Genomic DNA, 45,896 nt, shown 5'->3' with positions numbered 1-45,896 from the left:
TTACCTACAATGCCTAACGGCATGTTTTTTTGAGCAAAAAAGTTTTAAATTCCTACTAAAAAATAAAGATGGCACCTATGTTATAGTGCCATCTTTTTCATTACAAATTTGTTTTTTCTATGTAGTGACAATTAACGTCGATATGATTTAAAAATAATAGTAATCTTTCATAAATCGGGTGAGCTTCATCACCATACTTTATCTCTAAATTTTCTCCAATATCTTTTACTGTTTTCTTGCCATCTATCTGTAAAAAAACATAACTTGCATATTCATCCAGAGTAACTTTTTTATATTCTGGAATTCTAAATTTAATTTTTCTAAAGAACTTTTGAACCTTGTGATCTTGTTTTTCAAGTATAGTCACAATATTGTCCTTGTCCACTTCATATTCTAAACTATCAACAATTTTAAATATTATATTTAAAACATCTTCGTTGTTATTCAGCATCTTTCACCTTACTATTTAATATAGGTACTAGAGACGCTATTATTAATGCTATAAGTATTACATATGCCATTCCATTAGAAGCAGCGAATCCACTTGGTTCTCCTGCTTTTACAATTTTCACTACATTTATAAGTATTATACCTACAAGTCCTATTATGGAACCACCGGCTACAAGTCCAGAAGATAAACTTATGCCGTTAGCAACTCTAGTTTCTTTTACCTTTTCAGACTTAGAAATTTTTTCTACAAATAAACGCATGAAAGCACCTATTAATATTATAGTAGTTGTAGCTATTGGTAAGTAAAATCCTATAGCAATTGTCATTACAGGAAGGTCTAATAAGAATAAAACAACTCCCATAAATGCACCAACAATTATCATAACCCAAGGTAATTTACCTGACATTATACCAGCAGTTAATGTTGACATTAAGTTAGCTTGAGGTAATGCAAATGGTACATTGTCACCAGTCATTGCAAGCTGACTAGAAAGCACTAATATAACACCAGTAACTACTGCAGCACCAACTATACCAGCTATAGCAAAGTATTTTTGCATTTCGTTTTTATCTCCACCTACTATGAAAGTAACCTTTTGTGATTGACAGTAACCACCAGCTGCAGATATAGCAGTAACTATGAATGTACCAAATAAAAGCAATGATCTGTTGTTTTCAGGAGTTTTCCATCCCATTGCAACAAATAACAATGTTACTATAACTATAGAAGCTATAGTCATACCAGATACAGGAAGGTTTGAAGTTCCTATAGTACCAGTTAAACGACCAGAAACTATAACAAATAGTAATGATAAGAATAATGATAAAATAGAACCAGCTATTGCCATTCCTACATTACCACCAGATATCATAAATCCTCCTATAAAACCTATAACTATGCCACCAAGTATTATTAAGTTTCCAGCAGATGAACTTCCATTACTACTTGAAGACTTAGCATTAAGAGTTTCCTTTATAGAAGATATTATAGTAGGTATAAGCTTTATAGCACCTATAAATCCACCAGAAAGCATCATACCAGCTCCGATGTATTTTACATAACTACCAGCTATATGTTTAACTTGCATTGCATTTATGGCAACATCAGGATTATTCCATACAGTTGCACTGCCTTGTCCAAGAGAAATAAAATAACCTATTAAAGGCAAAATAGCAAAGTTAGATAATATAGCACCAGCAAACATCATTAAAGAAACATCCATACCAACTATGAATCCTATACCTAATAATAAAGGATTAACTTCAACTTCAAACTTCCACTTGTAGAAGGACTCGTTTACATAACTTATAACATTGTTAGTTACATTTAAAAATGAACTAGTTATAATAGTTATAACTCCGCCTATTCCAAATCCAATTCCCATGTACTTCATTGATTCTCCAGCACCTTCTGAAGCAACAAGTGTTTCAGATATAGCCATTGATTCAGGGTACATTAATTTACCATGTTCTTCAACAATTAAGTAATTGTGAACAAGAGAAGCTATTCCTATACCGAATAAAACTCCACCTACACCAACAACAAAACCTTGTAAAAAAGTAACTTTTGAACCTATTAAAAGTATTGCTGGTAAAACGAATATCATACCACTAGCAATAGATTCACCACCACTTGACATACCTTGAACTAAGTTCTTGCCAAGAATTCCTTTTTGTTTAGCAAATATAGCTATAAATGCGGAACCTATTATTGAACCAGGTATACCAGCAGCAACCGTAAGCCCTGATTTCATACCTGAATAGGCAGTAGATGCTGCAAATAATGCAGCTAAAATAATACCGATTATTAATACAGCAATATTTCCACCGGATTTAGAACCACTGGAAATGTAAGGAACGTAGTCTTTACCCGCTACGCCACCATATGCATCTTTAGATAATTTTTTATCCATAAGATGTACCTCCTTGTTATATTTTGTAATTATAGTAACACTACAATTTATTATGGTATAACTATAATTATAGAATAGATTATACCATAATTATTGCTAAAAATACACTTTATTATTGCTAAAAATACACTTTTTTAATTTTATAAATAAAAAAAATTATTCATTAAAAGAATTAAAATGATTTGCAAATATCAATACTGTCATTAATATAAATTCTATTTTTTGTATTTAAAGGTTATATATAGGTTTATACTCTCTTTTTCAACCTATCCTGAGTTATTAAAATTTTAATAACTCACACTGTTATGGTATTTTATACTAAAGTACATTCAATTTAGACAATATATAAAAATCTTCCTCATTTTTTGAATATTCTACATATTCATTTTTAATACTTCTATTTCGAACATATTCTACAATATTTGATACATCAGATTCTTCACATTCTTAAATTTTATCAATGAAAGCTTAATTTTTTTATATAGCTCTTTTATCCTAATTCATTTTCACTTCTGTAGATAATATCTGTTATACTTCAATTAATTCCATTACATAAGACTAGTGAATTCTGGAAAAGATAATAATATTTTAATTGATAAATAAAAATGAGGAGATTACCATGAAGAATTTGGATAAGATAGTCTTAACTGTAAATGGTTCGGAAAATATAACTGATATTTATGATAAGGTTAATATAAATTTTTATTTAGACACAGGAGATTTTATATATTATATTGATGCTTCAGAACACTATAAATTATATAGAATTTTTAAATATGATGGAAAGAGAGAATTAATAGTAGATTCTAAAGTAGAGAATGTTGCAATAGTGGAAGATAGCATATTTTATACTATAAAGCATGAAAATGAAATTATGTTAATTAAGTGTAACTTAGAAGGAAAAGATACCTATATCATACATAACAATTTATCTTACATTAATGCTTACTGTATTCATAATGAAATTATATATTACTGCGAAAATCATAATTTCAAAAGTTATATAAAATCTATGACATTATATAATAAAAATAGTTCCATATTGCATGAATCTATTGGATGCATTTCTGATCTCCATTACTTTAAAGACAATATATATTATAAAAGAAGAAACTACCCTTATGAAGGAGAGGAAGTGCTAAAAAAATTCAATATAAATTATAAAAATAAAGAATCTGTGCTTGAGACTTTTTGTAAAGATATTTATTTTTATAATAATTACATTATATACAAGGACATAAATCTTAGTTTAGCAGTTATAAAAGATTTGCAAACTGGCAAAAAAATTTATGAAACTAATCAGTGTAATAATATATTAGGGGTTTTTAAACAATATGTATTATTTACTTATGAAGGTTTTACTGATATAGAAGCTAACTATATAGAAAATATGCTATATATTCTTAATATAGAAACATTAAATATAACAAAATTAACATCCTGTAATGTTTCAAAAGCGCAAATGATAGATAATTATATATATTACAAAGTTAAAGATAAAGATACTACCATTTATAGACAGGATATAAATGGTGAAAATAAAGAAACCATCAACAATTCAAGGAGTAATGGTGGTATAAGAATACTAAATAAATTATTTCTCATGATGAAATAATAAAAATTTAATAATTTAAGGCAAACACACGTAAAATTTTAAGTGTTTGCCATTTTATTTAGAAATTAATATCATAGTGTACTTTGGCTTATATTACAACTTTATGTAAAATAAATAGTTTCATGAATTGTAACTTTCCACATTAAAAAACACAATTTATCTTTTCTAAAAAATTATCTACTAATATTTCTGCTTCCTGAAACGACTTCTCATTATAACTTTTACAAAATGGGTCACTAAAGCCATGCTTTCCACTTAACATATAAACATCAACATTTAATTTTTTCAAAGCTATAACTAATTCTTGTACATTAAATGATTCTTCTTTTTTAGGAAAAATTAGTAAAGCTGGACATTTTGGAGTGATATCTATATAATCTCTAATTCGTGAACCATAATACCCTATAATGCCATCACATATATTTTCTTCTTCACTACTGCACAACCACGCAATAGTTGCACCTATGCTATATCCTAACAAATATACTCGTTTATATTTCTGCTTTGCTTCCATAACAATTTGCTTTACTTGAGAAACTGCTGAATCAAATCCAATACGTTTTGTAAAATACTTATAAGCTTCTTCTTGAAAGTTATAGTTAAAAGGCTTGTTCACATTTGTTAAATTTGGACAAATAATATCATATCCTTTTATGGAAAATTTTTCACAAACCTTTTGTATGTGCTGATTAATTCCATATATTTCATGTAACACTATTATTACAGAAGATGAATTATTTATAATTTCCATATGACTCTCCTTTAAATAATTAGTTAATATTGCAAAATTTTAATAATACATGTGCATATTATAACTTATTCTCACTCTTTTATCAAAAACATTACGTTAAATGTAATAAATAATTCATTCTGTAGGATGGCATAGAGCAACCCCCATAGATAATGAATGTGATGAAATAAAAAAGTTCCTTGCAACTGAGAATCAAATCTATAAAATTCATAAAGCAAAATATTATATTAAAGAATGTACCCACAAATATAGGGTACATTCTTACGTACTAAATGACTTTACATAGTTTGAATATATTTGAATTTTTGAAACTACTTGTTGAATTCAAATTGAAATGAAAAAGAACTATAAACAGATTTGTATTAAAAATCCACTTATAGTTCTTCTATAAACAGAGCACGTAATAATCTAAGTTACACCACTATAGATAACATATATTACCTCACTATGATGTTTCCACCATAATAAAGCAACTCGTTTACTTATAATAATGTTCCTTCCACTATATAAAATATCTACACAATTATATACAACATCTCAGCTGTACATAATCGCTTCAACATTCCATATAATCATGGACCAAATCATACATACCTCTTTCAAAGCACATATAAATCTTGAATCAATTGTTACATACCCTATGATATTATAGTAACCATTTTATTTTATTATATACTGGTAATTTTTAGATCATATTTTATATCTTATGTTAACCCTTAATCCATTCACAGCAAATCATAGATTTAGTCTCTCTGCTTAACTAACGAATTGCATCTGATACAGCTCTATTTTCAGTGATTTTTTCCGAATGCCCCAATGTTTTCATCTGCTTTACTACAAGAATCAATGTTATTGCTGTACTTAATACATCTGCTATAGGTTGAGCCATCCATACACCATCTAATTTGAAAAATGGTGGAAGTATAATAAGTAGTGGTATAATCATTATAACTTGTCTTAAAAGACTCAATATTGTAGATAATTTAGCTTTCGCTATTGCTTGAAAATAATTCGTACAAACTATTGAACTACCTACAATAGGGAAAAACAAAAGATCTATTCTAAGTCCTCTAGCTCCCATGCTTATAAGATTTTTATCACTAGTATTAAAAATACTTATTATTTGTACTGGGAATAACTGAACCATTATGAATCCTAATGTAGTTATTACTGTAGCTGCTACTGATGCATAAAATACAGTCTTTTTAACTCTGTCATATTGTTTGGCTCCATAGTTATAACCAATTATAGGCTGAGCACCTTGATTTATTCCAAAAATAGGCATAAGTATAAGCATAGTTACACTCGTTATAAGAGAAAATGCTCCTATTGCAATATCTCCTCCATATATAGCAAGACTTTTATTAAATGTAATAGTAACTAAACTTGCAGCCATTTGCATTGCAAATGGTGACATACCAATAGATGTTATTTCTTTTACTACAATTTTATCCAACTTCATATTTTTCTTGGTTAATTTTAATAAGCTTTTTCCACCAATAAAATACTGCAATGTCCAAATCACAGTAACACTTTGTGAAATAATGGTTGCAAGAGCAGAACCTTTTACTCCTAAATGAAGTACAAATATAAATATTGGATTTGCTATAAAATTAAGTACCGCACCTATTAACATTGTGAGCATAGCAGTCTTAGGATTGCCTTCTGCACGAATTATATTATTAAGTCCCATACTTACACTCTGAAGGATTACACCTAAAAGAATTATAAAACTAAAGTCTCTAGCATAAGGTAACGTTTCATTACTTGCTCCAAGAATCTTAAGAATTGGATCTAGAAATGTTATTCCAAAAATAGTTATACATAATGAAAATATAACAAGTAAAGTAAATGCATTTCCTAATACTTTTTCCGCCTCTTCTTTTTTATGTTGACCAAGTTTTATTGAAATTACAGCTGCTGCACCAATTCCAGCTAGCATTGCAAATCCCATTATTACGTTAACTATTGGAAACGTTACTGCAACTCCTGAAAGTGCAATAGAACCTACTCCTCTGCCAACAAATATTCTATCTACAATATTGTAAAGCATATTAACTACCATTCCAATTACCGAAGGAATTGAGAATTTTAATAAGAGCTTTCCAATATTTTCTGTACCTAATTCATTTGTTTTGTTCATACATTTCCCTCCATATAATGTTATACATTAATATAGCTGCATATATAACTATATCAATGCATGACCATTATTATATAATATATTGCTTTTATATGCAATAACATTTTTTGATAATGAATTCTTACAAAAGCATTGAAACTACTTTTATGGCTGAAATTTGTCATTCACAATTTTCAATACATGTATAAAAAATCTCTACACTTAATATAGTATAGAGATTTTCCTGACACGACATCTAATTTACTTATTTCTTCTGAAAACTGATTCCAAATGGAGGTAGTAGATTCTAAAGAATTTAAAAATGTAATCCAAATATATGGATTTTTTTCAGACTGGAGAAACTCTTTAACTGCTGTAGTTTTACCAAATCCCATTGGAGCTTCAACAATTGTAAGAGGATAATCATACACTTTTGATAAAATGCAATCTATTCGTTTTCTTTTTAATATTTTACTACTTTCCAAACTAACACACTTCCTAATTTAAACTTTTACTCAACATTTATATAACTTTCAATATCGCTATTTATAATCCTATTCTCTAACCAATATATCTATAATTAACCATATTATCGTATATTATGAATAAAAGCTTGAACAATCAATTTTGCTTGTTCAAGCTTTAAAGTCATTTTAAATAACTTTAAAGTATGAAATAATATGAATTTTTAAGATACTTTTCATTATATTTAACTGTCATCTTCAATAACTTATTCTTAACCACATTAATAGATACTTTCCCTTGTCTATAATTGTCAATAGTTTTAAGAAAGCTTTCTTTTTCTTTAATATCTACTATATTTTTAAAATATCCCCATACATGAAGTGCTGCATTTTCTGCGTTTCCAGTGGTAATTTTCTCATTTATAGCTTCATCTATATAATTATAAAATTGTACTGCAGGATACTCATTTTTATTTTTAAGCAAATTTCTTATTTCTAAATAAATCCTAGGTGAATTTTCCAAAATGGTATATTTATATTTACTCCATTCTTCTTCAAGTTTACTAATCTTTTTATCCTTAGTTATGCAATTAATGCATTTTACTGCTGAAAGATTTTTATCCTTTACTTCAAGCATTATATCTATGTCTTCTCTTGCTAAGCTTTCGTAAAAATTAATAAATCTATCTACTGCTATAGTATTTGAATGTGAGCCTGGTTTCTTTAAAATATCCTGCTGTGAATAATGGATTTTTTGATATCCATCCTTCTCTTTCCATGTATTTTTACATTCATTAATCCAGTACAAATCACTTTTTTCTTGGACATATGGATTAATTTCATTATGTAAGTTATCAAAAATAACCGGTATATTTAGTTTGATTCCTATTTGAAATACATCATTTATATCATAAGATTTATCATCATTTTCAATTACAAGTCTTTGCTTCACTTTATCTTTTAAAATTTTATAATTATTTACAAATCTATTTATTGCCTGTTCTTTATCATTATAAATTCCTCCAATATGAAGCACTATTTTGCTTTCTTCACCAACTCCAAGGCTATCTAGAACTTTGGCATGATAATTTAAATCCTCAATTGCTCTACTTACTACATCCTCCTTTGGAGAATTAAGTACAGTATATTGTCCAGGATGCATTGAAATTCTAATATTATTCTTTCTAATTTCTTTACCAATTTGAAAAAATTCTTCAGAAAATATCTCCCACCATGGCAACTTATTTAAATGACTTGATCCAAAAGGAATTAGATCTGAACTAATTCTAAAAAGATGTATATTATTTTTAATATTGTAATCAATAATATTTTTAAGGGATTTTAAATTATGCTCTATTATACCTAATAACTTTTCATTAGATAAATTTTTGGCAGTACAGCTTTTCAAATTAGCATCTAAAACCCCTATTGTCAAACATGCATATCCTATACTCATCATATTCACAACCTTTCATTGATTTAATTTTAAATTCATTTTTGTATTAGTAATAAATACCTTATTTATATACATTTCAATAAAGACTATTTGCATGGTAAGTTTTCCTATGTTTAATCTGAACATTAGTTTTTCATAATATTATTAACATATTAATTTTTTTAAATCCATCTAAAAATTTGATGTACTTATGTGAATATTCTTCTACACTACATCAAATGTTAAATACACAATTAACCATATTTGTTTTCTCATTACTTTGCATACTTATATTGACTTGAATTAACTATAATCATAGAATAAACATGAGATCAATTATATCAAAATGATTCTAAAACTCAGGTAATGTTTCTTATCTGAGTCTTAGAAGAACTTATCCATGCGATTAGCAATGGAATAAAACATATTTATAGTTTGGAGGATTAAATTATGAACTATGATAAAAATTCTATTTTAAATGAATTAAAAACTATTCTTTCAATACCAAGTCCCACAGGATATACTAAGTCAGTTATACAATATCTTAAAGAAGAAATTACTAACATGAATATACCTTATAAAATCACAAATAAAGGTGCCCTTATTGTATCTTTTTCTGGAACAAATAATGATTATCAAAGAACTTTTACTTCGCATATTGATACTTTAGGTGCAATGGTTAAAGGTATAAAAGCAAATGGTGCTCTTTCTTTTGTACCTGTTGGTGGTTATATGATGTCAACTTTGGAAGGTGAAAATTGCACTATAAAAACTTTAGATGGTGCAAGTTATTCTGGTACTATTCAAACAACAAAGCCATCTGTTCATATAAGTGGTGATGATGCTCGTAATCTTAAAAGAACCCCTGAAAATATGGAAGTAATCTTAGATGAAAAAGTATTCTCTAAAAATGACGTAGAAACTCTTGGTATCGATGTAGGAGATTATATATGTATAGATACAAGAACCACCATCACTGAAAAGGAATTTATTAAAAGTAGATATCTGGATGATAAAGCTAGTGCATCAGTTCTCATGTATGTCATTAAGTATATTAATGAAAACAAAATAAAGCTTCCTTATACAACTAATTTTTATATAAGCAATTATGAAGAAGTCGGTCATGGATCTAGTGCTGCTTTGCCTGAAAACACTAAAGAATTTATAGCTGTTGACATGGGAGCTCCTGGCTGTGAACAAAATTCTTCAGAATATACTGTATGTATTTGCGCTAAAGATTCCTCTGGCCCTTATGATTATGATCTCAGGAAAAAATTAGTAGATACATGCAAGAAAAATAATATTCCATATAAAATTGATATATATCCTCATTATGGTTCAGATGCTTCTGCAGCACTATCTGCTGGTTGGGATGTGAAAGCAGCACTTATAGGTCCAGGTGTTTTTGCATCTCATGCTTATGAAAGAACTCATGTGGATGCATTATTAGCTACAGTAGACCTCATCATAAAATATATTGTTAAAAAATAATTTTGTGGTCTTACCTAAAAAATATATTTCTTTGAGTTTTTAATTATTTATGATAACATTATATATACTTAAATATAGCATTAGGAGGTTATATAAAGTAAAAACCAGTTTAACAAAAGCTTGAATATATATGAGCTTCAAAGTGTATTAGCTGAATATGTGCTAAAATAATTATACCATGTGAAGGAGTTTTAACATGTGTGAAACTACTGAAAATAAAAGTATATCTCAAGTTATTATTGAAAAAATACAGGATATGATAATACGAGATAAACTAAAAATTGGAGATAAACTGCCACCTGAAAGGCAGTTAACGGAAATGTGGAAGGTAGGTCGTCCAGCTTTAAGAGAAGCTTTAAAAGCTCTTGAAGTTATTGGATTAATTGAAAGAAAGCATGGTCAAGGAAATTTTATATCTAATAATATTAGTGATAGTTACTATAAGCCACTGTCCATATCCTTTAAATTGAACAATGGAAGCATTGAAGAATTATTTGAACTTAGAGAATCCTTAGAAGCCTCTTCCATAAAAGCTGCAGCTAAAAAAGCTTCTATAAAAGATATTAAAAAACTATATGAAATACATGAAGGCATGATAAGTGAAAAAGATGAAAGCAAAAAGACTAAATTTGATAAAGCTTTACATTGTGAAATTATCAAGTTGTCAGGTAACAAATTATTCATAACCACCTGGAATAGTATTTCATATCTAATTGATATTTTTATTGATAAGGCTGTAAATATTTCTCTATATGAAGAAAAGTCCATCCAAAACATATATGAGGAACATTTATGCATCATAAAAGCTGTTGAAAACCATGATTCAAAGGCAGCAGTAGAAGCTCTTGAAGAACATCTTAATAAAATTAATGTAGAATTACTCAAAACTACTTAATCTTCACACATGTAGATTATAACTTAATATAAAAATTATGCGAAGCTTTGCTTCGCAATGTTTTCATTATATAAATTTTAAATAAACTTCCAATTACATATCAATTACTGTGCCTGGATTCAAAATATTATTTGGATCAAAGGCTTTTTTTATATTTTTCATAAGCTCAATTTCAACCTTGGATTTTTGAAGTATTAAATCCTTTATTCTCAGCTTTCCTATACCATGTTCTCCAGTTAAAGTACCTTCATATTTAAAACAAAGCTGATACATTTTTATCTTAAGCTCTTCTAAATATTTAGGATTTTTACCATCTATCATATAAATATCGTTATGTACATTTCCATCAGCTAAATGTGCTGTTATATATGAAATTGTATTATAAGAAGTTACAAGCTCCCATAAATCATTTAGAAAATCAGGCATGTATCCAGCAGGAACAGCCATATCAAAGGAATAAGCAATATTATCCTTTATCACTTCATAACTTCCGCTTCTTATGGCAAGCATTTCACCTTGTTCTTTTTTAGTACCAGCAAATACTGCTTTATTTGCATTATATTTTTTACATATGTCATTAATTATTTCACAAGAATTATATAATGCTTCTTCACTTTTTTCTGACAAAATAATAAGTATATCAGCCTTACCCTTATCTAAGGGCCAATGAAGTCCAAGCAGCTCCGCAGATTCCACATTTAAATATCTATCTTGATACTCTACAGCAAGTGGAGAAACTCCATTTTTTATAATTTCAAGCACTGCATTTGAAGCATCACTTACATTTTCAAAGGCCATTACCACTGAAGCTGTATATTTATCTTCTGGATACAATCTAAGAGTTATTTTTGTTATGATAGCTAAAGTTCCTTCGCTTCCCATAATCAATTGCAAAAGATTATATCCACTGTTATCCTTAAGCAGCTTTCCTCCAAGCCTAAGAATTTCTCCACTGGCAAGTACTACTTCAATACCTTTTATATGATTTCTCATAATACCATGCCTTACAGCTCTAGCGCCACCTGCATTGGTTGCAACCATGCCTCCCATTTGTGCTCCTTCATCTCCTGGATGTACAGGGAAACATATTCCATCATGCTTTTCCAATTCTTCAATTAGCTGAGCCAGTGTAACACCTGCTTCAACTACTGCCATCATATTTTTTTCATCTATCTCAATGATTTTGTTCATTCTCTCCATTGAAATTACAATACTTTCTTTTATTGGACTAACTCCTCCACAGAGGCCTGTCCCACCACCATACACTACAACCGGAATTTTATTTTCATTAGCATACTTTACAATTTCAGCTACTTCATTTGAATTTAAAGGTTTTACAACTATTGAACTAATATTCACTTCTGGTCTTACATTGTGTTCTATTTCATCATACATATAAGACAATTTTTGCCCATTATTTGTTATTACAAAATCGCTGCCAACAGTATTCATCAAATAGTCAATTGTTTCTTTTTTCATGGCTGAACCTCCATTATTTACACAGTTTAATTCTTTCAATCATTTGGGGAATAACTTCATACAAATCTCCTACATATCCATAATCCGCAATGTTAAATATTGGTGCAGAAGGGTCATTATTAACTGCAAGAATAACCTCTGATTCCTTCATACCTGCAATATGCTGAGGTGCACCAGATATCCCACAGGCAATATACAACTTTGGCTTTACCCTATTTCCACTGTAACCTATTTGATGTGCATTACCAATCATACCTGCATCTACAAGAGCTCTTGATACTCCAAGCTTGCCTCCAAGTAATGAAGCCAGCTCTTCAAGCATATATAAATCTTCCTGTTTTTTAATTCCCCTTCCAGCAGCAACTACAACTTCTGCTTCAGTAATATCAAAATTTTCTTCCTTGAATTCCTGTATGCTGCTTATTTTACTGTATTCTGTTACATAAGGCTCTAATGTTAAAACTTTTACCTCTCTATTTTCATCTCTTTTTGCTTCACTAAATTCTTTATATCTTACTGTGGCCATCTGAGGGAAATCCTTAGATTTTATGTGTGCAAAAATATTATTGCTAAAAGCAGGTCTGATCTGTATGAGTTTTCCATCCTCATCTATTTTTAAATCTGTACAATCTGCAGTAAGACCTATTTTTAAAGCTGCTGCAATTCTTGGTGCAAGAGAACGACCAAAATTAGTAGCACCTATTAATATTGTTTCTGGCTTATATTCCTCCACAAATTTAATTATATTTTCCTTAAAAAGATATTCTTCAGGTTTCTCAAAACATTTATTTCTCATATAAAATATCTTATCTACTCCACAATAGCTTAACTCACTGACATCTATACTTTTATCTCCAAGAACTAAACAGTACAATGGTGAATTGTTTTTTTCGCATAGTTCTTTTGCTTTATTAATAAGTTCATAACTTACCTTGTGTATAGCGCCTTCATTTTGTTCCACATAAATGAGAATTCCATTATAATCTTTCATTCTGCCACCACCATATCTCATATTATATTTTTATTTTTCATCATATGAAGTACATCTTCCATATAACAATTTAAATTGTCCTTATAAATTTTACTTTCACGTTTTACTTCCTTTGGTACTACTATTTTTACAACTTTAGTTTTAGAACCATTAAATCCTGCTTCTTCCTCTTTTATGTATCCATTAAGATTTTCTAAAGAACATTTTTCTATTTCAATTTTCAAGGATTCCAGCTTTCTTTCTAAAGTAGGTAACTCAGGATAATTAATATTTTTACTTACACTCACTAAAGCTGGAAGCTTCATTTTTCTATTTTGTTTCTTTTCACAAAGATTTTCTATGGTAACTTCAATTTCATCCTTTGAAATATCACCAATTTTTTCAACATAGTAAGAATGAGGTATATTTAGAAATTCTGCCACCTCTGCCCCAACTTGAGCTGTATCACCATCAACAGATTTTTCACCACTTATAATCAAATCATAATCTTTTATTTTCTTAATTTCAGCTGCAAGAGTATAAGCTGTTGCCCATGTATCCGCTCCACCAAATTTTTTATCTGTCAAAAGAATCCCTTTATCTGCACCTCTAGCATAGGCATCTCTTAAAGACTTTTCTGATCTTGGAAGTCCCATTGTAATAACAATTACTTCTCCGCCAAATTTATTTTTTAAATCAACTGCAGTTTGAAGAGCATTTAAATCAAACGGATTGATTTCAGCCTCAGCAGAGGATCTATCAACAATACCCTTCTCCCTATTAAACTTCACCTTTTCCATATCCGGGACTTCTTTTATAAGCACAATTATTTTCATAAATATTCCTCCTCGTGGTCTTACCACGTAGCTTATCATTAACACACAATTTAGTCAATAGAAAAAATGTATTTTTATACTGCAAATTTATTAATTATAAATTCAAGCTTCATAATTTTAAAAGTTAAGTTATAAAAATAAACCACTGCTATTTTTCTTAACAGTGGTTTTATATATTAACTCATACAAAATACATAGATCTACTTAGCTAAATCATTAAAGTTAATAAGTTTTAATTATACAAATCATTTTATAAAGTAAATATAATGGATATTTAAATTCCTGCCATTAAAAGTTTTTCTGTAATAATTCTAGTGGTATTTTCTAAATGCTTTTGAATTTCCAGTATTCCTTTAGCCTTAAGCCTATTCATAGGTCCAGAAATACTGACAGCTGCTATCATTTTCTTATCACAATTAAATATAGGTGAAGCAATACATTGCAATCCATATTCGTATTCCTCATTATCAAAAGCAATATTTGTATTTAAAATTTTTTCCTTTTCAACCAAAAAATCCTTATAATTTGTAATAGTGTTACTAGTTCTTTTTGTATTGTGAATTTGAAAATATTCCATTATTTCATTATCAGTCATATGTGCTAAAAATAATTTTCCCATTGCTGCACAATGCAGCAGAGAAGTTGGTACTAATTTTGAAACCAACACAGAAGATTCACCTTCAGCACTATTGATTGTAATAACTGATTCTTCATTTCTTATACCTACACTAACTGCTTCTCCTGTTGCATTTGATAATTCATTAATAAAAGAATCTGATAAACTTTTCAAATCTAAACCAGACTTTACTTTTTCTCCATATTGAATAAAAGTTATTGCCAATCTATATTTATCCTCATTATCTTTTTCAACAAGCTTCCCATTATAAAGAGTATTCAATATTCTATAAACTGTAACTTTAGGCAAATTTAAAGAATTAGATATTGCTGACACTCCTAACGGAACATCAGATTGAAATAGTATATTTATTATTTGAATAGCCCTATCAACCATTAATATACTAGCATCTACTGACAATAGGTATTCCCCCTTTTTCTTCTCTCAATTAGCATATTCTATAATTATAACTTAATTTGATTAAAGATACAATATTCCATAATATGTAACAAAGTATGAATTATTATGCAAAAAAAATAATAAAAATTTGTAAAATTGTATTGATTTTAATTTTATACGTGTTAATATTAAATAGAAACGCCGTTCCAATTTAATATTATTTTACGTAAAAATAATAAAATGATGAAAAAAACATAGTAAAATCCAATGATATCAATGATTTTCCATATTTAAAATTTAATTTTAACGCTTATAACATATTTATTAATAAATATTCAAAAATATCAAGATTAAAATCCTTTTTTCAAAAAACATATTCATAAATCTATTAAATATAGATAAATTCAAAGGAGGCTATTAAAATGTTAACTACATTCGATTACGGCATTATTATTTTATACTTTATTATAATGATAAGTATTGGTATTATTTCAACCAAATTCACAAAAACAAAGGAAGATTATCTAGTGGCTGGTAGAAGACTAGGGTTTCCTATGTTTTTTGGATGTATGGCTGCTCTTGCAGTAGGTGGTGCTGCAACAATAGGTAGTGCAAAACTAGGATACAAATTTGGTATATCCGGTATCTGGCTTGGGGGAAGCTTAGGTCTTGGATTAATCGCACTTGGATTTTTAGTTTCTTCTAAGCTTTCCAAAATGAAAGCATTAAGTATTAACGAAGTTATAGAAAATAACTATGGTAAATCTGCTCGAATATTCAGTTCTCTGCTAACTTTTATATATACAATGATGATGAGTGTTGTGCAAGTTGTATCTGTTGGAGCAATAATAAGTGGTATAATGGGTTGGAATACTCAGCTTTCTATGTTAATAGGTGGTGGAATAGTAATATTTTATACCTTTGTAGGAGGAATGTGGTCCGTTTCCATGACTGATATCATTCAATTTGTCATAAAAACTCTTGGTATTATTATATTAATTCCTATATTTGCACTAGTAAAAATAGGTGGTTTCAGCCATCTTACAGCATCACTGCCTCAAACACATTTTAATTTGACAACTATGGGATATGACAGTATCGTTATGTATCTTCTAATGTATATTCCAGGTTTGATAATTGGACAAGATATATGGCAGCGTATCTTTACAGCTAAAAACGAAAAAATTGCTAGAAAAGGAACTATTTTAGCTGGTTTTTACAGTATTATATACGGATCTTCTACTGTTTTATTAGGTCTTTGTGTATATGTAGCTGCACCAGCATTAAAAAATCCACAAGATGCTTTTGTTACAGGTGTTACTTTATTCTTGCCAATTGGAATCAAGGGATTTGTTATAGCCGCAGCTATGGCAGCTACAATGTCTGTTGCCAGTGGTTCAATTCTTGCATCTTCCACTATACTTTATAATGATCTATATACCCGTTTTATTAATAAAACGCCTGATGAAAAAAAATCAATTTTAATTAATAGATTATTTGCTTTCTTAATTGGTGTTGGTGTTATGATAATAGCATTTTTAATTCAAGATGTACTTACTGCATTGGATATGGCATATGCTTACTTATCAGGATGTGTATTTGTACCTGTACTTTCAGCCTTTGTACTTAAAAAGTTTATTGCTAAAGCAGGACTTGCATCACTATTTTTAAGCACAATAGTAGTTTCTGTAACATTCTTCAAATATGGAGTTGATTCAAATTACCCTATTATATTCGGAATAATCGTAGGAGCTCTTACATATTTAATTGTTAACTCAATGGACAAAAATAAAGTTGAATCTTCTATAGATGTAAAAGAAGATGCTGCTTCATAAATTATAAATTTATTTAAGATGGCTGACACGCTAGTTAATTAGTGTAGCAGCCTTCTATTTACCAATAATATTGGAACGGTGTTTCAATATTGTTCAATTCAACTTTTTCAAAGAACATTTAACAGAAGAAAGTAAAGGTGAAGTATTTAAATAAGGAGATGACTGTAATGAAAAGTAAATTTTTATCTAAAAGATATTGGAATGATATTACAACTCCAATGGGTGAAAGCAACGATTTTTTTAAAAAATTTAATGATATTATTGATTTTAGTCTTGGTGATCCAGATCTTACAACTGATGAGCGAATAATAAATGCAGCATTTGAAGATGCAAAGAATGGGTATACACATTATACAGATTTCTATGGTGATATGGAATTAAGAAAAGAAATTTGCAAATATTATACGGATGAATATACTTATCCAGTTAATACTGAAGATTGCATGGTTACTACAAGTGGCTGCCATGCTATGTGGCTTGTACTTGAAGCCATTCTTGATGATGGAGATGAAGTTATTATACCTGGACCATATTTTACTCCATATCCTCAGCAAGTCAAATTGGCTAGAGGAATTCCAGTAGTACTAGAAACTAAAGAAGAAGAAGAATTTCAAATTAATGCAGAAAGATTGGAAAAATTAATCACAAATAGAACTAAAGCAATTATTATAAATACACCTAACAATCCTACTGGTACATGCTTTAGTTTAAGAACATTAGAATCTATTTCAGCTATTGCTAAAAAACACGATTTACTCATAATTGCAGATGATATTTATACATTGTTCAGTTATTCAGAACCTTTTATTCCAATTATGACCTTGAAAGATATGAGAGAAAGAACAATTTCCATAAATAGTTTTTCAAAAAATTATGTTATGACTGGATGGAGAATAGGATATGTTATAGCACCTTCATATATTATAAATACCATTAAAGATATAAATGAAAATAATGTGTTTACAGCTCCTTCAATTTCTCAGAGAGCGGCTCTGTATGCACTTAAAAATAGAAAAGAAATTCAACCAGAGATAGTAAGATCTTATAAAGAAAGAATTCTTTATGCTTATGAAAGGATAACTGAAATTCCAAATATGTCAGTACTTTATCCTCGTGGAAGCATATATTTATTTGTAAATATAAAAGAAACGGGCTTAAGTTCTGATGAAGTGGCAAAAAGACTGCTTGAAGAAGCTCATGTTTTAGTTTTACCTGGAAATGCTTTTGGAAAATGTGGTGAAGGATATATTAGATTGGCCATGACTATGGGAATAGACAAAATGAACACTGCTTTCAATAGGATTGCTAAAATGAGTTTATTCCAAAATCAAAAATCTCATAGCTTTGCATAAGTTTATATTTAAGATTTTAAAAAATAATCCTCAGATTGCTTACAAGAACACACCTTTTAGCAATTTGAGGAACTTTTTTATTTGTTCTTTAAAATTATTATTATAATTCTGGTATTTCAATTTTTTTCACTATATTTTAGACCTTTCAGTATAAAGACAGAAAGACAACCACATAGTAACAAGATTATAATACTTCCTATCCGATTTTGTACAGTAGCTTCATAGTAACCAGCAACCCCAAATACTGCCGTAATCGGATAGAATGTTTTTAGAGTGTTTGACATACTCATAAATATTCCAGCAAAAGAGTAGATTTCAGTTAATACTAATGCAATCCAATAGCCTTTTTTCATATAAGATACCAATGCAATAATGGGCGAGATAACAAGGAATATACCCACACCTTGAAGAAAATACATTTTTAGAAAATCTAAAATCATTCCTACTGATAAATTGGAAAGATGTAATATTGCCTCAGTCAGAAGTGCTATTGCAAAAAGCAGTAAATAAATGAAAATGCTGAATAAAAAAGTAATAATCATTTTTGTAGCAATTAACTTTGTTTCATTTATAGGAATAATTATCAAAGATTTTATAGTATCCTCATCTTCTTCACGACAAATCATATAACTTCCCAAAAGAGAAATTACTGCAGGAAGAACAAAAAATGTTGCCCAAGTCTGAGCCATATTCATATACCATCCTGCACTGTCTATATCTCGTGAACCATTATACGTAAACCATCCCTGTATAAAAACAATAACAGCTACCATAACTGTTGCAAAAATTGTAATACAAGCAATATTTGAACGCCGAATCTTTTGGAGTTCAGCCCAAAGTAAAATTCGCATTATTCACATCTCCTTTTCAATGCAGCATTTGCAATTAATATTGCAGTAATATCCCAAACGCAAATACAAAGAAGCGCTAAATTAATGTTAATTGCTTGCGTAAATGCAAGACCTGGAATATCTCCATTTCGCATGACAATAACTGACATACTGGATAATGGATGTATATACATATTTATCGTCATTAAAATAAATCCAAGAAAGGCATAAACCAATTCTATAGAAACTGGTAGGATATATCCTTTTTGCGACACAGCTATTGCCAATATAGGCAGCATTGCAAAAGCAGTAATAACACCGATCTCTAAACATTTTTTCAACAAAAATAAAACGCTTTCCCAATCAAATATGACATATCCAGGAAGTACGCTGAACATAACAGAAGCAGCAGCTGTAATCAGCATGAAACAAATAGAGTAAATCAAAACAACAAAAAATTTACTAAAAAAGTATCCCATTTTGCTGATAGGCACAATCCAAAGTTGTTTAAGCATATCATACTGATTTTCGTCATACATAAGCATAGTGCAAAGTACTCCCAAAACAAAGGGCAAGATAATAAACATGGTAAAACCAAACGCTGACCATTTATAAAATTGTACAGGATCAACACCTGCTTTTTTTGTATATTTGAATAATAAGAATGCTAGAAATGGCATTACGAAGGCTGACAACATCATAATCCACACAAATTTTCTACGTCGTAGTTTAAGAAATTCTATTTGAATAAGTCTAAGCAATGCCATCCCCTCCTGTAATTTTTCTGAAATAGTCCTCTAGAGTATCATTACAAAGCCCTGAACTGATAACCGACACCTCACTAAGCATAAGTGTCTTATTGACAGATGCCATATCCAGAGACATATCATAGAGTTGTAACGTATGGTCATCTTGCACAGAATATTCTTTCAAGCCGAATTGACGTTCCAAAATTAAGATTGCTTTAGAAACATCAGAAACTTGAAGTAGAATATACTTACCGTTTTTTCGCTTAAGTTCCTCCATGCTACTTTCTTCAAGCAGAACACCGTTGTCAATAATTCCAATATCATCCGCAAGTAATGAGATTTCCGAAAGAATATGACTGGAAATAAGAATTGTCTTTCCATGCTCAACACTCAAATTCTTAATAAAATCTCTTACTTCTGCAATGCCAATAGGATCAAGACCGTTTGTAGGTTCGTCCAAAATCAACAGTTCTGGGTCATGCAAAATAGCATTAGCAATACCAAGGCGCTGCTTCATTCCGAGGGAATACTTACTAAACAGCTTTTTGTCTTTATAAGGTAATCCTACTACTTTCAATGCGTTTTCAACTGCATGTGGGGCTGCTGTGCCGCGTAGCCTTACAAAAATTTCTAAATTTTCCGTTCCTGTCAAATTTGGATAAAATCCTGGTGTTTCGATAATAGCACCGATGCGAGGGTATACTTGTCTTTCCTGGCCTTTAATATTCTGTCCAAATACATCTACCTCTCCAGAAGTAATTGGAGTTAACCCTAAAATCATTTTCATAATAGTAGTTTTTCCAGCTCCGTTGCGCCCTAACAAACCGTAAATCTGGCCTTTTTTTACATGAAGATTAACTGTGTTAACTACTGTCTGATCTCCATAAATTTTTGTCAGTTGTTTCGTTTCAATAACAAAATCATTCATATAAAATTTCCTCACTTTCAATAACTTTGTTTTAGCAATGTGACGGCAGAATCACTCACAATTAAAAGTATAAAACATTAACCTTGCCATAACCTTGCCATAACCTTGTTTTTATCTTGTTTTAGTAATACAAAAGCCCTGTGTTATCACAGGGCTTTTGGCAATAAAATTGTGAATGTAGTTCCAGAACCGACAATGCTGTCCGCCGTAATCGTTCCTTTATGAGCGCTGACAAGCTCTTTGGAAATAGAAAGCCCAAGCCCGTTTCCTTTGGCAGCTCGTGAATGGTCGCATTGATACATTCTTTCAAAAATAAGTGAGAGATTATCAGAAGATATACCTTTCCCGTTGTCTGCTATTACAATTTTAGCCTGTTGCTCATTCTCAAAAATATGCATCGACATATTATCACCCTCACTGTGGGCAATAATATTTTGTAATAGATTATTGAGAATACGGATATATGCAGTTGCGTCTATACGCATGGAATACTCTGTTTCAGGTATATCAAATTCATATTCAAAATGGCTGTTTTCTAAAATAGGAATCCAATCAGCTATAATATTACGGGATAACTCATTCAAATCAAAAATCTCAAAATGAAAAATTTGTTCCCCGGAATCTAATTTAACCCATTCAAACAGATTTTCTACAAAATGTTTTAAGTGCTGGGCTTTATCAGATGCAACATGGATATATTCGTCCTTTTCTTCTCCTACAACAATTTTACTTTCGATTGCTTCCAAATACCCAACTAAAGAAGCAAGTGGAGTTTTCACATCATGGGAAAGACTTGTCATTAAGCGTTTGTATGCCTGTTCTGATTGCTTTTGCTGAATAAGTCGTAATTGGCTGTTGATTGCAATTTCGTTAATACCATAACAAATTTGCCTTGTCATATCGCTTTCCTTTGCTAAAATACGTCGATTAAGGTTTCCATTTTTTATATCTTCTAAAGCGTCTTTCATAAGTGCAAGCTGTATTCGGACACGCCGTAAGACAGAAACAAGATACGCTATAATAAGCATGGCAAGAAGCAACGCAAAAAATAGATAAACATTCATATTTATGTCAAGCCTCCTTATTAAAACGATAGCCTACACCTCGGACTGTTAAAATATAAAATGGATGATTGGGATCTGGTTCAATCTTTTTACGCAATTTACTGATAAAAGACATAATGTTACTATCATCATAGGCATATTCTTCTTCCCATACCTGCATATAAATCTGTTTTTTGGTAAACACCCGTCCCTTATTGGAAGCCAGAAATGAAAGCAAATCAAATTCTTTGCTTGTAAGCTCAACTGAAATGTCATTAACAGAAACCATGCGATTTACTTTATCAATCACCATACCCTTTAACATTATATAATCAGTGTCCGTTACAAAAGTCGGGTTCAAGGTAGTGTAGCGGCGAATAAGAGAATTTACACGAGCCATCAATTCGTTAATGCTGAAGGGTTTTGTTAGGTAATCGTCAGCACCTAGCCGCAGCCCAGAAACCTTATCCTCCTCATCACTTTTAGCAGTTAGCATAAGCACTGGGATATTATTCGTTTCCCTAATTTTTTTCAGAACTTGGAAACCGTCTATATCCGGCATCATTACATCCAAAATTACAAGAGAACAGCTGCTTTTGTTTTCGTCGACCAAACGCAGCCCCTCTACACCGCCATGTGCAATAATAGCCGATAAATTCTCTTGCTCAACACATTTTTTCATAAGAGTGCAAAGCTCTTTGTCATCATCTATAATCAAAACATTATTCATGTTGTAGCTCCTCCCCATCTTTGCTCTGCCATTCTTTCTACAAACTCCATCAGTGTAATTATAGGCGGACAGACGAATAATATCAAGTGTCTACTTATTATTTAAATAAAACCAATTAAATTATTGATTGGTAATGAATATAAGAAGTATAATATAAAAATAGGATTAATCGAGGTGATATCACATTGAAGCAGACCAAATTATTGAAAAGAAAACGTATAAATAAAATTTTATCAGAAATTTTCAATTATTCTCTAACTATTGTAGAAGCTCCTATGGGCTTTGGAAAAACTACAGCAGTTAAAAACTTTCTTTCTAATCTGAAAACTCCATATTTATGGATTGCCTTTTTAAACTCTACTGCATCTTCAACTTTTTTTTGGGAAAAGTTTTCAAATGAAATAATGAAGGTTGATGAAAGTTCAGCAAAAAAATTAAAAAAACTTGGATTTCCAATAGATGCACCTCAAGTTGAAAAAATTATATATATATTAAATAACATTAATTACAAAGAAAAAACAGTTTTAGTTATAGATGATTATCATCTTTCAAAGGAACTTAAATTATATAAATTTATTGAACAAATCATTTTAAATGATATTGATAATTTTTATATAGTACTCATTACAAGAGATACTACAAATATAAACTTTAGTGAACTTTTTTCAAAAGGAAAATGCTATGTTATATCTCAGCAGCAGTTAAAATTTAATGAAGATGAACTTAAAAAATATTGTTTGATGATGTATAGCAATATTTCAGATAGCGCTTTAAATAAAATTATTGAGTACACAGATGGCTGGATATCTCTCACATACATGATGCTTTTAGCACTAAAAAATGGCATTCCTGTAGGAATGAACAGCACTGTTGATGAACTAGTTGAAAGTACACTATTTAATCCTTATGATAATCAAGTAAAAAATTTTTTATTAAAACTGTCAGTAATGGATGACTTCACAGCAAAACAAGCTTCTTTCGTAACAGAAGAGGAAAAAGCAGCTGTAATATTAAAGAAACTTAATAAAAAAAATTCCTTTGTATTTTATGATGAGCAAACTCATAAATATAAAATACATAACGTACTTTTAGATTTTTTAAGGACAAAGCAAAATTTCAAAGAAGAAGAACTTCATAATTTATATAGAAAACTTGGAAAGTGGTACTTGAAGGAAAAAGAATTTATAACTGCTTATGATTATTTTAATCGTGCAGGAGATACAGAATTTATTCTTTCACAATTTAATAATCCAGAAAATATTTCTAATGATCTTACAGAATTTAAAGGCTCCTTTGAAATGTTTGAAAATACTTCTGAAGAATTGCTTGTTAAGTATCCTATTGCATATCTACAGCATATTTTCAATTCTATATTAAAGGGTAATGATGAAATTATAGAAAATTCTTTAAGGAAATTAGACAGGCTACAAAAGCTTTATGAAAACATGGAAAATATAGACTTAAATTATAAAAATCGCATTATTGCAGAAACTTTAATTATAAAGAAATTTACCAAATTTAATCATTTAGAACTCATGAAAACTTATAGTAATAAAGCTTTAGAGCTTTTAAATGGAAAGAAATCTTATATAATGCTCAGACAAAATGAAGTTACCTTTGGATCTCCTCATCTACTTTATATATACTTTAGAGATGAAGGAACCTTCAAAGAAATTTTAAAGCTTGCAAAAAATAGAATGATTATACATTCAAAAGTATCAAATGGCTGTGGCACTGGCTCTGAATTCCTTCTTGAAGCAGAGTATGCCATGGAAACAGGAAACTTTCCTGCAGCTGAACTTAACAGCCTAAAAGCAATTTATAAGGCTAAAACTAAATCTCAAGTAAGTATTATCATATGCGCATACTTCAATCTTACAAGACTTTACATTCTTCAAGGAAAAATAAAAGAAGGTATTGAAAACTTAAATTCTTTAAATAAATACATTGAAACAGCAGATAGTCATATATATAATACCACATTAGATTTATGCAAAGGTTATATATATGCCTGTTTAAAACAAAAAGATAAAATACCTTACTGGCTCCAGACAGGTGATATGTCTACTGCTAATTTTTTCTATCAAGGTATGGCTTTCAATTATATAGTATATGGTAAAGCTGTTATGTTATCAGGCAATTATATAAATTTAGAAATGCTTTCAGAAAGTTTTGTTGAACATTTTTCCGTGTTCAGCAATCAATTAGGTTTTATACACAATGGTATTTTTAAAGCCGTAGCTAGATATAATATATATTCTATAGAAGAAGGTTTATCCTCACTTAAAAAGGTAATTTTAAGTGCACAGGCAGACGGTATTATAATGCCTTTTATTGAAAGTGCTTCATATATTATGGACATGCTGAACATAATACAAAATAATGATTCAAATAATGAATTTGTGAAAAAAATAATAATCTACGGCAATCAATATAATGAAAGCTTAAATAGAAATAAGTTTGATAAAATTACCCTGTCTCCAAGAGAAATAGAAGTACTTGCACTGGTAGCTGAAGGATTAAAAAGAGAAGAGGTTGCATCACACCTTACAATGTCACAAGAAACTGTAAGAACACATCTTAGGAATATATATCAAAAACTGGGTGTTAGCGGAAAGATTTCAGCAATAAAAATAGCACGAATAAGTGGACTAATTTAAAAAACAAGACAGAAGTATATTTAAGCTCTTCTGCCTTATTTCTCATGATTAATATATTTATATGAAATTTTTTATGATCTTTATATTATTTCAAATTATATTTTATTTTTTCTAAAATGGTATCATCAGTAATTGTAAATATATTATTTATAAGTTCAGTTCTAAAACTTCCTATACCATTAGCATACTGTGATAATTCTCCACATATTCCCATAAGTGCTACTGCCAAAATAGTACCGCCTAATATATCTAGTGAAGAAATATAACTTGCTATAAGTGCAGTAACCATACAGCCTGTACCTGTTACCATTGAAAGCATTTCGCAGCCATTTTTTATTAAATAAACATCATCACCATTTACTACTATATCTATTGCACCTGTAGCTGCAATAACAGCACCAGTTTTAAGTGATAATTCCTTAATTATTTTTATATTTTCATCAAAACTTTTAGCTGTTACTTCATCACCTTCACCTACATCTATTCCTTTTGCATTACTTCTTATACCACAAATTGCCTTCATTTCAGACATATTGCCCTTAATAACACTTGGATGGCACTCTGAAATAAACTTTTTTGCATAATTTAGTCTTAAACTACTACATCCCACACCTACAAGATCAATTACTTCAGGAATTTTCTTTTCAAAAGCTGTTTTACCTGAAATCATCATTGCCTTCATTCGAGCATCTGTTATATTTCCAAGATTAACTCCCAATACTTTAGAAACAGAAGTAACTTCTGAAACCTCTAAGGGATGTTCAGCCATTATAGGCTTTGCTCCAACAGCAAGTATTACATTTGCACAATCATTTATTGAAATTGGATTTGTAATATAATGAATAAGAGGTTTATTAACTTTAACACTGTGTCTTATTTGCACTAATCTCTCTATTAACTTCTGTTGATTTGTCATATACTTTTACCCCCAAGCTCTTTTGAATCTTTATGAGCATTCCATTTTTACTTAATGCTCCCAAGAAAATAAAGGCAATTGCTCCTCCTATAATTGTAGCAGTAAAGAATAAAGGAACATAAAACATCAATGAAAGTCCTTTTTTACCCCAAAAATATGTCATAATAGGTGCTGAAACAATAGCTCCTATAACACCAGTTCCTATAACCTCACCTAAAACTCCAAAAATCAAAGTATTCTTAGATGCTCTGTATAAAAGTCCTGATAAAAAGGCTCCAAAAACGGCACCTGTTAAAGCTAGAGGTGGAATTCCCATAAGGAACATTCTAATAATTCCAATACAAGTAGCACAAAGCAATGCATACCAAGGTCCAAGAACAACTGCACATGTAATATTTATAACTGAAGACATAGGACACATTCCTTCTATACGAAGAATTGGTGATATTACAACCCCCATAGCTATAAGCATTGCTAACATAAGTTTTTTTAATAATTTTGAGTTTCTTTCCATAATAAAATACCTCCATAATAATATTTATTTTCTAATCACATAGGAAATAAAAACCATCATTTTGGCATAGTTTTAGAGTAACTAAATAGCAATTTCCTATATGACAAGACAAGTCATCATATTGTCGGTCAAAGCTCAAAAGCTTCCTCTCACCTTGAAACACAAGTTCCCTCGCTATTTAGTTGTCTTTTTACAAAGCTTCAGGCGCTCCCCTGCTGCTCCTTAAAAAAATAAAAAATGGAATATACCTATATAAGGCACATTCCATTTACACTGACAAAATAATAAAAAGCATAAATCAAATATTTCCTTACGTCGGCATTATCCGAATCAAGTTATGGGTCGAAGTAATTACTTCCTCTCAGCCTGTTTAAACAAGCTCCCCTTTTTAAGCAAATTGTATCATAAACTTTTACAGTTTTCAAGTAAACTTCAGCAATTAATAGAAAATTTCACTATATGATTTGTGTATTATAATTTTTATGATAAAATGTAATTAGTTATATTTACCATAGAATTAATATATTTAACACTTCATTTTTTAATCTGTAGTATTAAAAGTTATTCTTTGAGCAAATTTAACTTAACAAAATATTTTATATATAAAGGAGATACTAATTATGGATGAAGTTTTAAAGTTTTTAACTGACAACAAAATTTTTTATCTTGCTACTGTAAATGGAGATAATCCAGCATTACGTCCTTTTGGATTTGTAATGAAACATGATAATAAGCTGTGTTTTTGCACTGGCAATACAAAAGATGTATACAAACAATTAAAGGCTAACCCAAAATGTCAAATCAGTGCAACTTCTCCAGAAGGAAAGTGGCTTAGATTAAATGGAAAGGTAGTTTTTAATACAACAAAAGAAGCACAAGAAGCTGCCTTAAATATTATGCCTATGCTAAAAAATATATATAAAGTAGGAGATGGAATTTTCGAAATATTCTACATAGATGAAGCTGAGGCAACTTTTTACGATATGATGACTGTTTCTCATACCGTTAAATTTTAAAATTAAATTTCAAAAGACAAGATGTATTAAAACACATCTTGCCTTTTTCATTATCTATCAAAATAAGTTTCCACCTAATCTCCAAATGCTTACATCATACCCTTTTTCACTTATAACTTTCATCCATGAATTCAAAGTCATTTTATCTGCATACCATATCTCATGCTTTAAATTATTCTCATCAATATAGCTAAAATATAAACATTTACTATCATTATCACGTTGTACTTTAGCCTTATACTTCTTCAATATATCATTAGCTTGTTCTTCTGTAACAGAAGTAGTTTTTCCATTAGATGACCAATTAAATCCTCCTGTAGCAATAGCAAAATCCTTCTTTCCTGGAACTTTCCTCATTTTTTCTATTGAACTTCTAATAAATTTATCATCTGCTTTTCCACCTGGTTTACTAAAACTACCATGCAGATTGTAACACATAAGTACATAAGTTGGACCTTTAGTAAAATTTAATTTATCAAAAGGTGTATTAGTTTCAAGCACAACTCTCAGCTTTAGGCCTTTGCTTTCAGCCTTTTGGTATAGTTCATTTATAAATAATATATAGTTATTCCAAAGTCCCATATCATTTTTTATTTGTTCATAATCAATTTCTATACCATTAAAACCATACTTAACTGCCAAGTTCACAATATCTTCAATATGTCTACTTCTTGAGGTTTCATTACCTAATAAATTTTTCAACAAGCTTATATCTTTTAATGAATAGCTTCCATCACCTTTTGCCTTATCATTGACAATAGTTATATATTTATTATAATTAAAACTCTTTGTTTCACTATAATAGTTAATCAATTCTTTTGGCATCACTAGTTTACTATTTAAATCAAAATTAGCTGAAAAATAAGAAACATTTTTCAATCTATTATTTAGAGCTTTAATTTCCTTATCAGAACTTAAATCCCAATATACAACCCAGGCAGATAGACTATTTACAGAACTACCAAATATTTTTAAATCTTCCTTTGCTAGTGATCTATTTTCCTTATAACCAGCCTCTTTTGAATTAACACTCTTATATATAATTGGTGTTAATAATATTATTAATACTATAGGTACAATCCAAAACAACCTTTTTTTCATATTAATCCTCTCAAACTATAAATTCTTAATAAACCAATTTACGACTTCATTAAAATAGTTTTTAGTATTATAAATTACATTTTCCATTCCCTTTGATGATGAATCATATAAAACCTTGCCATCTATATTAGTTACTTTAAAACTTTTAAATACTGCATCATATACATCATCTGCAATATTTCTTTGACTATATCCATAATCTCCCCATGCAGACTCAAGAAGAATACTACCTTCCTTTACCTTATTCACCTTTAAATCTTCTACTATCCTCTTCCCATCAATGCTTAAAGTTAATTTTTTGTCAACTAATGTTATATCCATTTTTTTACTTCCAGATTCCTTTATATCAATTTCTCTATTGTTATTATTTAAAGTTGATGAATACAACATATTTTTGTTTCCATTTGAATTTTCAATAATATTAATGGTATCATTAATAAGCTGAACACATATATTACTGGTTCCATCATCATTGGATCTTAAATATATAGACTGAGAACCTATTATGTTCCCATTAAGCATTGTTGATACTTTAATATCTTTATAATTTTGACTATTTTCAAGCTTAACGAGCCCTTTTCCCTTTGGTTTGGATGTCAATACAATTTTATCGTTTATAAACTCTGCTTGTCCAGTTATTTTCTTAAACTTATTAGCTTTTTCTCTATCCCCTACTACAAATTTAACATCTTTTTTGGTATCATCCCAAATTCTCATTAATAAATGATTAGTACTCCAATAAGCTTGTGGTTGAATTCTTGTTAAATCATAAATAGAACTATCTGGTAAATTTAACGAGTATCCTTCTCTATTAAAATTCATACTAAAGATTTTTTCAATCCATTTACCATTTATTTCACTTACTTTATCATTAGTTCCAAATTTTCCTGTATTAGAATGCATTAATGCATATAAAGTTGGTACATACCCTATATCTTTATTGTACACATTATATAAGCTTTTATAATCATTATCAATACGCTGTTTCATTTCATCATAACTTTCCAAAGGTATTCCATTTTCATCTCTAATATAATCCATAAGATAATGATTATATTTTCTATTGATTTTAGATGCCTCCTTTGAAAATTGAACTGAATCTAAACTTCCTAAGTAATTTGAATTTCTATCAAAAACATTTATAAATTCTAATCTATATCCATTAGTGCCTAATTCCCAATAAGAACTATTTTTCAATTTCAACAAATCTTTAGGCATTAAAAATTTGGAATCATTTTTTGCAAATTTATCTACATAAGTCAGCATTGTAGCTTTATAATTATATTTCTCTAAAATTTTTTGGGAAAATATTGCTGTATCTGTCCTTCCATCTTCAAACAAGAGAAATAAAGATTTTTCTGGCAATGCCTTTCCTTTTTTATAATAATTCAATATATCATTTTGAGTTATGGTTACATATCCATTTTCTTTTAATGCTTTTAACTGATTTTCTAAAGCATCAGTGCTTATTAGTGTATTATTTCCATCTCTATCCACACCAAAATAAGATATTGAAATAAAACCACTTTTTCTATTTTGAGAAACAATATTTGAACTATAAGGTTTATATGTGGATTTTACAAACAGAGCCTTTACAATACATATTAACAATGCAAATAGAATTATACCTTGAAATATACTTCTTATTTTCTTAATTCTATCTTTTCTTTCTGGAGAGAATTGTTTACCTTTCAACTGCATTCTCCCCCTTTTTTCTTAAAATATTAAATGATTTTTTCTTTTTTCTTTCAGCTTCTATATCACTTGGAGTCATTCTCGTTCCCCAGGTAGATTTCCAGAAAGTTACCCAAGCTATAGGCATTTGCCAAAGCAGCACAGCTTCATAATAAATACAAAATATCATTCCAAAAATCCATGTAGTACTTTTTCTAAAGAACATTTGAGCAAAGCTCATCATAAGCGACATCATCAAAAGCCCCACAAGAAATGTGGTAGGGAATATTTTATGCGTAATAGGTACATATATTAAATTGTAAATAACTATTACAGGTGCGGCAATAGGAACAAATACCCCCATATAAAAGAAAGCAGACATAAATGGCTCTTTTTTCCACATAAACTTTCCTGCAATAATTGACTCTCTCAGCCAGGATCTTTTCCATCTCATTTGCTGTTTAAGAAAGACCTTATATCTGTTAGGCACAATAGTGGAACAAATTGCTGTATCTTGATAACTAGTCCTATATCCATTTAATACAAAGTTAGTCATAGCTCTATCATCTCCAAAGGTTGCTTTTTGACCTAAAAATCTTTGATCTAACCAATTATCCATATTATCTATAACTATTTGTTTTCTATAGCACGAAAGTGGTCCTGATAAACATGTAACTGCATCAAAATAAGCCTCTGCTGCTTTCATAATTCTAAAAGCAATGTAGTATCTAACGGACTGCATTTTAGTCAAAGTATTTGTAAAAGTATTTGCAACATCTGTCCTTCCTGATACTCCACCCATTTTAGGATCTTTAAATGGCTGAACTAGATTTCTTATTGCAAAGGGATCTAAAAAGCTATCTGAATCAACAAATACAACTAAATCATGCTTTGCATTTAAAACTCCTCTACAAAGAGCATCTCTTTTTCCCATATTCTTTTCTTGAACAAAATACTTCACCCTATTTTTAGTATCAAATCTTCCTGCTTCGTTTTTTAATTTATTCAAAGTATTCTTTATCTTTTTCACAGATTTATCATTGGAACAATCATCTACAACTATAACTTCAAGTTTATCAATAGGATAATCTTGATTAATACAGCTTAAAATCGTATTTTCTATCCACTCTTCTTCATTAAAGCAAGGAATAATAATGGTTACACCTGGAGTATAGTCAATATCCATAGATATAGGTTTGTACAAAATTCCAAATAAATATCTACTTAATAAAAATACAGCTGCAATAATACTATATAGATATATCCACTTATTAAATTCAAAATAAACGATACTTTCTGCCCTCATCAATATGATAAATATGCTTATAAACAATAATAATAAACTGGAAGAAACTAATACATACCTATCCTTTTTTCTATCAGAATACTGAGCTAAATTTTCTAAAAATTCTATACCACATACTATCTTTCCATTTGCAGTAATAGAATCTCTAACCTTTTTACCATGAATGTTAACATTCATTTCATACCCTTCTGGCATGGAACCTGGCAGTACTTTGAATCTTAATTTAATATTGTCAGCTTCACTGATTATATTTAATTGCTCTTTGTCATTTAATTCTAACAAAATTCCTGTAGTTGAAACATCTATGGATTTAATTTTGAAACTACTGATTGACTTATTTTTCTCACATCTTACTTTGACATCAGTTTTCATTATATATCTTATTCCAGCTTTTTTACTTTTTATAAATACATTAGGGTCATCACTATAATCTTCTATTACCTTTTTTCCTCTTCTGTCAACTGTAGTTCTTATAGCTTCCTTATCTGGAACATTTGCTAATAATCTTCTATCCTTACGAGGATTTAAAAGGATATCAACTTCTTCATTTTCATTTTTTATTAATTTCTTTTGTGTAAGCATTTCTAAAACTCCTAATTTAACAAAATTAATTGCTTAAATAATCACTTAATTTTGCAATTTTATATTTTTCTCCATACACTCCTTTTTCATTATTAGTTAAAAATATATCCAAAGCTTCTGCAGTATAATAAGCCTGATCATTCATATGCATTACCACTACATTTCCTTTATTTTTAACTAATCCTTGCTGTATATAATTAACCAAATTTTGTGCTGAAGTTTCTATATAATCATGAGTTGAAATATTTCCACTAATAGAATATTTATATCCACTTTCAAATACCGCAGCTAATCCTTCTCTTTTTAAAATCAATGTAGGTGGCCTAAAATATTGTTTCAGGGAATCTAAATCTCCTATAACACTATTCATAACATCATAAGATTTAACTAAAGACTTTCCTAGTTCTTCTCTATTAGTTCCCAAAAGTTCATGATTATAATTATGACTTCCAATATCATTACCATTTAAAGCAATTGTTCTAAGTAAGTTGGGATTAGCATTTGATATACCACTATTAATATCAACATTTTTTGCTATTACAAAAAAAGTTCCTTGTACTTTATGTTTATTTAATACATCTAATATTTCATTTACTACTGGATCTCCTCCCCAATCATCAAAAGTAAAAAATATAACATTTTCACCTTTCGTATCAATGGTTCCACCTTTATCAAGCAATGATTTTTCTTGTTCAGTAAAATCACTTGTATCTACATCTACATTACCTATATAATTAGTTTTCATCATTTCTAGTGCATCTTCATAATTTCTTTTTTTCATAGGAACTGGATTTTTTATAATATTATATCTACCAAGCTGTGATGAATTTTCAAAAGTTTTTTGTAAATCACCTAATGTTACTACTGAATATCCTAATGGTTTTTGTTCTAAACTATAAGAATTGGATTTTTCATTGTACTTATTAACATAACCATTTTGAACATAATTTTTAGTTACTATATCTATCATATTTGAAACAACATTGTCACTTTTAAATAAATTTGAATCTAATCTAAAATAAACTATTTCTCCCTTTCTAAGTGACATATAAGAATTTACATTAAAATAACTAAACACAATATCTTCAGCATCCATATTCTTATATTTATTAATAGTTGGTGATTTTGAGTAAGTAAATAATTCATAATTCTTAAGAGAAGATATATTGGTTACTGCTGATAAAGCTTCTTGAATTTGTGAATTATCATATCCATACCCTGCCATATATGCATTTGTAACTATTCCTTTATCTTTTAGTAACTTATCTACTTCATATATTTCCTTACAAATTTCTTCTGGTGATTTACTCAATAACGCTGTACTTGCTGTTATTCCACCATTAGCAATTTCATGCCCTTTACTTAATATCTTGTTTATCCTATCTGGGTATTTTAATATTTCATCCTTTGTTACAAAAAATGTTCCCTTAACATTAACTTTATCAAGCTCTGTAAGTACATTGTTCAAACTGACTTCATTACTCAATCCTCTAAAGGTATAAGCCAAAGCCTTCTGAGTAGTATAAAATTCTGATACAGCAGGAGCTTGTCTCTTATTATTTTTCTCCAATATTTCATTAAAATTTATTAAATCTATACTATTTTGGCTATTGTTATTATCATTAGTTTTATTACCTAATGTATTATTTTTATTAGCTTTAATCTTTAATGTATCTTTTTTAGCATACTGACTAGCTATTGTATTTTTGATTCTTTGAAGGTTATTATATACTTCAACATTTGGCAACTCAGACACTTTAGCAACCATTTTTTTCTGTTCATCTATTGATTTTAAAAGCCATCTTACAATTTGTATAATATTCTCATCTTTTTCCTTTTTACTTTTTTTCTTGTCTATATCAATCTGTTCATCTATTGTAGTTTTATCTTCTTTTCCTTTATATTCAGTACTATCAAGAACCCCTTCCAATTTTATAGAAATTATGGTTCCCCTTTTTAAACTATTTACATATCTATACGCTTGATCATAATTTTTAAAGCTTTGGTAATTTAAATAGTGATTGCTATCAACCACATATTTATTCCCTGATGCATAAGCTGCCTTTAGTATATTGTCATTATAAACTGTGGAATTGCACTTTAATAGAACAGGATCTTTTCCAGTTACAATTTTTAAAATCTTATTAGTTCTGCAAAAATCCATAACTAATTCTTCTGAGGACAACTTTTCCATATTCTTAGTGGATGATAGAGTTCCACTTCCTATATCATGTCCAGATTTTTGAATCGTTTCAACTATACTGGAATCCTCAGCTGCTTCAATTCCTGGAACAAAGAATGTTGCTTTAATTCCATATTCATCCAACATATTTACTATTTTATTTATGGTATCCTTATCACTAAGACCTTCAAATGATAAACTTATCACATCTGCTGATGTATCTACATTTGCTATAAAGTCTGCCTTTTTACTATTGCCTAATGAACTTAATGCTTTTTTTATTTCCTCTGATGCATCGTACTTACTATTTTTACTTATAATGATTTTTCCTGAACTTGTATCAATCTTATAATTTTTATGTGTGTAAACGCCTATACAAATACTTACTATCAAAACTACAATAAAGATACTTTTTCTTTTCATAATTCATCTCCTAATTACAATTTAACCTAAAAAATTCTAGTTTTAATTTATGATAGTTTTTTATTTATATATCATTAAAAAATGAAAGCACTCTATTAAACTTCTAAATATTGTTAATAACAATCAGTTTTTCAATATAGTATTATATTAAATATTTGTTACAAATTTATTATATTGTTCAAAATTATATTTTTTAACACATTATAGTTAAAAAATAACATTTTATATCCTCAATTATAAGGACTATACAACTATATTAACCTAAAAATTATAAAATTTCAAACATTATTCGTCATTTTTTATGTTGTTTTTTTAATTTTTATATAGAATTTTTTAAATATAGTTCAATATATTTGGTATTATAACAATAATAAAAAAGCAAGGTGTTTCCTTGCTTTTTTATTATGATGTTACTTATTTTTATGAACTCTGTTTTTATTCAATTTAAATCCATTCTTAATTTTTGAAACCACAAATCCTCCTAATATACCTCCAAGTATACATCCCAATAAAAAGATTAAAAAAATATACTTAGTTAACTGTGATACTGACATAAATATTTTCGCATCCATAAAAACCCCTTCTAAGGAAAATTAGTAACCACTAATATAATATTCAAGACACTTCTAATTTATCAATATCACAAAATATATAATTATCTTATTCCTTTATCAAAATATCTACTGTATGTGCACTTGCTCCAAGTAGCTCTGGTCTTTCACAGGTAGAAAAATGATACTTAAGAAAAATTTGAAATGTATCTTCATCCATAGCATTCAAAACTGGTCTCATATAATCAGCTGGTCCATCTGCTGCAATTAATTTTATTCTTTTAAGTTTTACTTCTTCATTTAACTTATTAATATCTTCAATTCTTACATAATCATATAGATCTATTGGTTCTGATATAACATGAAAATCATCACTAAGTTTGCCATTATCAATACATTCACGAATATTATTTTCCTTAAAACCATAGGTTATTACACTATATTCATTCATACAATATGCTACTAAAATGTAACCTCCATCTTTGGTTACTCTTTTAGCCTCTTGAAGAGCTTTTACTTTATCCTCAAATTGATATAAATGATACATAGGTCCAAACACCAAGGTCATGTCAAAAGTATTTTCTGAAAATCTTGATAAATCCAATGCTGTTCCCTGATATGCTTTTACTGCACTTCCTTTTGACTTTAAAACACCTAAATTATGTTTCACAAGTTCAATTGCAGTAACATCATATCCTTCATTTGCTAATTGTACAGAGTACCTGCCTGTCCCTGCACCAACATCTAATATTTTTGAATTCTTGTTATTTCCTAGATATTCGTGAATATATTTCATAGAAGTGATATATTCAACTTGTCCATATTTTCTTGTTAATCTTTTATCTTCACAAAATTTATTGTAGTATTTTTCTAATTCCATTGTCATCTCTTACGTTCCCCATCTATTATTATTTTTAGCAATGATTAAATATAAAAATTATCCTCTACTCATTTAAATTTCCATATTCTCTTCACTACCCTTCTTTTGCATTCTAACAAATATTATACTACATTACATTTAAAAATGGTCAAGCTATTTTCTTTTTTAAATCATATTACTGAAACCTATACAATATAATAAAAAGGAGTATTAAAAAGGATTGTTATAATTATGAAAAGATTGTTATTAGATTTGATTTATAGATTCAACAACGATGATATTCCTGCTTTAGGCTCTCAGCTTGCATACAATTTAGTCCTATCCTTTTTCCCTTTTATAATTTTCCTTATGACACTTATAGGACATACTTCCTTAAACAATAATGAAATATTACTAGGTTTAAGTAAAATTATGCCGGCAAGTGCTTTCAATCTTATTAGCAGCACAGTTTCTGAAGTAATTACTACTAAACACAGTCAACTTATGTCCTTCAGTTTAATTCTTACTATATGGTCTGCTTCTTCTGGTTTTAACGGAATCATAAAAGGTCTTAACAAAGCTTATGATGTTTCTGAATCAAGAGGCTTCATTAAAGTCAGGCTTATTTCAATATTTTGTACCATTGGCATGGCTTTTATAATACTAGTTATGATGTTTTTATTAATACTAGGACATATCATATGGAAGTATGCAACTTATAAATTAGGGTTTGCCCATAAGTTAATAATTCTATGGACATTAACAAGATATTTTATATTTATATCCACTGCTGTATTCATATTTACTTCTCTTTATCGCTATGCGCCATGTAAAAGGCTTACCTGGCTTGAGGTTTTGCCAGGTTCCCTATTTGCAATACTTCATCTTATACTTGTATCTACCGCCTTTGCCTACTATGTAAATAACTTTGCTAATTATTCAGTTATCTACGGTAGTATCGGAGCTATAATTGTTTTACTTACTTGGCTTTTTCTAATTTCTATAATTGTTATTTTGGGTGGAGAGTTTAATGCATCATTATATCATGATTGATTTAATTATCATCTAAAGAATTAGAATATCCAATAGCCCATTCACATAAAGTTGATAAAACAGGTAAAAGAGTTTTTCCTCTATCTGTAAGCGAATATTCTACCTTAGGTGGTACTTGAGCATAAACAAATCTATTCACTAATTGATCTTCTTCCAATGCTCTAAGCTGCTGAGTAAGCATTTTCTGAGTAATATTAGGTAAAGTTCTCTTTAAATCGCTAAATCTCAAAGTTTTATCACCTAAATGCCATATAATAAGTGGTTTCCATTTGCCACCTATAATATCCAAAGTCAATTCCATAGAACAGCTGTATTCATTCCCTTTAAATTTTAACATTTATTATATTTAGTGATGAAATATATATCAAACTATTTGTTATTATACTGCCATCACTAAAATTCACCTCTTTTCTTTCTATTAATAATTAGTTGTTTATAGTATGTAAGTAGATACTATAGTACTTAAAAGTACCTACTTCTAAAAAATAATAGTACAGTATATAATATCTCTTGTAAAACATTTTACAATATTTATTTAAAATTGCAACAAAAATATTTTCTAAAAATCCTACTAAAGCATTTAATATAGAAATTGAGTTTGTAAACCATAAAATTTGAGAGGTGAATTTTAATGAATTTAATTAAAGTAGATGAATCATTATGTGTAAAATGTGGAGCTTGTACAAAAGTTTGTCCAACTACAGCTTTGTACATGAAAGAAGATGGTCCAAAGAACAATAATAATTCTTGTATTGCCTGTGGTCAATGCGTTGCTGTATGTCCTTATGGTGCACTTGATAACATTAGAGCTCCACTAAGTGATCAGGTAGATATAAAAGATTTTAAAAATTTAAATTCAAAAACTGCTGAATATTTTCTTAAATCACGCAGGTCAATAAGATGTTATAAAAATACATCTGTTTCATATGAAGAACTATTAAAATTAGTTGATATTGCACGTTTTGCCCCTACTGCCAGCAATTCACAAGGAGTATCCTATGTTATCGTGAAAGATAAAAAAGTATTAGAAAAATCTACTGAAATAATAGTTAAGTGGATGGAAGCTAATATTGAACTTCATTGGAGCTTTTCAAGACATATAAATAATTATAGAAAAAATGGCATAGATTCAATCTTACGTGATGCTCCTCATCTAATACTAGCAACTGCTTTAAAGGATTTTAAAAATGGAAGAGAAAACAGCATTTCTGCATTATCTTATGTTGAATTATTTGCACCTACATTAGGATTAGGTTCTTGCTGGGCTGGATTATTTGAATTTTGTGCATTTCTAAATTATAAACCATTATTAGATTTATTCAATATTCCTAATGATAAGGTAATCACAGGTGCTCTTATGGTTGGATATCCTAAATACAAATATAAAAGATTAGTAGATCGTAATAAATTAGATGTTACATGTATAGGGTAATTTTAAAACAAAAACTGCTTATGTGATAACGTGCATATAAGCAGTTTCTGATCCAAAATAATTAGTTTACAATATAAATTTTTTAATGGCCTTTGCCACTCCATCATCATCATTGTTTGAAGTTACATATTGAGCTATATTCTTAAGCTCCTCAATAGCATTTCCCATTGCAACTCCAAGACCAGCATAAGTTAACATTTCAATATCATTTGCCTGATCACCTATACACATTATTTCTTCTTTTTTTATTCCTAATTCATCTGCTAAAGCTTTTACACCATAACCCTTATTACAATTTTTATTCATGACTTCCAAAAGTATAGGCATAGTTTTCACCACATTATACTCAGTATAAAATTCTTTTGGCAACTCAAGCATTTTTTTGTCTAACAATTCTTCTGTCTGAGAAAATAATATCTTTGTAATTTCATCATTATCTTCAATATCCAAATCAAAATTAACAATTTTAACAGGAGTTCCCACATATTCTGCTTCAAATTTTGTAAATTCACTTTTCTCTGCTGCAATAGGGCCTTCATGAGTATACGCAATCATATTAAGTCCAACTTTACTACTTAAACCATGTGCTTTTATCAGGTCTTTACCTCTTAAGCCTTTATATGCAATACATTCAAAATTACTGGTTCTATATATAGTTCCTCCATTATTTGCAATAAGGTATTGATTTTCTCCTCTTAAATTAACTTCATCTAAAAAATTATCCAATCCCTTAAGACCTCTTCCAGATGTTATAACAACATTAACACCCTTTTCTACAGCCTTCTTTATTGCCTCTTTGTTAACTTTTGAAATAATTCTATTATTATTTAATAATGTACCATCCATATCAACAGCTAATAGTTTGTACATATTTTACCTCCTAAAATTCACATTTACTATTGATTAATTAGGCATCTTCAAAAATATCCAGCATTACACTTGATTTTTGAAGATGCCTAAACATATAAAATATCACGCTAGGCATTACCCTATTACGCTAAATCATATGATCTTTAAAATAATTCTATCAATTAACATCATTTATTATTATTGTTTATCATTTATTATCATTGTATATCATTTCAAAATTTTATTCAAGGCAATTTGTGAATTTTCATAGTAATGTTATAATATTAATCAATAATGATAAACATTAATAATTGATGAGGTGCTTAAATGTTTACTGAAGAACGATTAGAACAAATATTAGGTATACTTAAGGAAAATGGTAGAGTAAAAGTAAAAGAGTTAAGTGAACGATTTAATGTTTCAGAAGGTATGGTAAGGAAGGACTTGCAGAAATTAGAAAGAAATGGTGCTATTCAAAGAACCTATGGTGGTGCTATATTAAACAGAAAAATTTCTAAAAGCAGTCCTATAACTGCTAGAATGAAGTTGAACTTAAACAGTAAAAGGTTGATATCTGAAAAAGCCTTTAATCTTATAGAAGATGACGATGTGATTTTTTTAGAACCTTCAAGTATTGATTTTCTGTTAGCTAAACTAATTGCTAATAGTAATAAAAAAATAACTTTGATAACTAACATGCCTACAATTCTTCCTCTTTTTAATGATAATGAAAATGTTAAGTTAATATGCATAGGAGGAATATATGATAATAAAGCTGGTGGAGTTTTTGGTTCAGAAGCAATTAAAAGTATATCTAAATACACTTTTAATAAAAGCTTTTTAGGAGGCTCAGGTGTAAACTTAATTACCAACAGTGCAAGCACCTCTGACTTAGAAGATGGTAATCTTAAAGAAACCGTAATTTCTAACAGTAAAGAAGTATTTTTGCTGGTTGAAAAAGAAAAGTTCAGTTTAGATAGTATATATAAATTTGCTACTTTAGATGAACTACATGTTATAATCACTGATTCAGACATTAATGATGATATTAAAGAAAAGTTAAAAAAATTAAATGTCATATTGATATAATTCTATGTAAACTCTATAAATTAATTTTAAAAATGTATTCCATAAAATGATTTAACTTTAGATTTCAAATGTATAAGTCTTAACATAAAATTTTTTGTAAAATATACACAAATTGGCTATACTTATAATATCTTTTATGAAAGGATGTATTAAAATGAACAAGGATTCTTTAGAAAAATATTCACAAATTATTGTAAAAACAGGACTAAATATACAAGGTGACCAAACTTTAGCTATAAATTCTCCTATAGAATGTGCTGATTTCACTAGGATAATTTCTGAAATAGCTTATAAAGAAGGTGCTAGAGAAGTAATAATAAATTGGAGAGATGAACTTTCCTATAAAATAAAATATTTATATGGAAAAGATGAAATATTTGATGAAGTTCACAGCTGGCAAAAGGATTTATTTGTATCCTGCGCTAAAAAAGGTGCTGCATTTCTTAGTATTTCTGCTTCAGACCCAGAACTTATGAAGGACGTAAACCCTGAAAGGATAATGAGAGCTAATAAAGCTAATAGTGCCGCCTTATCTGAATATAGAGAAAGACTTATGGCAGATAAAAATGTGTGGTGTGTTGCTTCTGTTCCAACAAAAGCTTGGGCAAAAAAAGTATTTAAGAATGTTTCTGAGGATGAAGCAGTAGAAAAACTTTGGGATGCTATATTTAAAGCAGTAAGAGCTGATAAAGATAATCCTATAGAAGCTTGGAATAATCACCAGAATAATTTAAAGAAGTCTATGGATTTTCTTAACAAAAGTAACTTTAAATATCTTGTTTATAAAAATTCTATTGGTACTGATTTAAAAATAGAACTTCCAGAAGATCATTTATGGCTTGGTGGTTCATCTTTTACACCTGAAGGCACTGAATTCATGGCTAACATACCTACAGAAGAAGTATTTACCTTACCTCATAAACTTGGCGTAAATGGTAAGGTTACAAGTTCTAAACCTTTAAATTACAATGGTAACCTTATAGAAAACTTTACTCTTACCTTCAAGGATGGAAAAATTGTAGATTTTACTTGTGAAAAAGGTTATGATACATTAAAAAATTTAATAGATACAGATGAAGGCACTCATTATCTTGGAGAAGTTGCTCTTGTACCATTTGATTCTCCAATTTCAAATTCAAATATATTATTCTACAATACCCTATTTGATGAAAATGCTTCCTGCCACCTGGCTATAGGTGAAGCTTATCCCACTTGTTTAAAAAATAGTGAGAATATGAGCAAAGAAGATTTAAAAAATGCAGGAGTAAATGATTCTTTTGAACATGTAGACTTTATGATTGGTACAAAGGATTTAAGTATTACAGGCATCACCAAAGAAGGTAAAGAAATACCTGTATTTATAAATGGAAACTTTACTTAGCTTTTTCTAAAATTAACAATCTCAAAGTGAATATAATATGCAACAAGTATTGCCTTAAAATTTTTAGTTATAAAATTTAAAAGGGATTGTGTTAAAAACAATCCCTTTTAAATTTATTTTCTCAATTTTTCTATACACTTATCATGAATTTTAGAAAACATAAATACAGCTGACATTGAACCTATTAAAGCTAAAAACATGTCCCATTGAGTATCCCAAACATCTCCTTGAGTTCCCAAAAAAGCCTCTGCTGCAGAACCTGTCAATTCAGCTACAAACCATTCTATAAGTTCATAAGCTGCACTTATTGACAAACAAATACATACTACAATAAATAGTAACATCTTACCTCTTTTTAAATAGGATTTTCTAATTAATATTTCTCTAGCTACAAAAGCTGGTATAAAACCTTGAGCAAAATGCCCTAAGCGATCATAGTAATTTCTACTTAAATGAAAACTATCTTTTATCCAATTAAACAAAGGCATTTCTGCATAAGTATAATGACCTCCTATTAACAATATAATTGCATGAATTAAAATCAAACCGTAAACAAAATTTGTAAATGTAAATTTTTCATAGGTAAATATTATAACCATAATACCTATAATTGCTGGTAAAACTTCTAAAAACCAAGTGAAATAATCTTTAGGATAAATAACAGACCAAATAAATACCATAAAAAATATTATCAAATAAATACTATGTGTTTTACTTATTTTTTTCATATTCATTCCTTTTCCTTCGCTCAAGGTACTAAAGATAACAAAAATGCAATCTATAACGAATTTATTATTTACTCTTATATTAACTAAAATTACCTTATCTTTCAATGTTATTATATATAAAGCAAAAATATTTATATAATTCCCTATTTTCCAATTACACATAATATCTTTTTATTAATATTTATTTTTCTTTAATAAATATATTGTATTTACAATTAATTATATTTTCAATATAATTATAATAAAATATTACATAAACAAGCAAACTAACTATTAAATTGTCAGTTTGACTGTTAATTACAAAATTTCAAAGGGGGACTTAGAAATTATGTTAAAAAAGAAAATTAATATCCTATTATCTTTTGTTTTAAGTACTTCACTGATACTCTCACCTATTGTTACTTTTGCTGCGGCAAAGCCAGATGTAGTAGCCTCAGCAACACACTCTGTAAAATCCAACTATACTCAACAAAATTTAAACGAGCAGGATGTAATGGCATTACTTTGGATGCAGACTTCTGCAGAATACAAAGAACTTTGCTACCAAGCTTATAATGCTGGAAAAATGCAGGTAGATGAAGCTGTAAAAAATCATAAATCCAGCGATAAGCCTTTAGCTATAATTACAGACTGCGATGAATCAGTTATAGACAATACTGCTTATGATGCAGGTCATATAGGTCACAATACTGCTTACGCCAGTGGTAGTTGGGAAAAGTGGGTTGATGCAGCAAAAGCTGATGCTATGCCTGGCGCTAAAGACTTTTTACAATACCTTTCAAGTAAAGGAGTCGAAGTTTTTTATGTTACAAACAGAGATGCTAAAACAGGATTACAAGGTACTATTAAAAACTTGAAAAATTTAGATTTTCCTAATGTAGATGAAAAGCATGTTCTTCTTCAAACAGATAAAGGAAATAAACAAGCTAGATTTGATGCCGTTTCAAAAGACTATAATGTGGTATTTTATATGGGTGATAATGAAAATGACTTGCCTATAGATACTTACGGAAAAACTCTACAGCAGCGAAATGATGCTACTGATAAAAATAAAGATTCCTTTGGAACAAAATTTATTGCTCTTCCAAACCCATCCTATGGTGACTGGGAATCAGCTGTAGCTTCTGGTTACTGGGGACTTAGTGCGGCTCAAAAAGATGAAGCACGAAAGGCTCAACTTAAAACCTGGAGAGCAGATGGTGCTCCAGCTGTAAAAAGTGCTTCAGTTTCAAATGCTTCTCAAGCTCCAGCTGCTCCAACAACTACTGTCCAAGATACTTATGTTGTTAAACCTGGTGATAATTTATTTAGAATAGGCTTGAAATTCTCCATGGATTTTAAAGCAATAGCTAAACTAAACAATATTTCCAATGTTAATTTAATCTACGTGGGACAGTCAATAAAATTATTACCAAGAACAGTACAGGTATCTCCAGCACCACAACCAACTCCTGCTGCTTATTCTCAAAAGGATTTAAATGAACAGGATGTAATGGCATTGTTATGGATTCAAACTGCTGCAGAATATAAGGAATTGTGTTATCAAGCTTATAATTTAACTAAAATGCAAGTAGATTCAGCTCTTAAAAACCATAAATTAGGCGATAAATCTTTAGCTATAATCACAGATTGTGATGAGGCAGTTATAGATAATACTGCTTATGATGCAGGTCATACAGGCTATAATGATGCTTATGCTAACGATAGCTGGGCAAAATGGGTTGATGCAGCAAAAGCTGGTGCTATGCCTGGTGCTAAAGATCTTTTACAATACCTTTCAAATAAAGGTGTAGAAGTATTCTATGTTACTAATAGAGATGCAAAGAATGGAATGCAGGGAACTATGAAAAATTTAAAGGATTTAGGCTACCCTAATGTAGATGAAAAGCATCTTCTTCTTCAAACAGATAAAGGTAACAAACAACCTAGATTTGATGTTGTTACAAAAGACTATAATGTTGTAGCTTATATGGGTGATAATGAAAATGATATGCCTATAGGAACTTATGGTGTAAGCTTAGATCAAAGAAATACTACTGCTGACAAAAATAAAGATTCTTTTGGAACTAAATTTATAGCCCTTCCAAATCCATCTTATGGTGACTGGGAACCAGCTATAGCTTCTGGTTATTGGGGACTTAGTGTACAGCAAAAGGATGCTGCAAGAAAAGCTAAACTTAGAACTTGGAGAGCAGATGGAACTAACTAATTCAACTTTTACAATATAAAAATAATGCGACACAACTTTTTAGGTGGAGTCCGCATTGAATATATGGTGTATAAAAGCCAACCGTTTATTAAGTAGCTCTAATGTCTAAAATTTTAAAAATCTCTACCCGCTCAAATGTCCCGTCCTGGGACTTTCGCGGCTTGAATCGTCCTGATTCAAATTACGAGATTTTTTAAATTTTAGGCATAAGACCTCCTAAATTCTCTCAAAAGCTTTTATACACCATATATTCAAAGCTCCCTCCACCTAAAAAGCTGTGTAGTAACTATTGTAATTCTAATATGAAAAATTGCTTATAATACATTATGTTATGGCTCTTAATAAAAAACGTAGCTTTCATAATACTTATTGCCTAGTTTATATATTTAAACTATTTTAATAATATCATCTGGCACATCCTAAAAAATATCAGAAGCTTATTAAAAAATTTTTAGGACGGTAGTCCTT

38 protein-coding genes, 1 pseudogene and 1 riboswitch are annotated in these 45,896 nt (G+C 29.3%); of the genes and pseudogenes, 13 read left to right on the top strand and 26 right to left on the bottom strand.

All coding sequences use genetic code 11. From position 1 onward, the window contains the following. Nucleotides 1–100: 100 nt before the first annotated feature. Complete coding sequence (locus tag EG57_RS0221675; protein ID WP_032079182.1) at nucleotides 101–451, bottom strand: PqqD family protein; 351 nt, start codon at nucleotides 449–451, stop codon at nucleotides 101–103. Beyond that, on the bottom strand, nucleotides 441–2,363 hold the full coding sequence (locus tag EG57_RS0221670; RefSeq protein WP_032079181.1) for an OPT family oligopeptide transporter: 1,923 nt from the start codon (nucleotides 2,361–2,363) through the stop codon (nucleotides 441–443). Before EG57_RS0221670 ends, EG57_RS0221675 begins: the two co-directional genes overlap by 11 nt. A gap of 619 nt (nucleotides 2,364–2,982) precedes the next feature. Here EG57_RS0221670 and EG57_RS0221665 point away from each other — a divergent pair. Next, nucleotides 2,983–3,978 carry a DUF5050 domain-containing protein gene (locus EG57_RS0221665; RefSeq protein WP_032079180.1) on the top strand — a complete coding sequence of 332 codons (996 nt, stop codon included), beginning with the start codon at nucleotides 2,983–2,985 and terminating at the stop codon, nucleotides 3,976–3,978. Nucleotides 3,979–4,120: 142 nt separating this feature from the next. Here EG57_RS0221665 and EG57_RS0221660 read toward each other — a convergent pair whose 3' ends face one another. The 4 genes from EG57_RS0221660 to uvsE form a co-directional block, all read right to left on the bottom strand. Continuing rightward, entirely contained in the window at nucleotides 4,121–4,729 is a 609-nt protein-coding gene (locus EG57_RS0221660) for a dienelactone hydrolase family protein (RefSeq protein WP_032079179.1), read from the bottom strand. Nucleotides 4,730–5,489: 760 nt separating this feature from the next. Then, nucleotides 5,490–6,872 (bottom strand): MATE family efflux transporter, encoded by a 1,383-nt coding sequence (locus EG57_RS0221655; RefSeq protein ID WP_032079178.1) that lies wholly within the window; start codon nucleotides 6,870–6,872, stop codon nucleotides 5,490–5,492. A gap of 173 nt (nucleotides 6,873–7,045) precedes the next feature. Further along, the gene (locus EG57_RS0221650; RefSeq protein WP_032079177.1) at nucleotides 7,046–7,336 is read right to left on the bottom strand and encodes a hypothetical protein; all 291 of its coding nucleotides are present in this window, start codon (nucleotides 7,334–7,336) and stop codon (nucleotides 7,046–7,048) included. 178 nt (nucleotides 7,337–7,514) lie between these two features. Then, nucleotides 7,515–8,771, bottom strand: coding sequence for a UV DNA damage repair endonuclease UvsE (uvsE, locus tag EG57_RS0221645; RefSeq protein ID WP_032079176.1), 1,257 nt, complete (start codon nucleotides 8,769–8,771; stop codon nucleotides 7,515–7,517). 429 nt (nucleotides 8,772–9,200) lie between these two features. Here uvsE and EG57_RS0221640 point away from each other — a divergent pair, with 429 nt between their 5' ends. The 3 genes and pseudogenes from EG57_RS0221640 to EG57_RS0221635 all read left to right on the top strand — a co-directional run bounded on the left by EG57_RS0221640 (nucleotide 9,201) and on the right by EG57_RS0221635 (nucleotide 11,136). Further along, nucleotides 9,201–10,241: a M42 family metallopeptidase gene (locus EG57_RS0221640; RefSeq protein WP_032079175.1), complete on the top strand. Its 1,041-nt coding sequence runs from the start codon at nucleotides 9,201–9,203 to the stop codon at nucleotides 10,239–10,241. A 99-nt stretch (nucleotides 10,242–10,340) separates the two neighbouring features. Further along, nucleotides 10,341–10,412: pseudogene (locus tag EG57_RS27145) on the top strand (PH domain-containing protein); the annotation flags it as partial. A gap of 25 nt (nucleotides 10,413–10,437) precedes the next feature. Continuing rightward, nucleotides 10,438–11,136, top strand: coding sequence for a FadR/GntR family transcriptional regulator (locus EG57_RS0221635; protein WP_029160238.1), 699 nt, complete (start codon nucleotides 10,438–10,440; stop codon nucleotides 11,134–11,136). Nucleotides 11,137–11,229: 93 nt separating this feature from the next. On the opposite strand, the gene EG57_RS0221630 is transcribed toward EG57_RS0221635, so the two are convergent. The 4 genes from EG57_RS0221630 to EG57_RS0221615 all read right to left on the bottom strand — a co-directional run bounded on the left by EG57_RS0221630 (nucleotide 11,230) and on the right by EG57_RS0221615 (nucleotide 15,457). Further along, entirely contained in the window at nucleotides 11,230–12,615 is a 1,386-nt protein-coding gene (locus EG57_RS0221630) for an FAD-binding oxidoreductase (RefSeq protein WP_029160239.1), read from the bottom strand. Nucleotides 12,616–12,628: 13 nt separating this feature from the next. After that, nucleotides 12,629–13,606, bottom strand: a complete 978-nt coding sequence (locus tag EG57_RS0221625) for an electron transfer flavoprotein subunit alpha/FixB family protein (protein WP_032079174.1) — start codon at nucleotides 13,604–13,606, stop codon at nucleotides 12,629–12,631. A 17-nt stretch (nucleotides 13,607–13,623) separates the two neighbouring features. Beyond that, nucleotides 13,624–14,421, bottom strand: coding sequence for an electron transfer flavoprotein subunit beta/FixA family protein (locus EG57_RS0221620; RefSeq protein ID WP_032079173.1), 798 nt, complete (start codon nucleotides 14,419–14,421; stop codon nucleotides 13,624–13,626). A 274-nt stretch (nucleotides 14,422–14,695) separates the two neighbouring features. Continuing rightward, the gene (locus tag EG57_RS0221615; RefSeq protein ID WP_029160242.1) at nucleotides 14,696–15,457 is read right to left on the bottom strand and encodes an IclR family transcriptional regulator; all 762 of its coding nucleotides are present in this window, start codon (nucleotides 15,455–15,457) and stop codon (nucleotides 14,696–14,698) included. Nucleotides 15,458–15,858: 401 nt separating this feature from the next. Between EG57_RS0221615 and EG57_RS0221610 the strand changes: the two genes are divergently transcribed. Next, the gene (locus EG57_RS0221610) at nucleotides 15,859–17,271 is read left to right on the top strand and encodes a sodium:solute symporter family protein (protein ID WP_032079172.1); all 1,413 of its coding nucleotides are present in this window, start codon (nucleotides 15,859–15,861) and stop codon (nucleotides 17,269–17,271) included. Between the two features lie 167 nt (nucleotides 17,272–17,438). Beyond that, nucleotides 17,439–18,623 (top strand): pyridoxal phosphate-dependent aminotransferase, encoded by a 1,185-nt coding sequence (locus EG57_RS0221605; protein WP_032079171.1) that lies wholly within the window; start codon nucleotides 17,439–17,441, stop codon nucleotides 18,621–18,623. Nucleotides 18,624–18,739: 116 nt separating this feature from the next. On the opposite strand, the gene EG57_RS0221600 is transcribed toward EG57_RS0221605, so the two are convergent. The 5 genes from EG57_RS0221600 to EG57_RS0221580 form a co-directional block, all read right to left on the bottom strand. Continuing rightward, on the bottom strand, nucleotides 18,740–19,474 hold the full coding sequence (locus tag EG57_RS0221600) for an ABC transporter permease (protein WP_032079170.1): 735 nt from the start codon (nucleotides 19,472–19,474) through the stop codon (nucleotides 18,740–18,742). Beyond that, entirely contained in the window at nucleotides 19,474–20,214 is a 741-nt protein-coding gene (locus tag EG57_RS0221595) for an ABC transporter permease (protein WP_032079169.1), read from the bottom strand. Before EG57_RS0221595 ends, EG57_RS0221600 begins: the two co-directional genes overlap by 1 nt. After that, complete coding sequence (locus tag EG57_RS0221590) at nucleotides 20,207–21,130, bottom strand: ABC transporter ATP-binding protein (RefSeq protein WP_032079168.1); 924 nt, start codon at nucleotides 21,128–21,130, stop codon at nucleotides 20,207–20,209. Before EG57_RS0221590 ends, EG57_RS0221595 begins: the two co-directional genes overlap by 8 nt. 146 nt (nucleotides 21,131–21,276) lie before the next feature. After that, complete coding sequence (locus tag EG57_RS0221585) at nucleotides 21,277–22,194, bottom strand: sensor histidine kinase (protein WP_084572295.1); 918 nt, start codon at nucleotides 22,192–22,194, stop codon at nucleotides 21,277–21,279. A gap of 7 nt (nucleotides 22,195–22,201) precedes the next feature. Then, nucleotides 22,202–22,903 carry a response regulator transcription factor gene (locus EG57_RS0221580; protein WP_029160249.1) on the bottom strand — a complete coding sequence of 234 codons (702 nt, stop codon included), beginning with the start codon at nucleotides 22,901–22,903 and terminating at the stop codon, nucleotides 22,202–22,204. Nucleotides 22,904–23,088: 185 nt separating this feature from the next. Between EG57_RS0221580 and EG57_RS0221575 the strand changes: the two genes are divergently transcribed. Further along, nucleotides 23,089–25,563 carry a LuxR C-terminal-related transcriptional regulator gene (locus EG57_RS0221575; RefSeq protein ID WP_032079166.1) on the top strand — a complete coding sequence of 825 codons (2,475 nt, stop codon included), beginning with the start codon at nucleotides 23,089–23,091 and terminating at the stop codon, nucleotides 25,561–25,563. A gap of 85 nt (nucleotides 25,564–25,648) precedes the next feature. Here the strand turns inward: EG57_RS0221575 and thiM are convergent, their stop codons facing one another. Next, the gene (thiM, locus tag EG57_RS0221570) at nucleotides 25,649–26,446 is read right to left on the bottom strand and encodes a hydroxyethylthiazole kinase (RefSeq protein WP_032079186.1); all 798 of its coding nucleotides are present in this window, start codon (nucleotides 26,444–26,446) and stop codon (nucleotides 25,649–25,651) included. Further along, nucleotides 26,424–26,993 carry an energy coupling factor transporter S component ThiW gene (gene thiW, locus EG57_RS0221565; protein WP_029160252.1) on the bottom strand — a complete coding sequence of 190 codons (570 nt, stop codon included), beginning with the start codon at nucleotides 26,991–26,993 and terminating at the stop codon, nucleotides 26,424–26,426. The genes thiM and thiW overlap by 23 nt, the downstream gene beginning before the upstream one ends. A gap of 288 nt (nucleotides 26,994–27,281) precedes the next feature. Then, nucleotides 27,282–27,389: riboswitch (TPP riboswitch) on the bottom strand. Nucleotides 27,390–27,613: 224 nt separating this feature from the next. Between thiW and EG57_RS0221560 the strand changes: the two genes are divergently transcribed. Next, on the top strand, nucleotides 27,614–28,009 hold the full coding sequence (locus EG57_RS0221560) for a pyridoxamine 5'-phosphate oxidase family protein (protein WP_029160253.1): 396 nt from the start codon (nucleotides 27,614–27,616) through the stop codon (nucleotides 28,007–28,009). A 57-nt stretch (nucleotides 28,010–28,066) separates the two neighbouring features. Here the strand turns inward: EG57_RS0221560 and EG57_RS0221555 are convergent, their stop codons facing one another. The 6 genes from EG57_RS0221555 to EG57_RS0221535 all read right to left on the bottom strand — a co-directional run bounded on the left by EG57_RS0221555 (nucleotide 28,067) and on the right by EG57_RS0221535 (nucleotide 36,714). Further along, entirely contained in the window at nucleotides 28,067–29,110 is a 1,044-nt protein-coding gene (locus EG57_RS0221555; protein ID WP_032079165.1) for a glycosyl hydrolase family 18 protein, read from the bottom strand. A 15-nt stretch (nucleotides 29,111–29,125) separates the two neighbouring features. Continuing rightward, entirely contained in the window at nucleotides 29,126–30,811 is a 1,686-nt protein-coding gene (locus tag EG57_RS0221550; RefSeq protein ID WP_242859911.1) for a glycoside hydrolase, read from the bottom strand. Then, nucleotides 30,795–32,672 carry a glycosyltransferase family 2 protein gene (locus tag EG57_RS0221545; protein ID WP_032079163.1) on the bottom strand — a complete coding sequence of 626 codons (1,878 nt, stop codon included), beginning with the start codon at nucleotides 32,670–32,672 and terminating at the stop codon, nucleotides 30,795–30,797. Before EG57_RS0221545 ends, EG57_RS0221550 begins: the two co-directional genes overlap by 17 nt. A 25-nt stretch (nucleotides 32,673–32,697) precedes the next feature. Further along, nucleotides 32,698–35,277, bottom strand: coding sequence for a polysaccharide deacetylase family protein (locus tag EG57_RS0221540; protein ID WP_032079162.1), 2,580 nt, complete (start codon nucleotides 35,275–35,277; stop codon nucleotides 32,698–32,700). Nucleotides 35,278–35,687: 410 nt separating this feature from the next. After that, a complete protein-coding gene (locus tag EG57_RS26585; RefSeq protein ID WP_161782731.1) occupies nucleotides 35,688–35,849 on the bottom strand; it encodes a hypothetical protein in 162 nt (53 codons plus the stop codon). 88 nt (nucleotides 35,850–35,937) lie between these two features. After that, a complete protein-coding gene (locus tag EG57_RS0221535) occupies nucleotides 35,938–36,714 on the bottom strand; it encodes a class I SAM-dependent methyltransferase (RefSeq protein ID WP_032079161.1) in 777 nt (258 codons plus the stop codon). Nucleotides 36,715–36,939: 225 nt separating this feature from the next. Between EG57_RS0221535 and EG57_RS0221530 the strand changes: the two genes are divergently transcribed. Then, nucleotides 36,940–37,740, top strand: coding sequence for a YihY/virulence factor BrkB family protein (locus EG57_RS0221530; protein ID WP_032079160.1), 801 nt, complete (start codon nucleotides 36,940–36,942; stop codon nucleotides 37,738–37,740). Nucleotide 37,741: 1 nt separating this feature from the next. Here EG57_RS0221530 and EG57_RS0221525 read toward each other — a convergent pair whose 3' ends face one another. After that, a complete protein-coding gene (locus EG57_RS0221525; RefSeq protein ID WP_032079159.1) occupies nucleotides 37,742–38,077 on the bottom strand; it encodes a winged helix-turn-helix transcriptional regulator in 336 nt (111 codons plus the stop codon). 294 nt (nucleotides 38,078–38,371) lie between these two features. Between EG57_RS0221525 and EG57_RS0221520 the strand changes: the two genes are divergently transcribed. Next, nucleotides 38,372–39,172 (top strand): nitroreductase family protein, encoded by an 801-nt coding sequence (locus EG57_RS0221520; protein WP_032079158.1) that lies wholly within the window; start codon nucleotides 38,372–38,374, stop codon nucleotides 39,170–39,172. 66 nt (nucleotides 39,173–39,238) lie between these two features. Here EG57_RS0221520 and EG57_RS0221515 read toward each other — a convergent pair whose 3' ends face one another. Beyond that, a complete protein-coding gene (locus tag EG57_RS0221515) occupies nucleotides 39,239–40,042 on the bottom strand; it encodes a Cof-type HAD-IIB family hydrolase (protein WP_032079157.1) in 804 nt (267 codons plus the stop codon). Between the two features lie 306 nt (nucleotides 40,043–40,348). Here EG57_RS0221515 and EG57_RS0221510 point away from each other — a divergent pair, with 306 nt between their 5' ends. Next, a complete protein-coding gene (locus EG57_RS0221510; RefSeq protein ID WP_032079156.1) occupies nucleotides 40,349–41,110 on the top strand; it encodes a DeoR/GlpR family DNA-binding transcription regulator in 762 nt (253 codons plus the stop codon). Between the two features lie 154 nt (nucleotides 41,111–41,264). Next, on the top strand, nucleotides 41,265–42,491 hold the full coding sequence (locus EG57_RS0221505) for an aminopeptidase (protein WP_032079155.1): 1,227 nt from the start codon (nucleotides 41,265–41,267) through the stop codon (nucleotides 42,489–42,491). Nucleotides 42,492–42,604: 113 nt separating this feature from the next. Here the strand turns inward: EG57_RS0221505 and EG57_RS0221500 are convergent, their stop codons facing one another. Then, the gene (locus EG57_RS0221500; protein ID WP_414629358.1) at nucleotides 42,605–43,225 is read right to left on the bottom strand and encodes a DUF2238 domain-containing protein; all 621 of its coding nucleotides are present in this window, start codon (nucleotides 43,223–43,225) and stop codon (nucleotides 42,605–42,607) included. Between the two features lie 322 nt (nucleotides 43,226–43,547). Here EG57_RS0221500 and EG57_RS26060 point away from each other — a divergent pair, with 322 nt between their 5' ends. Continuing rightward, on the top strand, nucleotides 43,548–45,428 hold the full coding sequence (locus EG57_RS26060) for a 5'-nucleotidase, lipoprotein e(P4) family (RefSeq protein WP_084572294.1): 1,881 nt from the start codon (nucleotides 43,548–43,550) through the stop codon (nucleotides 45,426–45,428). Nucleotides 45,429–45,896 lie beyond the last annotated feature (468 nt).

The sequence above is a fragment of the Clostridium drakei genome (genome assembly GCF_000633595.2).
Taxonomy (GTDB): Bacteria; Bacillota; Clostridia; order Clostridiales; family Clostridiaceae; genus Clostridium_AM; species Clostridium_AM drakei.
Note: the sequence above shows the minus strand (reverse complement) of the source record. Positions and strands in the feature narration are given on the sequence as shown.

Coding starts and splice junctions, on each gene's coding strand:
- EG57_RS0221550 (WP_242859911.1), bottom strand. CDS start 30,811: ATGCAGTTGAAAGGTAAACAATTCTCTCCAGAAAGAAAAGATAGAATT.
- EG57_RS26585 (WP_161782731.1), bottom strand. CDS start 35,849: ATGGATGCGAAAATATTTATGTCAGTATCACAGTTAACTAAGTATATT.
- EG57_RS0221635 (WP_029160238.1), top strand. CDS start 10,438: ATGTGTGAAACTACTGAAAATAAAAGTATATCTCAAGTTATTATTGAA.
- EG57_RS0221510 (WP_032079156.1), top strand. CDS start 40,349: ATGTTTACTGAAGAACGATTAGAACAAATATTAGGTATACTTAAGGAA.
- uvsE (WP_032079176.1), bottom strand. CDS start 8,771: ATGAGTATAGGATATGCATGTTTGACAATAGGGGTTTTAGATGCTAAT.
- EG57_RS0221515 (WP_032079157.1), bottom strand. CDS start 40,042: ATGTACAAACTATTAGCTGTTGATATGGATGGTACATTATTAAATAAT.
- EG57_RS0221520 (WP_032079158.1), top strand. CDS start 38,372: ATGAATTTAATTAAAGTAGATGAATCATTATGTGTAAAATGTGGAGCT.
- EG57_RS0221535 (WP_032079161.1), bottom strand. CDS start 36,714: ATGACAATGGAATTAGAAAAATACTACAATAAATTTTGTGAAGATAAA.
- EG57_RS0221665 (WP_032079180.1), top strand. CDS start 2,983: ATGAAGAATTTGGATAAGATAGTCTTAACTGTAAATGGTTCGGAAAAT.
- EG57_RS0221670 (WP_032079181.1), bottom strand. CDS start 2,363: ATGGATAAAAAATTATCTAAAGATGCATATGGTGGCGTAGCGGGTAAA.
- EG57_RS0221620 (WP_032079173.1), bottom strand. CDS start 14,421: ATGAAAATAATTGTGCTTATAAAAGAAGTCCCGGATATGGAAAAGGTG.
- EG57_RS0221560 (WP_029160253.1), top strand. CDS start 27,614: ATGGATGAAGTTTTAAAGTTTTTAACTGACAACAAAATTTTTTATCTT.
- EG57_RS0221605 (WP_032079171.1), top strand. CDS start 17,439: ATGAAAAGTAAATTTTTATCTAAAAGATATTGGAATGATATTACAACT.
- EG57_RS0221530 (WP_032079160.1), top strand. CDS start 36,940: ATGAAAAGATTGTTATTAGATTTGATTTATAGATTCAACAACGATGAT.
- EG57_RS0221505 (WP_032079155.1), top strand. CDS start 41,265: ATGAACAAGGATTCTTTAGAAAAATATTCACAAATTATTGTAAAAACA.
- EG57_RS0221660 (WP_032079179.1), bottom strand. CDS start 4,729: ATGGAAATTATAAATAATTCATCTTCTGTAATAATAGTGTTACATGAA.
- EG57_RS0221655 (WP_032079178.1), bottom strand. CDS start 6,872: ATGAACAAAACAAATGAATTAGGTACAGAAAATATTGGAAAGCTCTTA.
- EG57_RS0221630 (WP_029160239.1), bottom strand. CDS start 12,615: ATGAAAAAAGAAACAATTGACTATTTGATGAATACTGTTGGCAGCGAT.
- EG57_RS0221640 (WP_032079175.1), top strand. CDS start 9,201: ATGAACTATGATAAAAATTCTATTTTAAATGAATTAAAAACTATTCTT.
- EG57_RS26060 (WP_084572294.1), top strand. CDS start 43,548: ATGTTAAAAAAGAAAATTAATATCCTATTATCTTTTGTTTTAAGTACT.
- EG57_RS0221555 (WP_032079165.1), bottom strand. CDS start 29,110: ATGAAAAAAAGGTTGTTTTGGATTGTACCTATAGTATTAATAATATTA.
- EG57_RS0221500 (WP_414629358.1), bottom strand. CDS start 43,225: ATGAATATGAAAAAAATAAGTAAAACACATAGTATTTATTTGATAATA.
- EG57_RS0221540 (WP_032079162.1), bottom strand. CDS start 35,277: ATGAAAAGAAAAAGTATCTTTATTGTAGTTTTGATAGTAAGTATTTGT.
- EG57_RS0221525 (WP_032079159.1), bottom strand. CDS start 38,077: ATGTTAAAATTTAAAGGGAATGAATACAGCTGTTCTATGGAATTGACT.
- EG57_RS0221625 (WP_032079174.1), bottom strand. CDS start 13,606: ATGAAAGATTATAATGGAATTCTCATTTATGTGGAACAAAATGAAGGC.
- EG57_RS0221590 (WP_032079168.1), bottom strand. CDS start 21,130: ATGAATGATTTTGTTATTGAAACGAAACAACTGACAAAAATTTATGGA.
- EG57_RS0221610 (WP_032079172.1), top strand. CDS start 15,859: ATGTTAACTACATTCGATTACGGCATTATTATTTTATACTTTATTATA.
- EG57_RS0221675 (WP_032079182.1), bottom strand. CDS start 451: ATGCTGAATAACAACGAAGATGTTTTAAATATAATATTTAAAATTGTT.
- EG57_RS0221545 (WP_032079163.1), bottom strand. CDS start 32,672: ATGCTTACACAAAAGAAATTAATAAAAAATGAAAATGAAGAAGTTGAT.
- EG57_RS0221585 (WP_084572295.1), bottom strand. CDS start 22,194: ATGAATGTTTATCTATTTTTTGCGTTGCTTCTTGCCATGCTTATTATA.
- EG57_RS0221580 (WP_029160249.1), bottom strand. CDS start 22,903: ATGAATAATGTTTTGATTATAGATGATGACAAAGAGCTTTGCACTCTT.
- thiW (WP_029160252.1), bottom strand. CDS start 26,993: ATGGAAAGAAACTCAAAATTATTAAAAAAACTTATGTTAGCAATGCTT.
- EG57_RS0221600 (WP_032079170.1), bottom strand. CDS start 19,474: ATGCGAATTTTACTTTGGGCTGAACTCCAAAAGATTCGGCGTTCAAAT.